General features: G+C 64.5%; 53 protein-coding genes (2 of these 53 cut by a window edge). 29 read left to right on the top strand and 24 right to left on the bottom strand.

All coding sequences use genetic code 11. The annotated features are described in order from the left end of the window. The 3 genes from P5705_RS02395 to P5705_RS02405 all read left to right on the top strand — a co-directional run. Nucleotides 1-606: the 3' end of a TonB-dependent receptor gene (locus P5705_RS02395; RefSeq protein ID WP_277459411.1), read on the top strand. 1983 nt of this gene lie to the left of the window's left edge; the window shows 606 of its 2589 coding nt (coding positions 1984-2589); the start codon falls outside the window, past its left edge; it ends in the stop codon at nt 604-606. Between the two features lie 291 nt (nt 607-897). Further along, nucleotides 898-1503, top strand: coding sequence for a biliverdin-producing heme oxygenase (locus P5705_RS02400; protein ID WP_240065523.1), 606 nt, complete (start codon nt 898-900; stop codon nt 1501-1503). A gap of 49 nt (nt 1504-1552) precedes the next feature. Further along, nucleotides 1553-2014, top strand: a complete 462-nt coding sequence (locus P5705_RS02405; RefSeq protein ID WP_277459412.1) for a YbaN family protein — start codon at nt 1553-1555, stop codon at nt 2012-2014. 156 nt (nt 2015-2170) lie between these two features. On the opposite strand, the gene arcD (P5705_RS02410) is transcribed toward P5705_RS02405, so the two are convergent. Beyond that, a complete protein-coding gene (arcD, locus tag P5705_RS02410) occupies nt 2171-3598 on the bottom strand; it encodes an arginine-ornithine antiporter (protein WP_277459413.1) in 1428 nt (475 codons plus the stop codon). Nucleotides 3599-4023: 425 nt separating this feature from the next. Between arcD (P5705_RS02410) and arcD (P5705_RS02415) the strand changes: the two genes are divergently transcribed. The 14 genes from arcD (P5705_RS02415) to P5705_RS02480 all read left to right on the top strand — a co-directional run bounded on the left by arcD (P5705_RS02415) (nt 4024) and on the right by P5705_RS02480 (nt 23618). Then, nucleotides 4024-5451 (top strand): arginine-ornithine antiporter, encoded by a 1428-nt coding sequence (gene arcD, locus P5705_RS02415; RefSeq protein ID WP_277459414.1) that lies wholly within the window; start codon nt 4024-4026, stop codon nt 5449-5451. 31 nt (nt 5452-5482) lie between these two features. Further along, the gene (gene arcA, locus P5705_RS02420) at nt 5483-6736 is read left to right on the top strand and encodes an arginine deiminase (RefSeq protein WP_277459415.1); all 1254 of its coding nucleotides are present in this window, start codon (nt 5483-5485) and stop codon (nt 6734-6736) included. 69 nt (nt 6737-6805) lie between these two features. Continuing rightward, nucleotides 6806-7816 (top strand): ornithine carbamoyltransferase, encoded by a 1011-nt coding sequence (locus P5705_RS02425; RefSeq protein ID WP_277459416.1) that lies wholly within the window; start codon nt 6806-6808, stop codon nt 7814-7816. A gap of 131 nt (nt 7817-7947) precedes the next feature. Further along, nucleotides 7948-8877: a carbamate kinase gene (gene arcC, locus P5705_RS02430; RefSeq protein WP_277459418.1), complete on the top strand. Its 930-nt coding sequence runs from the start codon at nt 7948-7950 to the stop codon at nt 8875-8877. A gap of 56 nt (nt 8878-8933) precedes the next feature. Beyond that, complete coding sequence (locus tag P5705_RS02435; RefSeq protein ID WP_277459419.1) at nt 8934-9302, top strand: DUF5064 family protein; 369 nt, start codon at nt 8934-8936, stop codon at nt 9300-9302. Nucleotides 9303-9465: 163 nt separating this feature from the next. Beyond that, nucleotides 9466-10974 carry a sigma-54-dependent transcriptional regulator gene (locus P5705_RS02440; protein ID WP_277459420.1) on the top strand — a complete coding sequence of 503 codons (1509 nt, stop codon included), beginning with the start codon at nt 9466-9468 and terminating at the stop codon, nt 10972-10974. A gap of 247 nt (nt 10975-11221) precedes the next feature. Further along, complete coding sequence (locus tag P5705_RS02445; RefSeq protein ID WP_277459421.1) at nt 11222-14803, top strand: S8 family serine peptidase; 3582 nt, start codon at nt 11222-11224, stop codon at nt 14801-14803. Beyond that, on the top strand, nt 14793-16292 hold the full coding sequence (locus tag P5705_RS02450) for an MBL fold metallo-hydrolase (protein WP_277459423.1): 1500 nt from the start codon (nt 14793-14795) through the stop codon (nt 16290-16292). Before P5705_RS02445 ends, P5705_RS02450 begins: the two co-directional genes overlap by 11 nt. A gap of 265 nt (nt 16293-16557) precedes the next feature. After that, nucleotides 16558-16941, top strand: coding sequence for a glycine cleavage system protein GcvH (gene gcvH, locus P5705_RS02455; protein WP_277459424.1), 384 nt, complete (start codon nt 16558-16560; stop codon nt 16939-16941). A gap of 11 nt (nt 16942-16952) precedes the next feature. After that, nucleotides 16953-19808, top strand: a complete 2856-nt coding sequence (gene gcvP, locus P5705_RS02460; RefSeq protein WP_277459425.1) for an aminomethyl-transferring glycine dehydrogenase — start codon at nt 16953-16955, stop codon at nt 19806-19808. Between the two features lie 142 nt (nt 19809-19950). Then, nucleotides 19951-21327, top strand: a complete 1377-nt coding sequence (locus tag P5705_RS02465; RefSeq protein WP_277459426.1) for an L-serine ammonia-lyase — start codon at nt 19951-19953, stop codon at nt 21325-21327. A 26-nt stretch (nt 21328-21353) separates the two neighbouring features. Then, nucleotides 21354-22475, top strand: a complete 1122-nt coding sequence (gcvT, locus tag P5705_RS02470; protein ID WP_277459427.1) for a glycine cleavage system aminomethyltransferase GcvT — start codon at nt 21354-21356, stop codon at nt 22473-22475. Nucleotides 22476-22822: 347 nt separating this feature from the next. After that, nucleotides 22823-23032, top strand: a complete 210-nt coding sequence (locus P5705_RS02475; RefSeq protein WP_011535493.1) for a cold-shock protein — start codon at nt 22823-22825, stop codon at nt 23030-23032. A 97-nt stretch (nt 23033-23129) separates the two neighbouring features. Continuing rightward, complete coding sequence (locus P5705_RS02480) at nt 23130-23618, top strand: RDD family protein (RefSeq protein ID WP_277459428.1); 489 nt, start codon at nt 23130-23132, stop codon at nt 23616-23618. Between the two features lie 125 nt (nt 23619-23743). On the opposite strand, the gene lptG is transcribed toward P5705_RS02480, so the two are convergent. Both lptG and lptF read right to left on the bottom strand, forming a co-directional pair. Then, nucleotides 23744-24805 (bottom strand): LPS export ABC transporter permease LptG, encoded by a 1062-nt coding sequence (gene lptG / locus P5705_RS02485; protein WP_248917285.1) that lies wholly within the window; start codon nt 24803-24805, stop codon nt 23744-23746. After that, complete coding sequence (lptF, locus tag P5705_RS02490; RefSeq protein ID WP_240065508.1) at nt 24798-25913, bottom strand: LPS export ABC transporter permease LptF; 1116 nt, start codon at nt 25911-25913, stop codon at nt 24798-24800. The genes lptG and lptF overlap by 8 nt, the downstream gene beginning before the upstream one ends. A 290-nt stretch (nt 25914-26203) precedes the next feature. Between lptF and P5705_RS02495 the strand changes: the two genes are divergently transcribed. The 5 genes from P5705_RS02495 to rlmF all read left to right on the top strand — a co-directional run bounded on the left by P5705_RS02495 (nt 26204) and on the right by rlmF (nt 32675). Further along, on the top strand, nt 26204-27697 hold the full coding sequence (locus tag P5705_RS02495; protein ID WP_277459429.1) for a leucyl aminopeptidase: 1494 nt from the start codon (nt 26204-26206) through the stop codon (nt 27695-27697). Between the two features lie 47 nt (nt 27698-27744). After that, complete coding sequence (locus P5705_RS02500) at nt 27745-28173, top strand: DNA polymerase III subunit chi (RefSeq protein WP_277459430.1); 429 nt, start codon at nt 27745-27747, stop codon at nt 28171-28173. Between the two features lie 5 nt (nt 28174-28178). Then, complete coding sequence (locus tag P5705_RS02505; protein WP_240065505.1) at nt 28179-28550, top strand: DNA polymerase III subunit chi; 372 nt, start codon at nt 28179-28181, stop codon at nt 28548-28550. Between the two features lie 155 nt (nt 28551-28705). Further along, a complete protein-coding gene (locus P5705_RS02510; protein WP_277459432.1) occupies nt 28706-31552 on the top strand; it encodes a valine--tRNA ligase in 2847 nt (948 codons plus the stop codon). Nucleotides 31553-31724: 172 nt separating this feature from the next. Beyond that, nucleotides 31725-32675, top strand: a complete 951-nt coding sequence (gene rlmF / locus P5705_RS02515) for a 23S rRNA (adenine(1618)-N(6))-methyltransferase RlmF (RefSeq protein ID WP_277459433.1) — start codon at nt 31725-31727, stop codon at nt 32673-32675. Between the two features lie 50 nt (nt 32676-32725). On the opposite strand, the gene P5705_RS02520 is transcribed toward rlmF, so the two are convergent. Continuing rightward, complete coding sequence (locus P5705_RS02520) at nt 32726-33007, bottom strand: HU family DNA-binding protein (RefSeq protein WP_134691715.1); 282 nt, start codon at nt 33005-33007, stop codon at nt 32726-32728. A gap of 391 nt (nt 33008-33398) precedes the next feature. Here P5705_RS02520 and yejK point away from each other — a divergent pair, with 391 nt between their 5' ends. After that, complete coding sequence (gene yejK, locus P5705_RS02525; RefSeq protein ID WP_277459434.1) at nt 33399-34406, top strand: nucleoid-associated protein YejK; 1008 nt, start codon at nt 33399-33401, stop codon at nt 34404-34406. 152 nt (nt 34407-34558) lie between these two features. On the opposite strand, the gene P5705_RS02530 is transcribed toward yejK, so the two are convergent. From P5705_RS02530 to colR, 9 genes are all read right to left on the bottom strand, one after another. Then, a complete protein-coding gene (locus P5705_RS02530) occupies nt 34559-34855 on the bottom strand; it encodes a GIY-YIG nuclease family protein (RefSeq protein ID WP_277459435.1) in 297 nt (98 codons plus the stop codon). Between the two features lie 43 nt (nt 34856-34898). Next, nucleotides 34899-35357 (bottom strand): nuclear transport factor 2 family protein, encoded by a 459-nt coding sequence (locus P5705_RS02535; RefSeq protein WP_277459436.1) that lies wholly within the window; start codon nt 35355-35357, stop codon nt 34899-34901. Nucleotides 35358-35450: 93 nt separating this feature from the next. Beyond that, on the bottom strand, nt 35451-36731 hold the full coding sequence (locus P5705_RS02540; protein WP_431196915.1) for a CynX/NimT family MFS transporter: 1281 nt from the start codon (nt 36729-36731) through the stop codon (nt 35451-35453). A 7-nt stretch (nt 36732-36738) separates the two neighbouring features. After that, nucleotides 36739-37386 (bottom strand): FadR/GntR family transcriptional regulator, encoded by a 648-nt coding sequence (locus P5705_RS02545; RefSeq protein ID WP_277459438.1) that lies wholly within the window; start codon nt 37384-37386, stop codon nt 36739-36741. A gap of 339 nt (nt 37387-37725) precedes the next feature. Beyond that, nucleotides 37726-37959 (bottom strand): hypothetical protein, encoded by a 234-nt coding sequence (locus P5705_RS02550; protein ID WP_277459439.1) that lies wholly within the window; start codon nt 37957-37959, stop codon nt 37726-37728. Further along, a complete protein-coding gene (locus P5705_RS02555) occupies nt 37956-38657 on the bottom strand; it encodes a lipopolysaccharide kinase InaA family protein (protein WP_277459440.1) in 702 nt (233 codons plus the stop codon). The genes P5705_RS02550 and P5705_RS02555 overlap by 4 nt, the downstream gene beginning before the upstream one ends. Nucleotides 38658-38663: 6 nt before the next feature. After that, nucleotides 38664-39344 (bottom strand): class I SAM-dependent methyltransferase, encoded by a 681-nt coding sequence (locus P5705_RS02560; protein ID WP_277459441.1) that lies wholly within the window; start codon nt 39342-39344, stop codon nt 38664-38666. 107 nt (nt 39345-39451) lie between these two features. Continuing rightward, the gene (locus P5705_RS02565) at nt 39452-40780 is read right to left on the bottom strand and encodes a sensor histidine kinase (protein ID WP_277459442.1); all 1329 of its coding nucleotides are present in this window, start codon (nt 40778-40780) and stop codon (nt 39452-39454) included. Continuing rightward, nucleotides 40770-41453, bottom strand: a complete 684-nt coding sequence (gene colR, locus P5705_RS02570; RefSeq protein WP_213658201.1) for a two-component system response regulator ColR — start codon at nt 41451-41453, stop codon at nt 40770-40772. The genes P5705_RS02565 and colR overlap by 11 nt, the downstream gene beginning before the upstream one ends. A gap of 181 nt (nt 41454-41634) precedes the next feature. Here colR and P5705_RS02575 point away from each other — a divergent pair, with 181 nt between their 5' ends. Further along, complete coding sequence (locus P5705_RS02575) at nt 41635-42372, top strand: phosphatase PAP2 family protein (RefSeq protein ID WP_277459444.1); 738 nt, start codon at nt 41635-41637, stop codon at nt 42370-42372. Nucleotides 42373-42472: 100 nt separating this feature from the next. On the opposite strand, the gene groL is transcribed toward P5705_RS02575, so the two are convergent. The 5 genes from groL to P5705_RS02600 all read right to left on the bottom strand — a co-directional run bounded on the left by groL (nt 42473) and on the right by P5705_RS02600 (nt 47132). After that, nucleotides 42473-44113 (bottom strand): chaperonin GroEL, encoded by a 1641-nt coding sequence (groL, locus tag P5705_RS02580; RefSeq protein WP_277459445.1) that lies wholly within the window; start codon nt 44111-44113, stop codon nt 42473-42475. Nucleotides 44114-44164: 51 nt separating this feature from the next. Further along, nucleotides 44165-44458, bottom strand: a complete 294-nt coding sequence (locus P5705_RS02585) for a co-chaperone GroES (RefSeq protein WP_016395539.1) — start codon at nt 44456-44458, stop codon at nt 44165-44167. Nucleotides 44459-44671: 213 nt separating this feature from the next. Beyond that, nucleotides 44672-45133: an FxsA family protein gene (locus P5705_RS02590; protein WP_011535515.1), complete on the bottom strand. Its 462-nt coding sequence runs from the start codon at nt 45131-45133 to the stop codon at nt 44672-44674. Between the two features lie 66 nt (nt 45134-45199). Then, nucleotides 45200-45931, bottom strand: coding sequence for a HugZ family protein (locus tag P5705_RS02595; RefSeq protein ID WP_277459446.1), 732 nt, complete (start codon nt 45929-45931; stop codon nt 45200-45202). A 193-nt stretch (nt 45932-46124) separates the two neighbouring features. Further along, on the bottom strand, nt 46125-47132 hold the full coding sequence (locus P5705_RS02600; RefSeq protein WP_277459447.1) for a DUF481 domain-containing protein: 1008 nt from the start codon (nt 47130-47132) through the stop codon (nt 46125-46127). Between the two features lie 153 nt (nt 47133-47285). Here P5705_RS02600 and P5705_RS02605 point away from each other — a divergent pair, with 153 nt between their 5' ends. Further along, nucleotides 47286-47639 carry an MGMT family protein gene (locus tag P5705_RS02605; RefSeq protein ID WP_277459448.1) on the top strand — a complete coding sequence of 118 codons (354 nt, stop codon included), beginning with the start codon at nt 47286-47288 and terminating at the stop codon, nt 47637-47639. 43 nt (nt 47640-47682) lie between these two features. Next, nucleotides 47683-49230, top strand: coding sequence for an AmpG family muropeptide MFS transporter (locus P5705_RS02610; protein ID WP_277459449.1), 1548 nt, complete (start codon nt 47683-47685; stop codon nt 49228-49230). Between the two features lie 141 nt (nt 49231-49371). Here the strand turns inward: P5705_RS02610 and P5705_RS02615 are convergent, their stop codons facing one another. From P5705_RS02615 to P5705_RS02625, 3 genes are all read right to left on the bottom strand, one after another. Beyond that, nucleotides 49372-50616 (bottom strand): MFS transporter, encoded by a 1245-nt coding sequence (locus P5705_RS02615; RefSeq protein ID WP_277459450.1) that lies wholly within the window; start codon nt 50614-50616, stop codon nt 49372-49374. A gap of 160 nt (nt 50617-50776) precedes the next feature. Further along, nucleotides 50777-51616 (bottom strand): mechanosensitive ion channel family protein, encoded by an 840-nt coding sequence (locus tag P5705_RS02620; protein ID WP_277459451.1) that lies wholly within the window; start codon nt 51614-51616, stop codon nt 50777-50779. Between the two features lie 113 nt (nt 51617-51729). Then, entirely contained in the window at nt 51730-52215 is a 486-nt protein-coding gene (locus P5705_RS02625) for a YajQ family cyclic di-GMP-binding protein (protein ID WP_011535522.1), read from the bottom strand. A gap of 99 nt (nt 52216-52314) precedes the next feature. Here P5705_RS02625 and P5705_RS02630 point away from each other — a divergent pair, with 99 nt between their 5' ends. The 3 genes from P5705_RS02630 to P5705_RS02640 are packed head-to-tail and all read left to right on the top strand — an operon-like array spanning nt 52315 to nt 55859. Further along, a complete protein-coding gene (locus tag P5705_RS02630; protein ID WP_277459453.1) occupies nt 52315-53232 on the top strand; it encodes a putative 2-dehydropantoate 2-reductase in 918 nt (305 codons plus the stop codon). Nucleotides 53233-53269: 37 nt separating this feature from the next. Next, nucleotides 53270-55291 carry an ATP-binding protein gene (locus P5705_RS02635; protein WP_277459454.1) on the top strand — a complete coding sequence of 674 codons (2022 nt, stop codon included), beginning with the start codon at nt 53270-53272 and terminating at the stop codon, nt 55289-55291. 1 nt (nt 55292) lies between these two features. Further along, on the top strand, nt 55293-55859 hold the full coding sequence (locus P5705_RS02640) for a cob(I)yrinic acid a,c-diamide adenosyltransferase (protein ID WP_277459455.1): 567 nt from the start codon (nt 55293-55295) through the stop codon (nt 55857-55859). A 76-nt stretch (nt 55860-55935) separates the two neighbouring features. Here P5705_RS02640 and P5705_RS02645 read toward each other — a convergent pair whose 3' ends face one another. From P5705_RS02645 to argJ, 3 genes are all read right to left on the bottom strand, one after another. After that, nucleotides 55936-56880 carry a Nudix family hydrolase gene (locus tag P5705_RS02645; protein ID WP_277459456.1) on the bottom strand — a complete coding sequence of 315 codons (945 nt, stop codon included), beginning with the start codon at nt 56878-56880 and terminating at the stop codon, nt 55936-55938. Then, nucleotides 56877-57509, bottom strand: a complete 633-nt coding sequence (locus tag P5705_RS02650; RefSeq protein WP_277459457.1) for a glutathione S-transferase family protein — start codon at nt 57507-57509, stop codon at nt 56877-56879. The genes P5705_RS02645 and P5705_RS02650 overlap by 4 nt, the downstream gene beginning before the upstream one ends. Before the next feature lie 120 nt (nt 57510-57629). Further along, a protein-coding gene (argJ, locus tag P5705_RS02655) for a bifunctional glutamate N-acetyltransferase/amino-acid acetyltransferase ArgJ (RefSeq protein WP_277459458.1) crosses the window boundary here: on the bottom strand, nt 57630-57671 show its end. It continues 1176 nt past the right edge of the window; 42 of the gene's 1218 nt are visible here — the last part of the coding sequence; its start codon lies beyond the right edge, outside the window; its stop codon occupies nt 57630-57632.

The raw sequence follows: 57671 nt of genomic DNA on the forward strand, positions 1-57671 counted from the left end.
GACGTGGCGGTGTTCTACAACAAGTACCGCGACTTCATCAACGAGGACGCCGTGCAGTCGGCCAACCTCGGTTCGACCTTCCAGGCCAACAACATCAAGCACGCCACCATCAAGGGCGCCGAGTTCAAGGGCCGCCTGAACCTCGACCACTTCGGTGCCGTGCAAGGCCTGTACACCCAGGGCTCGCTGGCCTACGCCCGTGGCCGCAACGACGACACCGGCCAGCCACTGAACAGCGTAAACCCGCTGACCGCGGTGCTGGGCCTGGGCTATGAGCAGCAGAACTACGGCGGGTTGGTCAGCTGGACCCTGGTCAAGCGCAAGGACCGTGTCGACGACACCACCTTCTTCGCCCCCGATGGCGCCAGCAAGCAGTTCCGTACCCCGGGCTACGGTGTGCTGGACCTGACCGGCTACTACAAGGTGACCGACGACATCACCGTCAACGCCGGCCTGTACAACCTGACCGACAAGAAGTACTGGCAGTGGGATGACGTGCGTGGCTACGACGCGCTGGGTGAAGCGGGCGTGACCCAACCGGCCAACCTCGATCGCCTGACCATGCCGGGGCGTAACTTCGCCATCAACCTGGTGTGGGATATCTGATCGGCTGAAATCGGCAACTGCATCGCGGGACAACCCCGCTCCTCAACGTGGCTGCGCTCAGCGTCATTTGTAGGAGCGGCTTCAGCCGCGATGCAGCCACCTCGGTGTGTGACACCCGCTTTGCGGGTGATCGCGGCTGAAGCCGCTCCTACACAGACCGCACCCAATCAATGCGCGACACCCTGACGTCGATTCATGAGAATGATTTCACTTCGCAGGTGAGGTTTTTTTACTGTCCCGCGTCTTCTGTTTCGTCTTGTCACTAGACGCCCCATTTTCCAAGGATGCCCCATGAACGCCCCTTCCTCCGAGCGCGCCGCCCTGCGCTCCCAGCGCCTCAACCAGATCACCCACGCCCCGCACACCGAGCTGGACGCCCTGGTCAAGTCGCACAAGCCGTTCGACACCCGCGAGAGCTTCGCCCGCTTCGTGGTCGCCCAGTACCTGTTCCAATCTGAATTGCAGGCGCTGTACAACGACCCGCAACTGATCGCCATCGTCCCCGACCTGGCCGAACGTTGCCGCGCCGAACAAGCGCGCCTGGACCTGGCCGACCTCGACACCGAAGTCCCCGCCCCGGTCGCCGGTGCCCTGCAGTCGCCAAGCCTGGGTGAAGCCATGGGCTGGATCTTCGTCTCCGAAGGCTCCAAACTGGGCGCCGCGTTCCTGATCAAGCGTGCCGTGGCCCTCGAGCTGTCCGACAGCTTCGGTGCCCGTCACCTGGGCGAACCGGCCGGTGGCCGCGCCGAAGGCTGGAAGCAGTTCACCCGCATTCTCGACGGCCTGGCGCTGTCGGCTGAAGAGGAAGCCGCCGCCGAGCGTGGCGCGGTCGCCGCCTTCGAGCGCTTCACCGAACTGCTCAAGCACGCCTACGCCGCCGACGCTGCACTGGCCTGACACGCTTTACCCGGCCGCCCTCGGGCGGCCACACCGTTGCCGTGAGACCATGACCCGAATCGCCCGCTCGAAACTGTCCCGCCTGCTGTATGCGATCCTGGCCTATGTCAGCCTGGGGATCGGCCTGGTCGCGATCGTCATCCCCGGCCTGCCCACCACCGAGTTCATCCTCCTCGCCGCCTGGGCCGCCACCCGCAGCTCGCCACGACTATCAGCATGGCTGGAGAACCACCGTCTGTTCGGCCCGATCCTCTACAACTGGCGCAACGGCAAAGTGATCCAGCGCCGGGCGAAAGTCAGCGCCACCGTCAGCATGTTGCTGTGCGCGGGGCTGATGCTGACCTTCCTCGACCACCGCTGGCCAGTGTTCCTCGCCATCGGCGGCATGACCCTTGGCAACCTGTGGATCTGGTCACGCCCCGAGCGCCGGAGTCGTCCGACGATCACGACCCGCATGTCGAGCACACACCCTGGGGTGAAGCGAGATGGATCAGGGGGCCTCTTGAAGTAGGAGAAGCACAGCTGAGCGGGTCCCTGGGCGCCTGCGAGCTCGGCTCTTCCAACGCCCGCTGGTGACGCTTTTCGTAGGAGCCAGCCTTGCTGGCGAATGCAAGGCGCAGCCTTGCCTGATACACCGAGGTGTACCGTTCGCCAGCAAGGCTGGCTCCTACAGGGTCAGCAATCCGGAATAGAGTGCGTACGCGGCCAATCCCGCACCGGCGAGCACCGCCGCGAAAATCAGCTTCTCCCAGGCCGTGAACAACACCTGCCCCTGCTCGCGCTTGGCATGGGCGAACAGGATCACCCCCGGCGCATACAGCAACGCCGACAACAGCACGTACTTGAGCCCGCCGGCATACAGCAGCCAGACCGCATACAGCAACGCGACCGCCGCCACCAGCAGGTCCTTGCGCCGCAGCCCGGCCTGCCCCTCGTAGCTCTCTCCCCGCAGCGCCAGCAACACCGCGTAGGCCGCCGACCAGAAGTACGGCACCAGGATCATCGACGACGCCAGGTAGATCAGGCTGGTGTAGGTGCCCGCCGAGAACAGGGTGATCAGCAGGAAGCCCTGGATCATCACATTGGTCAGCCACAGGGCATTGGCCGGCACATGGTTTTTGTTCTCCCGCGCCAGGAAGCGCGGCATGGTCTTGTCGCGGGCGGTGGCGAACAGGATCTCGGCACACAACAGCGCCCAGGACAGCAAGGCCCCCAGCAGCGAAACCGCCAACCCGATGCTGATCAGCAGCGCGCCCCAGGGCCCGACGATATGCTCCAGCACCGAAGCCAGCGAGGGGTTCTGCAACCCCGCCAACTCAGGCTGGGTCATCACCCCCAGCGACAGCACGTTGACCAGCACCAGCAACGCCAGCACCCCGAGAAAGCCCACCACCGTCGCCTTGCCCACGTCCGAGCGATGCAACGCTCGCCCGGAATAGACACTGGCGCCCTCGATGCCGATGAACACGAACACCGTCACCAGCATCATGTTGCGCACCTGCTCGAGCACGTTGCCGAACTTGGGGTTGCTCAGCCCCCAGATGTCGCGGGTGAAAATGTCGGCGCGAAAGGCGAAGGCGGCGATGACGATGAACATCAGCAACGGCACCACCTTGGCCACGGTGGTCACCTGGTTGATGAACGCCGCCTCCTTGATACCGCGCAGCACCAGGAAATGCACCGCCCACAGCAGCAACGAGGCACAACCGATGGCCACCGGCGTGTTGCCTTCGCCGAACACCGGGAAATAGAAGCCCAGGGTGCTGAACAGCAGCACGAAGTAGCCGACGTTGCCCAGCCAGGCGCTGATCCAGTAGCCCCAGGCCGAAGAGAAGCCCATGTAGTCGCCAAAACCGGCCTTGGCGTAGGCATACACCCCGGAATCCAGCTCCGGCTTGCGGTTGGCCAGGGTCTGGAACACGAACGCCAGGGCCAGCATGCCCACCGCGGTGATGCTCCAGCCGATCAGCACGGCCCCGACATCGGCACGCGCCGCCATGTTCTGCGGCAACGAGAAGATCCCGCCGCCAATCATCGAGCCGACCACCAGCGCGATGAGCGCGCCAAGGCGCAATTTCTGTCCTGGTTCGCTCATGGGGTTCCTCGTGCGCGGGCGCGCGTAAACGTGTTTGCCAACATTATCGTTACAAGATTTTTATCAAATCGAGCCATTAAACCTATAGCACTCATAACCGGAATGTCTATGGCATCCCCCTCATAAAAATCACTGTTGTCGAATACTTCACGAGCCGTCTAAACCTGTCGCTATTTACTGTGAAAAATTTGCGAAAACCCTAAAACGGTCTAACTTCACAGTTCGCAGGCGAAACGGAGCGTTTGCTCTAGAAGGACACGGAGGTGCCAGCGCACAAGGCCTGCGCCAGAGCTGTCGGCATCCTCCAGGAGGCGCATGAAGGATTTTTCTGATCTTCATGCGGGCATGAACTGATCTAAGTCAGCGAATGATCCAGGCGTCAGATTTATTCTGAGGTCAACTTTCTCCTGGTATGGAGTCGTTAAATGTCTGATTCTCCCGGAAAACTAAAACTCGGTGCACTTGTTGCACTTGTCGTCGGCTCGATGATCGGTGGCGGGATCTTCTCGTTACCACAGAACATGGCCGCCAGCGCTGGCGTTGGGGCCGTGCTGATCGGTTGGGCCATCACCGCGGTGGGCATGCTCACCCTCGCCTTCGTCTTCCAGACCCTCGCCAACCGCAAGCCTGACCTCGACGGCGGGGTGTACGCCTATGCCAAGGCCGGCTTCGGCGACTACATGGGTTTCTCTTCCGCCTGGGGCTACTGGATCAGCGCCTGGCTGGGCAACGTCGGCTACTTCGTGCTGCTGTTCAGCACCCTGGGGTACTTCTTCCCGGTGTTCGGTGAAGGCAACACCCCGGCGGCGGTGATCGGCGCCTCGGTCCTGCTGTGGGCAGTGCACTTCCTGGTGCTGCGCGGCATCAAGGAAGCCGCCTTCATCAACCTGGTCACCACCGTGGCCAAGGTCGTGCCGCTGGCGCTGTTCGCCCTGATCTGCCTGTTCGCCTTCAAGCTCGATGTGTTCACCGCCGACATCTGGGCGCTGGGCACACCTGAGCTGGGCAGCGTGATGAACCAGGTGCGCAACATGATGCTGGTCACCGTGTGGGTGTTCATCGGCATCGAGGGCGCGAGCATCTTCTCCTCCCGTGCGGAAAAACGCTCCGACGTCGGCAAGGCCACGGTCATTGGCTTCGTCACCGTGCTGCTGTTCCTGGTGCTGGTCAACGTGCTGTCGCTGGGCGTGATGACCCAGCCGGAACTGGCCAAGCTGCAGAACCCGTCGATGGCCGCCGTGCTTGAACATGTGGTCGGCCACTGGGGTGCGGTGCTGATCAGCGTCGGCCTGATCATTTCGCTGCTGGGCGCCCTGCTGTCGTGGGTGCTGCTGTGCGCCGAGATCATGTTCGCCGCCGCCAAGGACCACACCATGCCGGAGTTCCTGCGCCGCGAGAACGCCAACCATGTGCCGGCCAACGCCCTGTGGCTGACCAACGCCATGGTGCAGATCTTCCTGGTCATCACCCTGTTCTCCAACAGCACCTACCTGTCGCTGATCTACCTCGCCACCTCGATGATCCTGGTGCCCTACCTGTGGTCGGCGGCCTATGCCTTCCTGCTGGCCTGGCGCAGCGAGACCTATGAACAGGCCCTGGCCGAACGCAAGAAAGACCTGATCATCGGCGGCATCGCCCTGGTCTACGCGATCTGGCTGCTGTACGCCGGCGGCGTGAAATACCTGCTGCTCTCGGCCCTGCTCTATGCCCCTGGCGCGATCCTGTTCGCCAAGGCCAAGCGCGAGGTCGGCCAACCGATCTTCACCAACGTGGAAAAACTGATCTTCGCCGCCGTGGTCGCGGGCGCCCTGGTGGCGGCCTACGGCCTGTATGACGGCTTCCTGACGCTCTGAACCACGACTTCGCTTTACAGGAGGATTCACCATGTCCACTGAGAAACAGCAATACGGCGTTCATTCCGAAGCCGGCAAACTGCGCAAAGTGATGGTCTGCAGCCCGGGCCTGGCGCACAAGCGCCTGACCCCGAGCAACTGCGACGAACTGCTATTCGACGACGTGATCTGGGTCGACCAGGCCAAACGAGACCACTTCGACTTCGTCACCAAGATGCGCGAGCGCGGCGTCGACGTGCTGGAAATGCACAACCTGCTGACCGACATCGTCCAGCAACCCGAAGCGCTGAAGTGGATTCTCGACCGCAAGATCACCTCCGACACCGTCGGCGTCGGCCTCACCAACGAAGTGCGCAGCTGGCTCGAAAGCCTGGAGCCACGCAAGCTGGCCGAGTTCCTGATCGGCGGCGTGGCCGGTGACGACCTGCCCGACAGCGAAGGCGCCAGCGTGATCAAGATGTACCGCGACTACCTGGGCCACTCCAGCTTCCTGCTCGACCCGCTGCCCAACACCCAGTTCACCCGCGACACCACCTGCTGGATCTACGGCGGCGTCACGCTCAACCCGATGTACTGGCCGGCGCGACGCCAGGAAACCCTGCTGACCACCGCCATCTACAAATTCCACAAGGAATTCACCGGCGCCGACTTCCAGGTCTGGTACGGCGACCCCGACAAGGACCATGGCAAGGCCACCCTCGAGGGCGGCGACGTGATGCCGATCGGTAAAGGCATCGTGCTGATCGGCATGGGTGAGCGCACCTCGCGCCAGGCCATCGGCCAACTGGCGCAGAACCTGTTCGCCAAGGGCGCGGTGGAGAAAGTCATCGTCGCCGGCCTGCCGAAGTCCCGCGCCGCGATGCACCTGGACACCGTGTTCAGCTTCTGCGACCGCGACCTGGTCACGGTCTTCCCGGAAGTGGTGAAAGAGATCGTGCCGTTCATCATCCGCCCGGACGAAAGCAAGCCTTACGGCTTGGACGTGCGCCGCGAGAACAAGTCGTTCATCGAGGTGGTCGGCGAACAGTTGGGGGTCAAGCTGCGCGTGGTCGAGACCGGCGGCAACAGCTTCGCCGCCGAGCGCGAACAATGGGATGACGGCAACAACGTGGTGGCAGTCGAGCCCGGCGTGGTCATCGGCTACGACCGCAACACCTACACCAACACCCTGCTGCGCAAGGCCGGGATCGAGGTCATCACCATCAGCGCCGGCGAACTGGGCCGGGGCCGCGGCGGCGGCCACTGCATGACCTGCCCGATCGTCCGCGACCCTATCGATTACTAACGCCCATCGCACCCGGCCGCCCCCACAAAGCAGCGGCCGGGCACCTCACCGAATCCAAGGAGAACCGTCATGGCGTTCAACATCCATAACCGCAACCTGCTCAGCCTCGAACACCACAGCACCCGCGAGCTGCGCTACCTGCTGGACCTGTCCCGCGACCTCAAGCGCGCCAAGTACACCGGCACAGAACAGCAGCACCTGAAGGGCAACAACATCGCCCTGATCTTCGAAAAGACCTCGACCCGCACCCGCTGCGCCTTCGAAGTCGCCGCCTATGACCAGGGCGCCAACGTCACCTACATCGACCCCAACTCCTCGCAGATCGGCCACAAGGAGAGCATGAAGGACACTGCCCGCGTGCTCGGGCGCATGTACGACGCCATCGAATACCGTGGCTTCAAGCAGGAGATCGTCGAGGAGCTGGCCAAGTTCGCCGGCGTGCCGGTGTTCAACGGCCTGACCGACGAGTACCACCCAACGCAAATGATCGCCGACGTGCTGACCATGCGCGAGCACAGCGACAAGCCGCTGCACGACATCAGCTACGCCTACCTGGGCGACGCCCGCAACAACATGGGCAACTCGCTGCTGCTGATCGGCGCCAAGCTCGGCATGGATGTGCGCATCGCCGCGCCCAAGGCGCTGTGGCCCCATGACGACCTGGTCGAGCGTTGCCATAAATACGCCGAGGAAAGCGGCGCGCGCATCACCCTGACCGAAGACCCGAAAGCCGCGGTCAACGGCGTGGACTTCGTCCACACCGACGTCTGGGTGTCGATGGGCGAGCCGATTGAAGCCTGGGGCGAGCGCATCAAGCTGCTCAAGCCCTACCAGGTGAACAAGGAACTGATGAAGGCCACCGGCAACCCGCGCACCAAGTTCATGCACTGCCTGCCGGCGTTCCACAACTCCGAAACCAAGGTCGGCAAGCAGATCGCCGAGCAGTACCCGGACCTGGCCAACGGCATCGAAGTGACCGATGACGTGTTCGAGTCGCCGGCCTGCATCGCCTTCGAGCAGGCGGAAAACCGCATGCACACGATCAAGGCGATCCTGGTGTCGACCCTGGCCGACCTGTAACCCCACGCCCCCCCTGTAGGAGCCAGCCTTGCTGGCGAACCGGCCCACCCCGATGCCGACACATGCCATGGCATTCGCCGGCAAGGCCGGCTCCTACAGGGACCGCGTCACTCATCAGAAGGACATTCCCCATGCGTATCGTTGTTGCTTTGGGCGGCAACGCCCTGCTGCGCCGCGGCGAGCCGATGACCGCCGACAACCAGCGCGCCAATATCCGCACCGCCACCGAGCAGATCGCCAAGATCCACCCCGGCAACGAGCTGGTCATCGCCCACGGCAATGGCCCGCAGGTCGGCCTGCTGTCGCTGCAGGGGCTGTCGTACAAGCCGGATGAAGCCTACCCGCTGGACGTGCTCGGTGCCGAGACCGAAGGCATGATCGGCTACATGATCGAACAGGAACTGGGCAACCTGCTGGCCTTCGAAGTGCCCTTCGCCACCCTGCTCACGCAAGTCGAAGTGGACGCCAACGACCCGGCGTTCAAGGATCCGACCAAGTTCATCGGCCCGGTCTACGCCAAGGACGAGGCCGAGCGCCTGGCCAAGGAGAAAGGCTGGGTGGTCAAGCCCGACGGCGACAAGTACCGCCGCGTGGTGGCCAGCCCGAAACCCAAGCGCATCTTCGAGATCCGCCCGATCAAGTGGCTGCTGGAGAAGAGCAGCATCGTGATCTGCGCCGGCGGCGGCGGCATCCCCACCATGTACGACGAAAACCGCAAGCTCAAGGGCATCGAGGCGGTGATCGACAAGGACCTGTGCTCGGCGCTGCTGGCCGAACAACTGGACGCCGACCTGCTGATCATCGCCACCGACGTCGACGCGGCGTACATCGACTGGGGCAAGCCGACCCAGAAGGCCATTGCCCAGGCACACCCCGACGAGCTGGAACGCCTGGGCTTCGCCGCAGGCTCCATGGGGCCGAAGGTCCAGGCCGCCTGCGATTTCGCCCGCAACACCGGCAAGGTCGCGGTGATCAGCTCGCTGGAGAACATCGAGGACATCGTCAAGGGCACCGCCGGCACCCGGGTTTCCACCAGCAAGCCCGGTATCAGCTACCGTTGAATGCAGTTGGCGGGTGCCCGGCACCCGCCGCTTTCAACCTTCCGGAGGATTCCGCCATGGCCCAGTATCAACCCGGTCACGTGCATATCGAGCGCACGGCGCTGAACAAAAACGACCACAGCTACGACCTCAATATCGAATACGAGGCAGCGACCGACCCCAAGGAAGGCAGAGGTATCCAGTTCCGCCTGCATGGCAGCATCGAAGGCAAGACGGTGGACGAGAAGTTCTTCCTGGCCAAGGACCAGGTGCTGCCCAGTTTCTTGAGCGTCACCACGCGCAAGGCCCAGGCTTACCTGGCCCCACCGAAGAAGTTCGAGACCCTTGGCTCGCCGCACAAGCTTTACGACGCGATGTTCGAGGACATTCGCGCCAAGCTGGATGTGAAATCGGGCGACCCGATCAAGCCTGAGCATCTGGAGTGATCCTCGGGGTCCCTTTTCGGCACAAGGCCGCTCCTACAGGTACGTGCGATCCCTGTAGGAGCGGCCTTGTGTCGCGAAAGGGGCGCACAGCGCCCCCGGCAATGTTGGGCTAGCCCCGGCTCCCAAGGCATACTACGGCCTCCCTCGGCCATAATTGCCCCCCATGCGCATCCACGTCAGCTTCATCGACCGCGTCGGCATCACCCAGGAAGTCCTGGCCCTGCTCGGCGCCCGCAACCTGAACCTCGATGCCGTGGAGATGGTCCCGCCGAACGTCTACATCGACGCCCCCACCCTCAGCCCCGCCGTGCTGGAGGAACTGCACGACGCCCTGTTCGAGGTGCGTGGCGTGCAGTCGGTGGAAGTGGTCGACATCCTCCCCGGCCAACGCCGCCACCTGCAGCTCGACGCCCTGCTCGCCGCCATGAGCGACCCGGTGCTGGCCGTGGACAGCGCCGGCAAGGTGCTGCTGGCCAACCCCGCGCTGATCGCCCTGTGCGGCCGCGAATCGGCCGGGCGCTCGGTGGGCGAGCTGTTCGGCGACCCCGACCTGCTGCAAGCGTTGCTGGACAACAACTTCCACCTGCCCATGCGCGAGATGCAGCTCAATGGCCAGAGCCTGCTGCTCGACGCCACGCCGATCACCCACGCCGGCGGCCTGCTGACGCTGTACCCGCCCAACCGCATGGGCGAGCGCCTGTCGGCCCTGCACCACGACCACGCCGAAGGTTTCGACGCCATGCTCGGCGACTCCCCGGCGATCCGCACCCTCAAGGCCCGCGCCCTGCGCGTGGCCACCCTCGACGCGCCGCTGCTGGTGCATGGCGAGACCGGCACCGGCAAGGAGCTGGTGGCCCGCGCCTGCCATGCCATCAGCAGCCGCCACGCCGCGCCGTTCCTGGCACTCAACTGCGCGGCGCTGCCCGAAAGCCTGGCCGAGAGCGAGCTGTTCGGCTATGCCCCCGGCGCCTTCACTGGCGCGCAACGTGGCGGCAAGCCCGGGCTGATGGAGCTGGCCAACCAGGGCACGGTGTTCCTCGACGAGATCGGCGAGATGTCGCCGTACCTGCAAGCCAAGCTGCTGCGTTTTCTCAGCGACGGCAGCTTCCGCCGCGTGGGCGGCGACCGCGAAGTGAAGGTGGACGTGCGCATCATCAGCGCCACCCACCGCGACCTGGAGCGCATGGTCGCCGAGGGCACTTTCCGCGAAGACCTGTTCTACCGCCTCAACGTGCTCAATCTGCAGGTCCCGCCCCTGCGTGATCGCGGCCAGGACATCCTGTCCCTGGCGCAGTACTTCATGCAGCAGGCCTGCACCCAGATCCAGCGCCCGCCCTGCCGCCTGGCCGCGGCCACCCATCCGGCGCTGCTGGGCAACCCCTGGCCGGGCAACGTGCGCCAGTTGCAGAACGTGATCTTCCGCGCTGCGGCCATCTGCGAAAGCAATGTGGTGGACATCGGCGACCTGGACATCGCCGGCACCTCGGTGGCCCGGGGCCAGGATGGCGAAGTGGCGAGCCTGGAGCAGGCGGTGGGGGATTTCGAGCGGGAGTTGCTGCAGCGTTTGTATGCCAGCTACCCCTCGACCCGGCAGCTGGCCGGGCGGTTGCAGACCTCGCACACGGCGATTGCCCAGCGGCTGCGCAAATACGGCATCCCCGGCAAAGCCTGACACTGGAACCACTCGACTTGACGCAACCTCTGTAGGAGCGGCTTCAGCCGCGATCACCCGCGAAGCGGGTGCCACGCACCGTGGTGCCTGCATCGCGGCTGAAGCCGTTCCTACAAAGGACGCGACGGCGCTCTGACCAGGACCGGCTACGCTGAAGGCACCCTGCCATCAACCTGCGCAGGGAGATTTGCCGCGAACAGGGAGGGACACCATGGCACAGGCGCTGCTGGTCAAGATTCGGGGGAACTTGAGCGACGGACACAGGCAGGGGCTGGCCGCCGCGGTCGGCGCGACGGACATGGAAGCGATCCTGACGATCCCCGCTCAACCAGGTATCGCCGGCGTGGCGCGCGCGCAGGGCTCGACCTGGTACCGTGCCCCCTTGCCGTTCACCAGCAACCCCTGGGACGCCGCCCATGCCATGCTGGCCCACGGGGCAGGTTTTGCCGCCACCGGCAGCACGCAGATCGAGTTTGTCGAACCGGACATCGAGCAAGCCTGGTTTACCGAGTCGCCAGCACCAGCGGCCGCGCTGGCCGCGGCGGCGTGTACCTTTCACCCCCAGGACAAGTCAGGCCAGAAGGCCGTGGTAAAGGATGACAACCAATGGCACCTTGAAGACCGCTTCTCGCAGCTGGGCGCTGCACGGAGCAAGGTCGCCAGGGACCAGCAGCAGGCCATCAGGATCGCGCACCTGGACACCGGCTACGACCCGAACCACGCCTCCCTGCCCCTGCACCTCGACAAGCAGAACCAACGGAATTTCCGCGACAGTGATCACCCCAACGACGCCACCGATCGCACACCGGACGGCTGGACGGCGGTCCGCAACCAGGGCCATGGCCATGCCACGCTGAGCCTCCTGGCCGGCAACGAAATCAACAACCCAGCCATCGCGCAGGGCTTTTCCGGCTTCGTCGGCGGCGCGCCACACGCCACCGTCATTCCCATTCGCATCGCCGACTGGGTCGTGCGCTTCTCGACCGGCAGCATGGTCCAGGGCTTCCAGTATGCGGTGCAACAGAAGGTGCACATCCTGTCGATGAGCATGGGCGGCCTGTCCTCCCGCGCCCTCGCCGATGCGGTCAACCTGGCCTACGAGCACGGCGTGTTCATGGTCACCGCGGCGGGCAACAACTACGCCTGGGCCCCGACACCCGGCTCGATCGTGTTCCCCGCCCGCTTCAAGCGCGTGCTCGCGGCCTGCGGGGTGATGGCCAACGGGCGCGCCTACGCCGGCCTCAGCCCGGGCACCATGCAAGGCAATTATGGGCCGGCGTCGAAGATGCAGACGGCGATGGGCGCCTTCACCCCCAACGTGCCCTGGGCCGAGTTCGGCTGCGGCAACCTGGTCAGCATGGACGGCGCAGGCACCTCCTCGGCCACGCCGCAGCTGGCAGCCGCCGCCGCATTGTGGATGGCCAGCCATCAAGCGGAACTTGCCAGGTACCCAGAGCCCTGGATGCGCGTCGAGGCAACGCGCGCGGCCCTGTTCGGGTCGGCCTTGGCCACCACCGGCGCCATGGACGCGGAAGAAACCCTCGAGAAGATCGGACGGGGCGTGCTGCAGGCGAACGCGGCACTGGGCATTGCTCCACCGGCTGAGGGCGTGCTCGTGAAAACCTCACCGGCAGAGCCCAGCTGGAGCTGGCTCAACCTGATCACCGGCGCTGGCGGCGTCTCGCTCGCCCCGGACCAGGCGTCAGCGGTCGAGCAGATGCTAGCGCTCGAATTGACGCAAATGGCGCAGCGCCATCGCGCAGTGGACCAGGCGCTACCCGATAGCGAAAGCGGCTCGGATGTGCCAGCGGCCTTGCTCAATCGCTACCTCGAGGCAGCACTCGATTCCGGCAATCCCTCAGCGCCCTTGAAAACCTTCCTCGAAAAGCATCTGGGCCGGAGCCAAGGCACCCCAGCCACGGGCCCCGTCACGGTAGCCGAGGGTCCGCGAATCGCACGCAAGACCAAGCAACTCCCCACCCCGCCACGGCGCCTGCGCGTCTATGCGCTTGACCCGTCCATCGCCAAGCAGCTGGACTCCGTCGAGATCAACGAGACCGTCATCAACGTCCCATGGGAGAAACTCGAACCCGGACCGGTGGGCGAGTACCTCGAAATCGTCGACATCGACCCCGCCTCCGACCGCCTCTACGACCCGGTGGACCTGAACGAGCCGAAGCTGCTGGCCCAGGATGGCTGGCCACCCTCCGAAGGCAACCCGGCCTTCCACCAGCAGATGGTCTACGCGGTGGCGATGAAGACCATCAGGAACTTCGAGGAGGCCCTGGGCCGGCGCGTGCTCTGGGCTTCACGCAAGGTCGCGGGCACCGGCGGGCAAGGCCAGCCGCACTACGAGCACCACAGCGTGCGCAGGCTGCGGATCTACCCCCACGCACTGCGCACCGAGAACGCCTACTACAGCCCCGACAAGGTGGCGCTGCTGTTCGGCTACTTCCAGTCCACCGCCACGGCGGACGGCGCCACTCCTGGCGGCAGCATGGTGTTTGCCTGCCTGTCCAGCGACATCATCGCCCACGAAATGTCCCACGCCCTGCTCGACGGCTTGCACCGCAGCTTCCAGGACGCCTCGAACCCGGACGTGCCGGCCTTTCACGAGGCCTTCGCCGATATCGTCGCGCTGTTCCAGCACTTCTCGATCCCCGAGCTGGTGCGTTTCCAGGTGCGCCAGGCCCGTGGCCGGCTGGACGCGGCGAAACTGCTGGGCTCCCTGGCCCAGCAGTTCGGCGAAGGGACCAACCGTGGCGGGCCACTGCGCGACTACCTCGCCAAGGGCGACAAGCCCTGCTACCCCGACGAATTGGAGGTGCACGCACGGGGCTCGATCCTCGTCTCGGCGGTCTATGAGGCATTCCTCAGCATCGTCGACCGCCGCACGGCGGATCTTGTCCGTATCGCCACCAACGGCAGCGGGTTGCTGCCCAGGGGCGCCCTGCTCCCCGACCTGGTCGAGCGGCTGACCGAAGAAACCTGCAAGACCGCCCGGCACGTGCTGCGGATGTGCATTCGCGCCCTGGACTACTGCCCCGCCGTCGACATCACCTTCGGCGAGTACCTGCGCGCATTGATCACCGCCGATATCGATCTGGTGGCCGTCGACCGGTTCCACTACCGCGTCGCCTTCATGGATGCGTTCCGCAAGCGCAACCTGCTACCAGCGGACGTGCGCACGGTCTCGGAAGAGTCCCTGGCCTGGGGCACGCTGGCCGATACGCAGCCGAAGTGGCTGAGCGCGCTGGTCAAGGACCTCGACTTCGGCTGGGACCTCAAGCTCGATAGAGAGGCGATCCACAGGCTCAACGAGACCAACCGCAAGACCTTGTGGGAGCGTCTCTCCAGGCTCCTCGAGCGCCACCCTGAACTGTATCCGGCGTTTGGCCTGCTTCCCGATGTACCGAAATACACGGAAGACGGAGAGATCGCAGAGCAGGCGAGCCCCGGCCGAACCAACTTCTCGGTTGCCAGTGTGCGCCCCGCGCGCCGTGTCGCCCCTGATGGCAGCTTTTTCACCGAGGTAGTGGCAACGGTCATGCAACGCCGGCGTGTCGCGCTGGACCCGAACGACCCGCAGGGGCCACAAATATGGTTCCGCGGCGGTGTCACGCTGATCATCGACCCGCGCCGCAACCACTGCGAGATCCGCTACGCCATCGTCAAGAACTGCGGCAGCGAGAGCCGCCTCGCCCGGCAGCGGCAGAGTGTCTTGGGCGGCGGCTTCGGTGCGTTGCAGTCCCTCTATTTCGCGAACACCCCGAGCGAGCCGTTCGCACTTCTGCACACCCACAACGGGGAGTTCGGCCATGCCCACTGAAAAGCCAGGCTTCACCATCCGCCACTACTGCCAGGGCATTGGCGACTGCCACCTGCTGCGCTTCGGCAAAGCCGATGGCGGCACCTGCTGGATGCTGATCGATTGCGGGATCCACACCGCCATCAAGGGGGGCTCGCAGATCATCGACGACATCGTCGACGACATCTACCAGCAGACCGGCGGCAAACTCGACATCCTGGTGCTGACCCACGAACATACCGACCACATCAGTGCCTTCCGCGAGTCCTCGAACCGCTTTTCGCGCTTCAGCGTCGGCGAGGTGTGGATGGCCTGGACCGAATCCCCCAGCGATCCCCAGGCCCGGCAACTGGACAGGTTCAAGCAGCAGGCCCTGAGCGCGCTGTCCGGCGCCAGCCGGCAGTTGCATGGCGTGAACACGGCAGGCACCCGCGCGTTTCGCGATGGCCTCGACCAGCTCCTGGCCTTCAGCTTCGGCGCCCAGGGTGAGACGGTACGCGCCATGCGCGATGCCGCCGCCAAGCTGGGCAAGGCAGGCGTCAAGTACCTGGAGCCCGCGCTCGCCCCCCTCGACATGCCCGGCGTACCGGCGGTCCGGGTGTACGTCCTGGCCCCCTCGCGAAACGCCGACTACCTCGACATCATCGACCGTGTCGGTGAGCGCTACCCAATGGCCAACAGCCTGCAAGGCCTGCGCACCGCCGAATCGCTCTCGAATGCGTTCCGCGCGGCGGCATCGGGCACCGGCTTCACCGACCCGACGGCGCCCTTCGACGCCAGCCAGGGCACCCCGCTGAGCGAACTGACGCGCCCAGGCAAGACGTTCAAGGCAGACGCCATCGGCCGTTTCGCCTATACGCACTACTACGGTCCAAGCGACCACTCCGACCTGCTCGACACAGGCAAGTCCGCGAACACCGTCGATACAAGCGCAACCGACCAATCCTGGCGCCGGATCGACCTCGACTGGCTTGGCGGCGCGGGCACACTGGCGATGCAACTCGACAACAAGATCAACAACACCAGCCTGGTCCTCGCCTTCGAGATCGTGGCGACCGGGCGCGTGGTGCTGTTCGCCGCCGACGCGCAGATCGGCAACTGGCTGAGCTGGCAGGATGCAACCTGGAAGATGCCCGACGGGACGACCGTGACCGGCCCAGACCTGCTGAAGCGCACGGTCTACTACAAAGTGGGCCACCACGGCAGCGAGAACGCGACTGCCAAGGCCAAGGGGCTCGAACTGATGACCAGCGAGGACCTGGCGGCCTTCATCCCCACCAATGCCCAGGACGCGGGCACGGTACGCTGGGGCCGGATGCCGTTCCCTTCCTTGCTGGCGGCCCTCGATAGCCAGTGTCACCAGCGGGTCGTGCGTGCCGATGACGCGCAACTTCTGCAAGGAACAGCGCCCTTCCAGGCGCCGTCCGGTTCAATCAAGGCGCTTCGGGTGGGCAGCGTCGGGCAGGGCAACGACCAGCGCCGCACCTGGATCGAGTTCGACGTGGCTTGACTGTATCGATTTCGATCCACCGTAATAAAATCATTCCAACAGGTTTCAGGTGCGTCTACGCAAGGGTTTGATCCTCCAGCGCTTTCGAATCGTTATCCATGTGTATCGATTTCATTCCACGCAGACGAATCGTATAACGAGAAATCAATTTAACTATCTGATTTACAAGGATATTTATAGTCTGGCCGCATTATTGCTAAGGGAATTCCAACCTTAAGAGCGTGGCCCAACCACGCCCAACGCCCCTGCTTCCCGAGGAATTCCCATGAGCGAGTTGCGTTTCACCGAAGATCACGAATGGCTGCGCGTCGAAGCTGACGGCAGCGTCACCGTAGGCATCACCGCCTACGCCCAGAACGCCCTCGGCGACGTGGTCTATGTGCAACTGCCGGAACTGCAGCAGTACGACAAGGGCGCCGAAGCCTCCACCGTGGAATCGGTAAAAGCTGCCAGCGGCGTGTACATGCCATTGACCGGTGAAGTGGTCGCCGTCAACGAAGGCCTGAACGACAGCCCCGAGCTGGTCAACGAAGACCCGCTGGGCGAAGGCTGGTTCTTCCGTTTCATCCCCGCCGACATGAACGACGTTGACGCCCTGCTCGACCAGGAAGCCTACGACCGCCTGCTCAAAGCCAACGACGACGCCTGAGGTACCGCACCATGACCATCAACCTCGGCACCGCCAACGAATTCATCGCCCGTCACATCGGCCCGCGCGCCGCTGACGAGCAAGCCATGCTCAACGCGCTGGGCTTCGACTCGCTGGAAGCGATGACCGCCGCCGTCATCCCCGACAGCATCAAGGGCACCAGCGTGCTCGGCAGCGAAGACGGCCAGAGCGAGGCCGACGCCCTCGCCGCGCTGAAAGCCATCGCCGGCAAGAACCAGCTGTTCAAGAGCTACATCGGCCAGGGTTACTACAACACCCACACCCCGGCGCCGATCTTGCGCAACCTTCTGGAAAACCCGGCCTGGTACACCGCCTACACCCCGTACCAGCCCGAGATTTCCCAAGGCCGCCTGGAAGCGCTGCTGAACTTCCAGACCCTGATCAGCGACCTCACCGGCCTGCCGATCGCCAACGCCTCGCTGCTCGACGAAGCCACCGCCGCCGCGGAAGCCATGACCTTCTGCAAACGCCTGTCGAAGAACAAGGCCAGCCACGCCTTCTTCGCCTCCGTGCACTGCCACCCGCAGACCCTCGACGTGCTGCGCACCCGCGCCGAACCCCTGGGCATCGAAGTGGTGGTGGGCGACGAGCGTGAACTGGGCGACGTCGGCGCCTTCTTCGGCGCCCTGCTGCAATACCCGGCCAGCAATGGCGACGTGTTCGACTACCGCGAGGTGGTGCAGCGCTTCCACGCCGCCGGTGCCCTGGTGGCGGTGGCCGCCGACCTGCTGGCCCTGACCCTGCTCACGCCGCCAGGCGAGTTCGACGCCGACGTGGCCATCGGCAGCGCCCAGCGCTTTGGTGTGCCGCTGGGCTTCGGTGGCCCGCATGCGGCCTACTTCGCCACCCGCGATGCGTTCAAGCGCGACATGCCGGGCCGCCTGGTCGGTGTGTCGATCGACCGCTTCGGCAAGAGCGCCCTGCGCCTGGCCATGCAGACCCGCGAGCAGCACATCCGCCGCGAGAAGGCCACCAGCAACATCTGCACCGCCCAGGTGCTGCTGGCCAACATCGCCAGCATGTACGCCGTGTACCACGGCCCGGCCGGCCTCAAGCGCATCGCCGAACGCACCCACGCGCTGACCGCGATCCTCGCCACCGGCCTGACCAAGCTGGGTATCAAAGTGGTCACCGGCGACTTCTTCGACACCCTGACCCTGGCCACCGGCAGCGCCACCACGGCCCTGCACGACAAGGCCCGCGCCAAGGGCATCAACCTGCGCCAGGTCGACGCCGCCCAGCTGGGCCTGTCGCTGGACGAGACCAGCAGCCAGGCCGATGTCGAGGCCCTGTGGCAGCTGTTCGCCGAAGGCCAGGCCACCCCGGACTTCACCGCCCTGGCCGCGACCGTCGCCGCGCGCCTGCCGGCCACCCTGCTACGCCAGTCGGCCATCCTCGAACACCCGGTGTTCAACCGCTACCACAGCGAAACCGAGCTGATGCGCTACCTGCGCCGCCTGGCCGACAAAGACCTGGCGCTGGACCGCAGCATGATCCCGCTGGGCTCGTGCACCATGAAGCTCAACGCCGCCAGCGAGATGATCCCGGTGACCTGGGCCGAGTTCGGCAACCTGCACCCGTTCGCCCCGGCCGAGCAGAGCCAGGGCTACCTGCAGATGACCACCGAGCTGGAAGCCATGCTCTGCGCCGCCACCGGCTATGACGCCGTGTCGCTGCAACCGAACGCCGGTTCCCAGGGCGAGTACGCCGGCCTCTTGGCGATCCGCGCCTACCACCGCAGCCGCGGCGACAGCCACCGCGACATCTGCCTGATCCCGTCCTCGGCCCACGGCACCAACCCCGCCACCGCGCACATGGCCGGCATGCGCGTGGTGGTCACCGCCTGCGACGCCCGCGGCAACGTCGACATCGACGACCTGCGCGCCAAGGCCATCGAACACCGCGAGCGCCTGGCGGCAATCATGATCACCTACCCGTCGACCCACGGCGTGTTCGAGGAAGCCATCGGCGAAATCTGCGCGATCATCCACGACAATGGCGGCCAGGTGTACATCGACGGCGCCAACATGAACGCCATGGTCGGCCTGTGCGCCCCAGGCAAGTTCGGCGGTGACGTCTCGCACCTGAACCTGCACAAGACCTTCTGCATCCCCCACGGCGGTGGCGGCCCGGGCGTCGGCCCGATCGGCGTCAAGGCACACCTGGCGCCGTTCCTGCCCGGCCACGCAGCACTGGAGAACACCCAAGGCGCGGTCTGTGCCGCGCCGTTCGGCAGCGCCAGCATCCTGCCGATCACCTGGATGTACATTCGCATGATGGGTGGCGCGGGCCTGAAGCGTGCCTCGCAGATGGCGATCCTCAACGCCAACTACATCGCCCGCCGCCTGGAAGAGCACTATCCTGTGCTGTACACCGGTGGCAACGGCCTGGTGGCGCATGAGTGCATCCTCGACCTGCGCCCGCTCAAGGACACCAGCGGCATCAGCGTCGACGACGTCGCCAAGCGCCTGATCGACTTCGGCTTCCACGCCCCGACCATGTCCTTCCCGGTGGCGGGCACGCTGATGATCGAACCGACCGAAAGCGAGTCCAAAGAAGAACTGGACCGCTTCTGCGACGCCATGATCCAGATCCGCGAAGAGATTCGCGCCGTCGAGAATGGCAGCCTGGACAAGGACGACAACCCGCTGAAAAACGCCCCGCACACCGCGGCGGAGCTGGCCGGCGAGTGGACCCATGGCTACAGCCGCGAGCAGGCGGTCTATCCGCTGGCAAGCCTGGTGGAAGGCAAGTATTGGCCACCGGTGGGCCGGGTCGACAACGTGTATGGCGACCGCAACCTGGTCTGCGCCTGCCCGTCGATCGAAAGCTATCAGGACGTCTGATAGCGAGTGTCGTCATCAGGGGCGCTCCGCGCCCCTTTCGCGGCACAAGGCCGCTCCTACAGGACGGCGCTGGCCTCTGTAGGAGCGGCCTTGTGCCGCGAAAGGGCCGCAAAGCGGTCCCAGATTCTTCAGGAGAAGTACCATGTCCCTGAGCGTCTTCGACCTGTTCAAGATCGGCATCGGCCCCTCCAGCTCGCACACGGTCGGCCCGATGCGCGCCGCCGCGCGCTTCGCCGAAGGGCTGCGCCGCGACGGCCTGCTGGCCAGCACGGCCAGCGTCAAGGCCGAGCTGTACGGCTCGCTGGGCGCCACCGGCAAGGGCCACGGCAGCGACAAGGCTGTGCTGTTGGGCCTCGAAGGCGAACACCCCGATACCGTTGACACCGAATCCATCCCCGCACGCCTGCAGGCGATCCGCGACAGCGGCCACCTGCGCCTGCTCGGCGAGCACGACATCGTCTTCGTCGAGAAGCAGCACCTGGCGATGATCCGCAAGCCGCTGCCCTACCACCCCAACGGCATGATCTTCCGCGCCTTCGACCAGGCCGGGCTGCAGATCCGCAGCCGCGAGTACTACTCGGTGGGCGGCGGCTTCGTGGTCGACGAGGACGCGGCGGGCCATGACCGCATCGTCGAGGACAGCACCGTGCTGCCCTACCCGTTCAAGACCGGCAAGGAACTGCTCGGCCATTGCACCGCGCAGCAGCTGTCGTTCAGCCAGGTGATGCTGGCCAACGAAGCCGCCTGGCGCCCGGAAGCCGAGACCCGCGCCGGCCTGCTGCGCATCTGGCAAGTGATGCAGGACTGCGTCGAGGCCGGTTGCCGCCACGAGGGCATCCTGCCCGGCGGGCTCAAGGTCAAGCGCCGGGCGCCGGCGTTGTATCGCCAGCTCAGCCGTCATCCGGAGGCGAGCTTGCGCGATGCGCTGTCGGTGCTCGACTGGGTCAACCTCTATGCCCTGGCGGTGAACGAGGAAAACGCCTACGGCGGCCGCGTGGTCACCGCGCCGACCAACGGCGCGGCCGGCATCGTCCCGGCGGTGCTGCACTACTACATGCGCTTCGTCCCCGGCGCCAGCGAGGACGGCGTGGTGCGCTTCCTGCTCACCGCGGCCGCCATCGGCATCCTCTACAAGGAAAACGCCTCGATCTCCGGCGCCGAGGTCGGCTGCCAGGGTGAGGTGGGCGTGGCCTGCTCGATGGCCGCCGGCGCATTGTGCGAAGTGATGGGCGGCACCCCGCAGCAAGTGGAGAACGCCGCCGAGATCGGCATGGAACACAACCTGGGCCTGACCTGCGACCCCATCGGCGGGCTGGTCCAGGTGCCTTGCATCGAGCGCAACGCCATGGGCTCGGTGAAGGCGATCAACGCGGTGCGCATGGCCCTGCGCGGCGACGGGCAGCACTACGTCTCCCTCGACAAGGTCATCCGCACCATGCGCCAGACCGGCGCCGACATGAAAAGCAAATACAAGGAGACCGCCCGCGGCGGTCTGGCCGTCAACATCATCGAATGTTGACCCGAATAAAAAACGAGGAGTCACCGATGTCCGAAACACTGCACAAGACCCCGCTGCACGCCCTGCACCTGGAACTGGGCGCGCGCATGGTGCCGTTCGCCGGCTACGACATGCCCGTGCAGTACCCGCTGGGCGTGCTCAAGGAACACCTGCATACCCGCGAGCAGGCCGGCCTGTTCGATGTCTCGCACATGGGCCAGATCATCCTGCGCGGCAGCGACGCCGCCCGCGCCCTCGAATCGCTGGTACCGGTCGATATCATCGACCTGCCGGTGGGCATGCAGCGCTATGCCATGTTCACCAACGACGAGGGCGGCATCCTCGACGACCTGATGGTCGCCAACCTGGGTGACGACACCCTGTTCCTGGTGGTCAACGCCGCCTGCAAGGACCAGGACCTGGCGCACCTGCGCAAGCATATCGGTGATCGCTGCGAGATCCAGCCGCTGTTCGAAGAACGCGCCCTGCTGGCCTTGCAAGGCCCGGCGGCGGTCAAGGTGCTGGAGCGCCTGGCGCCGGAAGTGGCCGGCATGACCTTCATGCAGTTCCGCCCGGTCAACCTGCTGGGCAACGCCTGCTTCGTCAGCCGCTCGGGCTACACCGGCGAGGACGGCTACGAAATCTCGGTGCCGGCCACCGCCGCCGAAGCCCTGGCCCGTCGCCTGCTGGCCGAGCCTGAAGTGCAGCCGATCGGCCTGGGCGCCCGCGACTCGCTGCGCCTGGAAGCCGGGCTGTGCCTGTACGGCCACGACATGGACAGCACCACCACCCCCATCGAAGCCAGCCTGCTGTGGGCCATCTCCAAGGTGCGCCGCGCCGATGGCGCGCGCGCTGGCGGCTTCCCCGGCGCCGACACCGTGTTCGCCCAGCAGCAGGCTGGCGTGGCGCGCAAACGGGTCGGCCTGCTGCCCCAGGAACGCACCCCTGTGCGCGAGGGCGCGCAGATCGTCGACCCGGCGGGCAAGGTGGTCGGCGAAGTGTGCAGCGGCGGCTTCGGCCCGACGCTCGGCGCCCCTGTCGCGATGGGCTATGTCGATACCGAACATGCGGCCCTCGACACGGCATTGTTTGCCGTCGTCCGTGGCAAGCAAGTTGCCCTTAAAGTCAGCAAAATGCCTTTCGTGGCACAGCGTTACTACCGTGGCTGAATGAGGGGTTTGGGCAGGTCCGACATATTCGTTTTCGAACCTGCCCAATAACTTCTGAACATAGCGCCAGGCCAGGCGCCACGCCGTTTCCGATAAATCGTTCGGTTATCGGGAAAAGCCTGATTTTCACCCGCCGGAAGGGCTTGTTTTTCGCTCAGGAGTTGGCGTAGAGTCACTGCACTGTGTTTGCATGGGTCGCAACAGTTCGTGACCTGGGCCAGTAGCCGCAATCCGCTACAACCCGTTCGACGTCTCTTACTTTCCTGCAACCCAGCCCAGTAATCTTTCACTTACAAAAGCGTGAAAGAAACTGTCATCAAAATTCAAGTTTCATAGGAAATAAGACAATGGCTGAGCGTCAGAACGGTACCGTCAAGTGGTTCAATGACGAGAAAGGTTACGGCTTCATCACCCCAGAAAGCGGTCCGGATCTGTTCGTCCACTTCCGCGCTATCCAAGGCAACGGCTTCAAGAGCCTGAAAGAAGGCCAGAAAGTGACCTTCGTTGCTGTGCAAGGCCAAAAGGGCATGCAAGCCGACGAAGTCATTCCTCAGTGATCTGACTTCCACAAAAAAGCCCCTGTGTTGACCCACAGGGGCTTTTTTGTGCGCGCAATTCCATAGAATGGGCCTTTGCCATCTGGAGCCGCCCTGCATGTCCAAGCCTCTGCTCAACCCCCAGGGTGATTTCCCACCGGTCGGCCTGGGTCGGCGCCTGGCCGCCATGTTCTACGACTTCCTGCTGTGCACCGCTTTGCTGATCGTCACTGCCGGTCTCTACAAAATGATCCAGATGGCGATCATCGGCGAGGCGCGCATGCGTGAGCTGACCGAGGCCGGCGCGCTGGATGGCGACCCATTGCTGTCGACGATCCTGCTGTTCGCCCTGTTCGGCTTCTTCGCCAAGTTCTGGACCCACGGCGGCCAGACCCTGGGCATGCAGGTGTGGGGCATGCGCGTACAGAACGCCGACGGCAGCGCCATCAGCCTGTGGCAGGCACTGCTGCGCTTCGTGGTGTCGATCGCTTCCTGGCTGTGCCTCGGGCTGGGGTTCTTCTGGACGCTGATCGACAAGCGCCAGCGCAGCTGGCACGACATCTATTCCGAAACACAGCTGGTGCGCCTGCCCAAACGCAAGAAGTAGCCAGCACAGATCCCCTGTAGGAGCCAGTCTTGCTGGCGAACCCTGGCCAGCCCCGGTTCGCCAGCAAGGCTGGCTCCTACAGGCAAAAAAAAGCCGACCCTGGGGTCGGCTTCTTGTTTGGCGGATCAGCCCGCCCGGCGCATCAACCACAAACCGGCCAGCGCGCAGATGCCCGCCGGGATCACCACCGCCAGCAACGGCGGGAAGCCGAACACCTGGCTCGATGGCCCCAGCAGATCACCCGCGATGCGGAACACGAAGCCCACCAGCACACCGGTGAACACCCGCTGGCCGAGGGTCACCGAACGCAGCGGGCCGAAAATGAAGGAGATCGCCATCAGCACCAGCGCCGCGGTCACCGCCGGCTGCAGGACCTTGGTCCAGAACGCCAGCCAGTAACGGGAGTTGTTCAGGCCCTGGTCGGACAGGTAGTGGATGTAGTCCCACAGCCCGGTGATCGACAGCGACTCCGGTGCCAGCACCACGGTATTGAGCAACTCCGGGGTCACCGACACGTCCCAGACTTCTTCAGGCGCATTGATCACTTCGGTGTGGTCGCCACGGAAGTACGTGGTGGCCACATCGTTCAGCACCCACTTGCCGTCCTGGTACTGCGCCCGACGCGCGAAGCTCGAGGTCTGGATCTTGCGCTGCTCGTCGAAGCGATAGCGGGTCACGCCCAGCAGCAGGCCGTTGGGCTGCACCGAGTTGATGTGCACGAACTCCTCGCCCTGGCGGTGCCACATGCCACGCTTGGAGCTCTGCGCCTCGCCACCGCCCTGGGCCAGCGAACGGTCGGCCTGGGCCTTGTTCTCGGTCACCGGGGCGACGTACTCGCCGATCAGAACACCAACCAGCATCAGCACCAGCATCGGCTTCATCACCGCCCAGACGATGCGGCCGATCGAAACGCCGGCGGCGCGCATGATGGTCAGCTCGCTGCTGCTGGCCAGGCTGCCCAGGCCGATCAGGCAGCCGATCAACGCGGCCATGGGCAGCATGTCGTAGAGCCGGCGCGGCGCGGTCAGCAGCACATAGCTGCCGGCGTCCATCACCGTGTAGGTGTCGCTCAGGTCGCTCATCTCGTCGATGAAGGCGAACAACGAGGCCAGGCCGAGGATGATGCCCAGCACGGCGAGAATGGCCAGCAGCACGCTCTGGCCGATGTAGCGGTCCAGTTTAACCACGGGCCACCTCCGCACGGCGAGCGGCGCGCTTGAGGCGCAGCGGCTCCCAGTACATCAGCCCCAGGCCGATGAGCAGGAACAGGCCATGGACCCACCAGATACCCAGCGAGATAGGCAGCTTGCCCTTCTCCAGGGCGCCACGCACGGAAATCAGCATCGTCAGATAGGCCATGTACAGGAGAATCGCCGGCAGCAGCTTGAGGAAGCGGCCCTGGCGCGGGTTGACGCGGGACAGCGGCACCGCCAGCAGCGTCACGACGAACACCAGCAGTGGCAGCGACAGGCGCCACTGCAGCTCGGCGCGTTCGCGCACGCCCGGGTTGCCGAACAGGTCGGAAGTCGGGATCGCTTCGCGCTCGGTCACCTCTTCGGCGACCTCCGGCTTGGGCAGCAGCACGCCGTAGGTGTCGTACTTGATCGCCCGGTAGTCGGCCTGGCCTGGGTTGCCGTCATAACGGTAGCCGTTCTGCAGCACCAGGTAGCGGTTGCCGTCGGCTTGCACTTCCTGGTGGCCCTTCTCGGCGACCAGCACCGACGGCGCACGGTCCTTGGTTTTGTCCTGGTTGAAGCGCTTCTCGGAGATGAACACCCCGGCCAGGTTGATGCGATCGTCGGACAGCTGCTCGGTGTAGGTGACCCGCGAGCCATCACGCAGGGTCTGGAAGCGGCCCGGCACCAGGGTGTCGAACTCGGTGAGCGCATCCTGCTGGGCAATGATCTTCTGCACCTGGGCCACGCCCAGGGGCGCCAGGCTCAGGCTCAGCCAGGCCACCAGCAGGGCGACCAGCGCCGCCGGCGCCAGGGTCATCGCCAGCAGGCGCTGCTGGCTCATGCCGGTGGCCGACAGCACGGTCATCTCGCTTTCGAGATACAACCGGCCATAGGCGAGCAGGATGCCGAGGAACAGCCCCAGGGGCAGGATCAGCTGCAGGAAGCCCGGCAGGCGGAAGCCCATGATCATGAACAGCACGCCCGGGTCGAGCACGCCCTGGGCCGCCTGGGCCAGGTATTTGATGAAGCGCCCGCTCATGATGATCACCAGCAGCACGGCGCTGACGGCGCTCAAGGTCACCAGGACCTCGCGGGACAGATAACGAAAGACGATCAAACCAGACACTCCTGGGTTGTCAGGGGCGGAAAGCCAAACGAACGATTCGGACAGCCAAGACCCATGCCGGTTCGCCAGGGGCGAACCTCCATGTAAAGTGCGCGCATTATCCTGTGATTGATGGCGCCTGTCACTTGGCCGCGCATGACGCCGCATGACGGGGTTGTCATCGAGGTCGCGGCAGGCTCAAACTGGCAGCTTTTCCGCTGGCCGGCATTGGCCGCCGGCGGCGTTTTCCGAGCGCCTGCAAAAGACAGCGCCCACTGACAGATCATTCGGGGACCCCAGACATGGAATTGGTTGTAAAAAGCGTAGCCGCTGTATCCGTCAAGACCGCGACACTGGTTGTACCGGTCGGTGAAGGGCGCAAGCTCGGCGCCACTGCAAAGGCCGTCGACCTGGCCAGCGAGGGCGCCATCAGCGCCGTGCTCAAGCGTGGCGACCTGGCCGGCAAGCCGGGCCAGACCCTGCTGCTGCACAGCGTGCCAGGCCTGAAAGCCGAGCGCGTGCTGCTGGTGGGCAGCGGCAAGGACGAGGCTCTCGGTGACCGCGCCTGGCGCAAGCTGGCCGCCAGCGTTGCCGGCGTGCTCAAGGGCCTGGGCGGCAGCGACGCGGTGCTGGCCCTGGACGACATCGCCGTGACCGGCCGTGACGGCCACTATGGCAAGTTCCGCCTGCTGGCCGAAACCCTGCTCGACAGCGACTACGTGTTCGACCGCTACAAGAGCCAGAAAGCAGAACCGCGCGCCCTGAAGAAGATCACCCTGCTGGCTGAAAAGGCTGGCCTGGCCGAAGCCGAACGTGCCGTGAAGCACGCCAGTGCCATCGCCACCGGCATGGCCTTCACCCGCGACCTGGGCAACCTGCCGCCGAATGTCTGCCACCCGAGCTTCCTGGCTGAACAGGCCAAGGGCCTGGGCAAGGCGCACAAAGGCCTCAAGGTCGACGTGCTGGACGAGAAGAAGATCAAGGAACTGGGCATGGGCGCGTTCTACGCCGTGGGCCAGGGCAGCGACCAGCCGCCACGCCTGATCGTGCTCAACTACCAGGGCGGCAAGAAGAGCGAGAAGCCGTTCGTGCTGGTGGGCAAGGGCATCACCTTCGACACCGGCGGCATCAGCCTCAAGCCGGGCGCCGGCATGGACGAGATGAAGTACGACATGTGCGGCGCCGCCAGCGTGTTCGGCACCCTGCGCGCCGTGCTCGAGCTGCAGCTGCCGATCAACCTGGTGTGCCTGCTGGCCTGCGCCGAGAACATGCCGAGCGGCGGCGCCACCCGCCCGGGCGATATCGTCACCACCATGAGCGGGCAGACCGTCGAGATCCTCAACACCGACGCCGAAGGCCGCCTGGTGCTGTGCGACACTCTCACCTATGCCGAGCGCTTCAAGCCACAGGCGGTGATCGACATCGCCACCCTGACCGGCGCCTGCATCGTCGCCCTGGGCAGCCACACCTCCGGCCTGATGGGCAACAACGACGAGCTGGTCGGCCAACTGCTGGACGCCGGCAAGCGCGCCGACGACCGCGCCTGGCAACTGCCGCTGTTCGATGAGTACCAGGAGCAACTGGACAGCCCGTTCGCCGACATCGCCAACATCGGTGGCCCGAAAGCCGGCACCATCACCGCCGGCTGCTTCCTGTCGCGCTTCGCCAAGGCGTACAACTGGGCCCACCTGGACATCGCCGGCACCGCGTGGATCAGTGGTGGCAAGGACAAGGGCGCCTCGGGCCGCCCCGTCCCGCTGCTGACTCAGTACCTGCTGGATCGCGCTGGCGCCTGATGCCCACGCCGGTGGCGCCCTGGCGCCACCGGCCGGCAGACCGAACCATGAGCCAAGTCGATTTCTACATCCTGCCCACCGACTCGCTGTCGGCGCGGCTGGATTTTGCCTGCAAACTCTGCGAGAAGGCCTGGCGCCTGGGGCACCGGGTCTACCTGCACTGCCAGGACGAGGCCCAGCGCCTCGAACTGGATGAACGCCTGTGGCGGTTCAAGGGCGAAGCCTTCATCCCCCATGACCACGCCGAAGCGCACCAGGATGCCAGCGTGGCCCTTGGGCTCGGCAACGACGCCGGTGAGCACCGCGACCTGCTGATCAACCTGGGCGGCCACGTCCCCGGGTTCGTCGGCCAGTTCGAACGGGTCGCCGAGATCGTCGTCGAGGAACCGGCCATCCGCCTGGCCGCACGCGAGCGATTCCGTTTCTACCGCGAACAGGGCTATGCTCTGCAAGACCACCGCTTACAGCGACTTTGACGACGATGGACAAGCAGCTGACCAGCCTCACCCATTCCGCCCACCTGCTCGACGATCTCGAATCGATCCGCGAGCTGCTGGGAGACGCCAACCTGCAACCGCCGCTCTTGACCGAGACGGTGGAGCAGATTCCCTTGTTGCTCGACGAGCCCGCCGCTACCGCGCCGCCGGTCGTCGAGGCCGCGCCGGCGCCAGCGCCCGAGGAAGATGCCCAGGCCCGCCGCCAGGACACCCTGCTGCACCTGGACAGCGAACTGCGCGCCGCCGCGCAACTGATCATGCAGGACGTGATCAACGACTTCACCCCGCACATCGAGACCGAGATCAAGCGCCGCCTTGATGCACGGCTGGAGCGCTTGCTCAAGCGTTCCGAGTGATCCCGTTCGCCAACAAGGCTGGCTCCTACGCACGATCCCTTGTAGGAGCCAGCCTTGCTGGCGAAATCGCTCACTCCCTCCCCTGTCGCCTGCGGCCTCTACGTTGGTTATACTTCCCGGCTTTCCCGAATTAATGCCTAAGGGTCCCGCCGCGCATGGATAAGACCTACCAGCCGCACGCCATCGAAACTTCCTGGTACAACACCTGGGAGTCCGAGAACTATTTCGCCCCACAAGGTGCTGGCGACTCGTACACCATCATGATCCCGCCGCCGAACGTGACCGGCAGCCTGCACATGGGTCACGGTTTCAACAACGCGATCATGGACGCGCTGATCCGCTTCCGCCGCATGCAGGGTCGCGACACCCTGTGGCAGCCGGGCACCGACCACGCCGGCATCGCCACCCAGATGCTGGTGGAACGCCAGCTCGAGGCGAAAGGCCAGAACCGCCATGACCTGGGCCGCGACAAGTTCCTGGAAAAGGTCTGGGAGTGGAAGGATCAGTCCGGTGGCAACATCAGCCGCCAGATCCGCCGCCTGGGCTCGTCGGTGGACTGGAGCCGCGAGCGCTTCACCATGGACGACGGCCTGTCCGAAGCGGTCAAGGAAGCCTTCGTGCGCCTGCACGAAGACGGCCTGATCTACCGCGGCAAGCGCCTGGTCAACTGGGACACCAAGCTGCACACGGCGATTTCCGACCTCGAAGTGGAAAACCACGACGAGAAGGGCCACTTGTGGAACCTGCGCTACCCGCTGGCCGACGGCGCCAAGACCGCCGAAGGCAAGGACCACCTGGTGGTCGCCACCACCCGTCCGGAAACCCTGCTGGGTGACGTCGCCGTCGCGGTCAACCCGACCGACGAGCGCTACCAGGCACTGATCGGCAAGTTCGTCGAACTGCCGCTGGTCGGCCGTCGCATCCCGATCGTCGCCGACGACTACTGCGACCCCGAGTTCGGCACCGGCTGCGTGAAGATCACCCCGGCCCACGACTTCAACGACTATGAAGTCGGCAAGCGCCACAACCTGCCGCTGCTCAATATCTTCGACAAGAACGCCACCGTGCTGGCCGCCGTGCAGGCGTTCAACCTCGACGGCAGCGTCAACGAAGGTATCGACACATCGCTGCCAGCCCAGTACGCCGGCCTCGACCGCTTCGTCGCGCGCAAGCAGATGGTCGCCGACCTGGACGCGCAAGGCTTGCTGGTCAGCATCGACGACCACGCCCTGAAAGTCCCGAAAGGCGACCGTTCCGGCACCGTCATCGAACCTTGGCTGACCGACCAGTGGTACGTCTCCACCAAGCCGCTGGCCGAACCGGCCATCGCCGCCGTGGAAGACGGCCGCATCCAGTTCGTGCCGAAACAGTACGAGAACATGTACTTCTCCTGGATGCGCGACATCCAGGACTGGTGCATCAGCCGCCAGCTGTGGTGGGGCCACCGCATCCCGGCCTGGTACGACGAGGCCGGCCAGGTCTATGTCGGCCGCGACGAGGCCGAAGTGCGCGCCAAGCACAACCTGGGCGCCGAGGTGAAACTGCGCCAGGACGACGACGTGCTCGACACCTGGTTCAGCTCGGGCCTGTGGACCTTCTCCACCCTCGGCTGGCCGGAACAGACCGAGTTCCTGAAGAAGTTCCACTCCACCGACGTGCTGGTCACCGGCTTCGACATCATCTTCTTCTGGGTCGCCCGGATGATCATGCTGACGATGCACCTGATCAAGAACGAGGACGGCACCCCGCAGGTACCGTTCAAGACCGTCTACGTGCACGGCCTGGTGCGCGACGGCCAAGGTCAGAAGATGTCCAAGTCGAAGGGCAACGTCCTCGACCCGCTGGACATCGTCGACGGCATCACCCTCGACGCCCTGCTGGAAAAACGCACCAGCGGCATGATGCAACCGAAGCTGGCCGAGAAAATCGCCAAGCAGACCAAGGCTGAGTTCCCGGAAGGCATCGCCAGCTACGGCACCGACGCCCTGCGCTTCACCTTCTGCTCGCTGGCCTCCACCGGCCGCGACATCAAGTTCGACATGGGCCGCGTCGAAGGCTACCGCAACTTCTGCAACAAGATCTGGAACGCCGCCCGCTACGTGCTGGACAAGGGCGAGGACTGCGGCCAGAACGGCGAGGCCTACGAGCTGTCGCTGGCCGACCGCTGGATCATCTCGCAGCTGCAGCGCACCGAAGCCGAAGTGACCCGCCAGCTCGAGCAGTTCCGCTTCGACCTGGCCAGCCAGGCGCTGTACGAGTTCATCTGGAACCAGTACTGCGACTGGTACCTGGAACTGTCCAAGCCCGTGCTGTGGGACGAGAACGCCCCGGTCGAGCGCGCCCGTGGCACCCGCCGCACCTTGGTGCGCGTGCTGGAAGTCGCCCTGCGCCTGGCCCACCCGTTCATGCCGTTCATCACCGAAGAGATCTGGCAGCGCATCGCGCCGCTGGCCGGCATCGAAGGCAAGACCATCATGCTGCAGCCGTGGCCTGAAGCGAACGAAAGCCGCATCGACGCCGCCGCCGAAGGCGACATCGAGTGGCTCAAGGAGCTGATGGTCGGCCTGCGCAACATCCGCGCCGAGATGAACATCGGCCCGGGCAAGCCGCTGCCGCTGTTCCTGAAGAACGCCAACGCCGACGACCAGCGTCGCCTGCAGGAAAACGAAGCCCTGCTGAAGAAACTGGCCAAGGTCGAGTCGTTCACCGTGCTGGGCGAACAGGACGAAGCGCCGCTGTCGGCCACCGCGCTGGTGGGTGATCTGCAGGTGCTGGTACCGATGGCCGGCCTGATCGACAAGGACGCGGAACTGGCGCGCCTGAGCAAAGAGATCCAGCGCCTGCAGGGCGAAGTCCAGCGCGTCGGCGGCAAGCTGTCGAACGCCGCCTTCGTCGACAAGGCCCCGCCTGCGGTGATCGAGAAGGAACGTGCCAAGCTGGCCGAGTCGGAGCAGGCCCTGGCCAACTTCACCGAGCAGCATGCACGGATCGCTGCGCTGTAATCATTTACATCGCTGACTGACCGGCGAGGGCTTCGCCCTCGTTCGCGGCACAAGGCCGCTCCTACAGGGAATTGCATGGCTCACATGCCTGCGCTTTCCTGTAGGAGCGGCCTTGTGCCGCGAAAGGGCCGCAAAGCGGTCCCGTGGCCAACAAAGCAACACCGGATCGACCATGACCGACAAACCCACCCTGCACCCACGCAACCGCCACCAGGGCCGCTACGACTTCCCCGCGCTGATCAAGGCGCACCCGGACCTGGCCCGCTTCACCATCACCAACCCCTACGGCAAGCCCAGCATCGACTTCGCCAACCCCGAAGCCGTGCGGGTGTTCAACCGTGCCCTGCTCAAGGCCCAGTACGGCATCCAGCACTGGGACATCCCGGCGGACTACCTGTGCCCGCCGATCCCCGGCCGCGCCGACTACATCCACGTGCTGGCCGACCTGCTGGCCGAGGACAACGCCGCCGAGGTGCCTCGCGGCGCCCAGGTGCGTGCCCTGGACATCGGTGTCGGCGCCAACTGCATCTACCCCCTGCTGGGCCACAGCGACTACCGCTGGCGTTTCCTCGGCTCGGACATCGACACCACCGCCCTGGCCTCGGCCAAGGCCATCGTCCAGGCCAACAAGCTCGACAAGGCCATCGGCCTGCGTCAGCAACCCCAGCCCAAGCACATCCTTGCCGGGCTCCTGCAGGCGGACGAGCGCTTCGACGTGACCTTGTGCAATCCGCCCTTCCACGCCTCGCGCGAAGAAGCCACCCGCGGCAGCCAGCGCAAGTGGAAGAACCTCGGCAAGCAGGACCCCAAGCGCAAGCTGCCGGTGCTGAATTTTGGCGGGCAGAACAACGAGCTGTGGTGCGAAGGTGGCGAAATCCGCTTCGTCAGCCAATTGGTCGGCGAAAGCCAGCAGTACGCCGAACAGGTGCTGTGGTTCACCAGCCTGGTATCGAAGGCCAGCAACCTGCCGGGCATAGAGGCAGCCTTGAAGAAGGCCGGCGTGAAAGCCCTGCGCATCGTCGAGATGGGCCAGGGCCAGAAACAGAGCCGAATGGTCGCCTGGAGCTTCCACGACGACACGGCCCGCCAGGCATGGCATGCCCGGCGTAAATCACAGGCATGAAAAAACCGCGCCCGGGCAAGCCGGGCGCGGTTTCGTCAACGCATCAACAATTACTTGTTGATCGAGTCGGTCAGCACTTTGGCTGGAACGAACTTGACGACTTTCTTGGCAGCGATTTCGATGGCGGCGCCAGTCGAAGGGTTGCGGCCGGTACGGGCAGGACGCTCGGTGACTTTCAGCTTGCCGATGCCTGGCAGGGTGATTTCAGCGCCGTTTTCCAGTTGGTCGGCGACGATCTGGCCCAGTTGCTCCAGGGCAGCGCGCGCGGTGGTTTTCGGCGCGTCGATGGATTCGGCGATATCGGCAATCAGTTGGTCTTTGGTCAGTGCCATGTTGATGTTCCTTCCCTATCAAATTCAGTGGTTGTGCAGCGTGCTTGGTCGGTGGTCGGGCCAGCCCGGGACAATCCAGAGGCCGCGTCGATCGCGTATGTAGATGCGCAAATCGGCGTTTGGTTCGACACCCCGCAAACGTGCTGCCAGCAATGCGCCACACAAGGGGCGCAAGACCGCGCAAAGCTACCACAGGAATCGATAAATATCCGCTATCGACATTGATTTTGTGCAGGTTTTTCGGGGGTTTTCGGAAAAATCGCAAAAAAATGAACAAAAAACGAACAACCGGCATTTCCGCCAACATCTGGCCACTGCATCACCCCTGCCCTGAGGTAAACTGAGCGACTTTTGCAGCGCGGCTTCCTCCGCCCACACCACCGAGATTTCCATGCCAATCCGTCATTGCATCGTTCACCTGATCGACAAGAAGCCCGATGGCAGCCCCGCCGTGCTCCATGCGCGCGACAGCGAACTGGCAGCGTCCGACGCCATCGAAAACCTCCTGGCCGACCTCAACGACAGCTACAACGCCAAACAAGGCAAAGCCTGGGGCTTGTTCCACGGCGAATCCGGCGCCTACCCGTTCAGTGGCTGGCTCAAGCAGTACCTGGACGAGGAAAAGGACTTCGCCACCTTCAGCCGCGTCGCCGTCGAGCACCTGCAGAAGCTGATGGAGGAATCCAACCTCTCCACGGGTGGTCATGTGCTGTTCGCCCACTACCAGCAAGGCATGACCGAGTACCTGGCCATCGCCCTGCTGCACCACAGTGAAGGCGTGGCGGTGAACGCCGAGCTCGACGTCACCCCATCGCGCCACCTCGACCTCGGCCAGTTGCACCTGGCGGCACGGGTCAACCTGTCCGAGTGGAAGAACAACCAGAACTCGAAGCAGTACATCTCGTTCATCAAGGGCAAGAATGGCAAGAAGGTCTCGGATTACTTCCGCGACTTTATCGGCTGCCAGGAAGGTGTCGACGGGCCGGGCGAGACCCGCACCCTGCTCAAGGCGTTCAGCGACTTCGTCGAAAAAGAAGACCTGCCGGAAGAGTCCGCCCGGGAGAAGACCCAGACCCTTGTCGACTACGCCACCACCCAGACCAAGCGGGGCGAGCCGGTGACGCTCGAGGAGCTGTCCAGCCTGATCGACGAGGACCGCCCCGAGGCGTTCTTCGACCACATCCGCAACAGCGACTACGGGCTGTCGCCGGAGATCCCGGCGGACAAACGCACCCTCAACCAGTTCCGCCGTTTCACCGGGCGCGCCGAGGGCCTGTCGATCAGCTTCGAAGCGCATTTGCTGGGCTCGAAGGTGGAGTATGACGAGGAGGCCGGCACGCTGGTGATCAAGGGCCTGCCTACCCAGCTGATCGACCAGTTGAAACGGCGAAAAGACTGATTACACCTGTAGGAGCGGCTTTAGCCGCGAACACCGGCGACGCCGGTGCCATCCACCGCGTCGCCTGCATCGTGGCTGAAGCCACTCCTACAGCGAATGCAAGGCGCAGCCTTGCCATCGGCGTTGGCCTCGTTCGCCAGCGAGGCTGGCTCCTACACGGTCTCCTGCGCACCAGCGAACGAGGCGACCAACGCCTCCTTCGCCGATTTGCGCAGCTTCTTCACCAGCCGCTCCTGGCGCAAGGCCTCGCCCTTGTCCGGCCACTGCTCCACGTACACCAGCGCCTGCGCCGGGCTGGTCTTGAAGTACCGCGCCCCCTGCCCCTTCTGATGCTTGATGAAACGCCGCTGCGGATCGTCACTGACACCGCAGTACAGCGAGCCATTGGCGGCCCGCACCAGGTACACGTACCAGGGCTTGAACTCGGGGGGGATGGGTGTCTCGCTCACGGCTCGATTCGATACAACTGAAGATGGCCGCCAGCTTACCCGCTCAACGGGCCTGCTGGAATGCACGCAAGCCTTTGAACGCCTGCTGGCGCACCTTGTTCTGCAACATCGGTGTCCAGCCCAGCAGCATGCCGGGCATACCCAGTGCCTGACGCGCCCAGCGCCACAGGTCGAAACTGTCGTCATGCTGGCAGATCAGCCCGTCGCGGATTACGAAGCGCGCCTGGATGTCGTTGACCACCACACGGCCGGTCTGGCTGAACAGATAGGTCGCGACCCAATGCGCGCCGTCGCTGCGCACATTGTCGAAGGTCAGGGTGAAGTCCTTGGCGCGGGAGGTGAGCATGCGCCACATGTCACCTGCGTCCGGGCCACGCAGGGTGCCGAAGACCGGGTCGCTGAAGACAATATCGTCGCTGTAGCAGGCCACCATGGCCTCGGCGTCCAGGCGCTGGAAGGCCTGGTAGAAACGGGTGATCAGGGCGCTGTTGGCGTCGCTCATGGGCCGGTCCGTGCTGGTCGAAAATCGCACGATAATCCCTGTCCAGCCATGGCGCCATCTCCATTTGCGCCATGAATGGTGGGCAAGCCTGCTTCAGAGTTTCTCGCTGACGGCCCCGACATGCAGCGCCCGCCCGGCACCAAGCCCGAATACGATTGCCCCCGCCCCCAGCACCGCGAAGATCCACCCCACGGCACTCCAGCCTCCCGTGAAATCATGCACCAGCCCCACGGCAAACGGCCCCATCGACGCCAAGGTGTACCCCACCCCTTGAGCCATGCTCGACAGGTTGGCAGCCACATGGGCGTCCTTCGCGCGCAGCACGATCAAGGTCAGCGCCAGGGCGAAGGTACCGCCCTGCCCCAGCCCAAGTACCACCGCCCAGCCCCACAGCCCTTCGATGGGCGCGTACAGGCAGCCGAACAACCCCGCGAGGGTCACCAGCATCACCACCACGATGGCCAGGCGCTGATCCCGGCCACGGGTTGCCAGCCAGGGCGCACTCAAGGAGCTCGCCAGTTGCACGATCACCGAGCCGGACAGCACCAGCCCGGCTTCGGTAGGGCTCAAGCCGCGCCCAATCAGGATCGACGGCAACCAGCCGAACACGATATAGGCCAGCGACGATTGCAGCCCCATGTACAGGGTCACCTGCCAGGCCAGCGGATCGCGCCACAGGCCGCGCACGCGATAGGCCACCTTGTGCAGGCCATGGCCCTGTCGGGCCTGGGGCATCCACATCAGCATCGCCAGCAGCGCGGGCAACATCCAGACGCCCAGGCCCATGGCCCAACTGCCGTCAAAGTGCTGCGCCAGGGGCACGGTCGCCCCCGCGGCCATCGCCGCCCCCAGGCACAAGGCCATGGTGTAGACCCCCGTCAGGGTGCCCGCATGCCGGGGAAAATCGCGTTTGACGATGCCCGGCAGCAAGACACCGATGATGCCGATGCTCGCCCCCGCCATCAGGCTGCCGAGGAAGACGCCGGTCACCCCGAGCGTGCTGCGCACGAGGATGCCCAGTGCCAGGGTGAGGAGAATGCCGAAGATCACCCGCTCGCTACCGAATCGGCGCGCAAGGATTGGCGCCAGCGGCGCGAACAGCCCCAGGCACAGCACCGGCAATGTCGTCAGCAAGCCGGCCTGGGAGGCATTGAGCCCCAGCCCTTCGGCGACCTGGCCAAGCACCGGCGCCATGCTCGACAGCGCCGGGCGCAGGTTCAGCGCCACCAACACCAGCCCAAGCAACAGCAGCCAGGGGCGATGTACCGCTGGCGGCTGCAGTTGGACCTGCTCGTCATCGGCTTCGGCGTCGATCAGCAACTCGTCGAGTTCCGCTTCGCGGGAGTGGGTGTTCCGGGTCTGTTGCATGACCATCTTCCTGTCAGGATTCGATGAGGGTCCGGCTCAGGCGCTTGGCCCGTTGCGGATCGCGTTGCTCGATGGCGTCGAGGATGTCCCAGTGCAGGTCGAGCACGGCCTGGCTGCGGGGGACGTCACCCATGTTGTGCTGCAGGGTTGCAGCCACCACACCGGAGAAATAGCGGTACAGCTCGCTGAGTGCCGGGTTGTGGGCGGCGTCGACCAGGCGTTGATGGAACACCAGGTCGCAGGCGACGTAGGTGTCCAGATCGCCGTGAAAATGGCCTGCGCTGTGCTGCAGGGCCTGGCGCAGCTCGCGCAGGTCCTGGTCACTGCGACGCAGGGCGGCCAGGGCGATGGCTTCGGCTTCGAGAATGTGCCGGGTCTCGCGGGCATGCTCCAGGGTGCAGTTGGACATGGCCTGGACGGCCTGCAGCGGGTCCAGGGCCGTGCGCAGGTAGCTGCCGTCGCCCTGGCGGATCTCCACCAGGCCGCTGAAGGCCAGGACGCGCATGGCTTCGCGGACGGTATTGCGGCTGATACCGAGGTCGCTGGCCAGCTCGGGTTCGGTGGGCAGGCGCTGGCCTACCGACCAGGTGCCCTTGGCGATGCGATCGCGGAGCTGGTCGACGGCTTGCTCCACCAGGGAGCGTTTGATCAGGGGGGACATGCATTACGTCCAATCATCGGATGAATTTATCGCGACGGTGGACGATAACGGGTTTGAGGGATTTGGCGCAAGGATTCGGGGTTGAGGTGGACTTTTGAGTGCAGGAGTGCGGTGTTCTCGGGACCGAGTGCCGCCAGCGCGGCGCATCGCGGATGAATCCGCTCCTACAGGCGGGTAGTGCCATTCGGGAAATCACGTCGGACAAACAAGGTCACGTTGCAAAAAACGTAGGAGCGGATTCATCCGCGATGCGCCGCACGAGCGGCGCTCGATCTCACAAGCGTTGCAACGCTTGCGTCGAACATCCTGAAAATTCTGACGCCCGCATTCGTCAGGACCTCAACCGAAAGGCCGCAACCCCTGCCTCATCCCAAACAGAAACAACAACAAATCATGGTCCGGCTCGACCCGAGCCTGCCCGGGCTTGACCGCCGTCCGCGGCAACGGACAAGCGCCACCTACCTCGGCCTTGCTGAACACCATCGGCCTGGGTTGCTCCCAGGCAGCCGCGGCCGCCGTGGTGACCCCCAGCGCCCCGATGAAAAACAAAGCTCGAGCGATTTCTAGTTTCATTGCTCTAACCCTTTGACAGCGCTGCCAAACGCCATCTGGTAAAAATAGAGCAGGCTGCGCCACTCCGCCTCGTTCAACGACGAATGGCGACGTAGCTGACGCAAGTCGTTGTACGCCGCACGCTGGCAGCGGATACGCCGCCGGCACTTCTCGAGGTCGAGCAGCGCAACCTCGACACGGGCCTGTTCACCCTCGCCGATCACCTTCACGAACACATGCTTGCCGTACAGGCAGCCATGCTGCCAATGCCCCAGGTGCATGCGCGCCAGGTTGTCGGCCAGGTCCTTGAGCATGCGCTCATGCACCGCTTGCGGATACCGCTCGCGAGCGCCGCTGGCATGCCAGGCGTCAAGCTCGACGAAGCCATCCAGCGCTTCACTGACCAGCAGGGCGCGCCACTGATGATCGGCATCACGCTCGGCGCCGGCGTAGACGATCCGCGGCACGCGTACACCCAGTTGCTCGAAACTGTTCAGTGCGTCGAGCTCGCGCAAGACCGTGGGCCGACCGAACGGGTGCAGCAGGCTACGGTAGATATGGCCGACCTGACGCTTGGCATAGAGCGTCTGCCCACCTTCCGTGGACAACCGCTGCACACCACTCTCGCCGCCACGCCGCTGGTTGGGCTCCTCGACCCACTCCCCTTGCTGCTGCCAGTAATAATCGAACTGCCTGGTCTCTCTCTGGGCCACTGCCATCAATACCTACCCTTTGCGCAATACGTACACTCGCCACATGGCATAGAACGGCAGGAAGTCGAGTCGTTCCTGAATTCTGAATCCAGCTGAAACAAATTCTTCTTCTACTGTAGCCGCTGGTAACACAAAACGGTTCTGGTAGCTGTCCTGCTCCGCCCGCTGGCTACGCCGTGCTTCCAGCTTTCGACGCCGCCATGCCTTGAAGTTACCATCCACCCACAGCGACAAGATTACGCTATCGCGGCTAACTCGTTGAAATTCCGAAAGAATAGTCTGCCGATGAACCGGATCGCCGATATGGTGGAACAAGCGCATGCAGAAGATGCTGTCCACCGAATTGTCCGGCAGATCAATAGCGAAAGCCGATGTCTGCAAAGGCCGTACCCGTGCCACCACCTCTGGCGGTTGCGCCGCACACGCTGTCTCGATCATCGCCGCAGAATTGTCGGCCCCGATGATCACGCGGTTGGGCTTTTCCGCCAGCAAAGGCCAGAAGCGCCCGGCACCGCAAGGCAGGTCCAGGACCAGCCCAGGCTCCCCGGCAAGGGTCAAGGCACGACGGGCCAGTTGCTCATCACGCTGGTGCGACAAACGACGAGCCAAACCAGCCTGGTGCTTGCGGAAATATTCCTGGGCATGGTCCCGGTCGTATTTGTCGGAAAATTCGAGTTTGATAGGGCTTCGCATGGGGCATCTCCTGACTCCAATGCGCCCACCTTAGGTAGGCAAGCGTTGGCGTCAGGTCATGCAGATGTGAAAAATCTGTCAGTGCGAAACGTAGATGTTACAAGAAGTTAATCGGCGATCGATGCCTGTTCGCCGCCATCCATCTCCAGATTCGCCGTTTTCCCCTGGCTCAGGTCCACCTGGAAACGGCAGCCATGGGGTAGCGTCGTCGTCAGGGTGACCCGCCAGCCCTGGTCATCGCAGATGCGTTGAACCAGTGACAGGCCCAACCCCAACCCCTCGCCGCGACGCTCGTCACCCCGCACGAACGGCCGGAACATCGCTTCGCGCTGTTCCTCGGGAATCCCCACACCACTGTCCTCGACACTGAATCCTGCGGGCTCGAGGCTCAGTCGAATGTAGCCACTGTCGGTGTAGTGGGCGGCGTTGCGCAACAGGTTACCCATCACCGATTGCAGGAACGTGGCGTTGTACAACACCTGGCTGGCGCCGGCCCGACCCTCGTAGTGCAGCGCCAGGCCCTTCTGCTCGATGGTGTCGCGCCATACGCCGGTCAGGTCATCGGCGACTTCCCGCAGGGTCGCACGGGATGCCACCGCCCCTTCATCACGCTGGGCACGGGCAAGCATGAGGAAGGTCTTGACCAGTTCGCGCATCTCTTCCGTGGCCCGTGCGATTCGCTCGACCTGGCTGCGTGAACGGCTGTCCAGGTTCGGGTTCTCCATCAACAGTTCACAGGAGGTGGCCAGCACCATCAGCGGTGTGCGCAGTTCATGGCTGACATCACTGGTGAACAGCCGCTCGCGGGTCAACGCATCGCGCAGGCGCCCCAGGGTGTCATCGAACGCCACCGCCAGTTGACCGACCTCATCGGCGGCATAGTCCGGCGCCAAGGGTGGCGCCAACCCGAGCAACTGATCACGATGGCGGACCTGACGGGCCAGCCGGATCACCGGCGCCATCACCCGGCGGGCCAACAACCAACCGAGGATCACCGCCAGTGCCAGGCTGAGCACGAAGCCGACCACCACCACCGCGAACAGCACCCGCTCGCGCTCCTCGAAATCGCTCTGGTCCTGCAGCAGTACATAACGGCGACCATCGACGATTTCGACCATGGCGTGGTACGACAACTGGTCGCGGAACACTTCATGGAAGCCCGCATCGAGGTGCCGCAAGTCCTTGGGCAGCTCGAAGTCATCGCGCCCGCCGCTGAAGTAGAACAACTGGTCCGGGCGCGGCCGGTGGCTCCAGTCGCTGACGCTGTCCATGCGCAGCAGGCGCTGCAAGTCGCCGCCGAGCACCGACGAGATCAACCGCTCTTCAACCAGGTGGACAGTGGCAACGATACCGAAAGCGAACGCCCCGGCCACCAGCGCGCTCATCAAGGCAAAGGCGATGATGATGCGCTGGGCAAGGCTCTGCTTAAACTCCATCGCGGCCCTCGGCGAGGCGATAGCCGACGCCATGGACGGTATGCAGCAGGGCTTTCTCGAACGGTTTGTCGATCACCTGGCGCAGTTGGTGGACATGGCTGCGCAGGCTGTCGCTGTCCGGGCAGTCATCGCCCCACAGGGCTTCCTCCAGCACTTCGCGGCGCAACACGTGAGGGCTCTTCTGCATCAGCACGGCCAGCAGCTTCAGGCCAACCGGGTTGAGCTTGAGCAGGCGGCCCTGGCGCGTGACCTCCAGCGTGTCGAGGTCGTAGCTCAGGTCGGCGACCTGCAACGTACGCCGACCGCCACCCTGGGCACGGCGCAGCACGGCTTCGATGCGCGCGGCCAGCTCGGACAGGGCGAACGGCTTGAGCAGATAATCGTCGGCGCCGGAGCGGAACCCTTGCAGGCGGTCGTCCAGCTGGTCGCGGGCAGTGAGCATGATCACCGGGGTATCACGGCGCGCATCCTCGCGCAGGCGCTTGCACAGCGTGTAGCCATCGATGCCGGGGAGCATGATGTCGAGCACGATCAGGTCGTAGTGTTCGGTGGCGGCCAGGTGCAGGCCGGAAAGACCGTCCTGGGCACAGTCGACGGTATAGCCCTTCATACCGAGGTAGTCGGCCAGGTTGGCCAGGATATCGCGGTTGTCTTCAACCAAAAGAATGCGCATCGGGGTCTCCTGTGCGGCGCTTCGCTCGCGGCGCGGCAGGCGCAGCTTAAGGCCATCGCCCGCGTCGTACCAGCCCCGAGGAGAAATCGCCGAACTTGACAGATTTTTCACTGATCCTTCACGGACACAGGATAGCGGGCGCCCGACAATGCCCGGTCTTTTTCAGTCCTCTGGAGCTGTCATGCCGGAAACCCTCCGCCCTCGCCCGATCAACCCGTGGCTGTACCTGGGCATCCCTTTCATCACCGCCGTGGCGCTGATCCTGCTCGAATGGACGTCGCTGGACCTGGACGTGGCCGACTTGTTCTTCGACCAGGCCGCCGGTGAATTCATCGGCCGTCACAGCTATCTGCTGGAAACCGTGCTGCACGACCGCGTCAAGCAAGGGGTAATCGCCTTCGGGCTGATCGCCGTGGCGGGGTTCGCCGCGAGCTTCTTCTGCAAGCGGCTGTTCGGCTGGCGCCGTGAACTGGGCTGCCTGGTGCTGGCGTTGGGGCTGTCGACGGCCTTTGTCACGCCCTTGAAGAAGGTGACCCAGGTGCAGTGCCCCTGGAGCCTGACCCAGTACGGAGGCAAGGAAACCTACAGCAAGCTGCTGGAACCGCGCCCGCCCACCGACAAACCCGGGCTGTGCTGGCCGGGTGGTCATGCAGCGACCGGGTTCTGCCTGTTCGGCCTGTTCTTCATGCTGCGCGACCGCCGTCCGCGCCTGGCACGGGCGGCCCTGGCGCTGGCGTTCGTGGCCGGCTCGGTGCTGTCGCTCGGGCGGATGATGCAGGGGGCGCACTTCTTGTCACACAACGTGTGGACGGCGGTGTTCTGCTGGTTGATCGGGTTGGGGTCGTATTACCTGGTGCTGTATCGCCGGGGTGTGGCGGTTGCGGCAGCGCCACGAACAGCGTCGCCTGATCGCGGATGAATCCGCTCCTACAAGCGCGGATTCATCCGCGATGGATTGGACGTCAACAAAAAGCCCCGCACTAGGCGGGGCTTTTTTTGTAGCAGGGGGTAAGGCTGGCTTACATCATGCCGCCCATGCCACCCATGCCGCCCATGTCAGGCATGCCAGCAGCTGGCTTGTCTTCCGGCAGGTCGGCAACCATGGCTTCGGTGGTGATCATCAGACCGCCGATCGACGCTGCGGCTTGCAGGGCCGAACGGGTGACCTTGGCGGGGTCCAGGATGCCCATCTCGATCATGTCGCCGTACTCGCCGGTAGCGGCGTTGTAACCGAAGTTACCCGAACCTTGCTTGACCTTGTCAGCGACAACGCTTGGCTCGTCGCCGGCGTTGGCAGTGATCTGGCGCAGCGGGGCTTCGACAGCGCGACGCAGCAGGGCGATACCGACGTTCTGGTCTTCGTTGTCGCCTTTGAGGTCAACGATGGCAGCTAGGGCGCGAACCAGGGCCACACCGCCGCCAGGCACCACGCCTTCTTCGACGGCTGCGCGGGTGGCGTGCAGGGCGTCTTCAACGCGGGCTTTCTTCTCTTTCATCTCGACTTCGGTGCCAGCACCGACCTTGATCACGGCAACACCGCCAGCCAGTTTGGCCAGACGCTCTTGCAGCTTCTCACGGTCGTAGTCCGAAGAGGTTTCTTCGATCTGGGCACGGATCTGCTTGACGCGTGCTTCGATGTCGCCGTCGGCGCCAGCGCCGTCGATGATGGTGGTGTTTTCCTTGGACAGGATGACGCGCTTGGCGTTACCCAGGTGCTCCAGGGTGGCGGTTTCCAGGGACAGGCCGATTTCTTCGGAGATGACCTGGCCGCCGGTCAGGGTGGCGATGTCCTGCAGCATGGCCTTGCGGCGGTCGCCGAAGCCAGGTGCCTTGACCGCTGCAACCTTGACGATGCCGCGCATGTTGTTCACGACCAGGGTCGCCAGGGCTTCGCCTTCGACGTCTTCGGCAACGATCAGCAGCGGACGGCCGGCTTTGGCAACGGCTTCCAGAACTGGCAGCAGTTCGCGGATGTTGGAGATCTTCTTGTCGACCAGCAGCAGCAGCGGGCCTTCCAGCTCGGCAACCATGGTGTCCGGCTTGTTGACGAAGTACGGCGACAGGTAGCCGCGGTCGAACTGCATGCCCTCTACGACGGACAGTTCGTTTTCCAGGCCCGAGCCTTCTTCAACGGTGATCACGCCTTCTTTACCGACTTTTTCCATGGCTTCGGCGATGATTTCACCGATGGAGTTGTCGGAGTTGGCGGAGATGGTGCCTACCTGGGCGATGGCCTTGGAGTCGGCGCATGGCTTGGACAGGTTCTTCAGCTCGGCGACAACGGCGGCGGTGGCCTTGTCGATGCCGCGCTTCAGGTCCATCGGGTTCATGCCGGCAGCGACGGCTTTCAGGCCTTCGTTGACGATGGCCTGGGCCAGGACGGTGGCGGTGGTGGTGCCGTCACCGGCAGCGTCGTTGGCCTTGGATGCAACTTCCTTGACCAACTGGGCGCCCATGTTTTCGAAGGCGTCTTTCAGCTCGATCTCTTTGGCGACGGAAACGCCGTCCTTGGTGATGGTCGGCGCGCCGAAGCTCTTGGCCAGGACCACGTTACGGCCTTTCGGGCCCAGGGTCGCTTTTACCGCGTCAGCCAGAACGTTGACACCAACCAGCATTTTCTTACGGGCGGAATCGCCGAATTTTACGTCTTTAGCAGCCATGATCGTTTAATCCTTGGAATTCTTTGGAATAACGGGAAGTCGGGGGGGAAATCAGCCTTCGATGACGGCCAGGATTTCGTTCTCGGCCATGACCAGCAGGTCTTCGCCATCGACTTTCACGGTGTTGCTGCCCGAGTAAGGGCCGAAAACCACTTTGTCACCCACTTTCACGGCCAGCGCGCGTACTTCACCGTTGTCCAGGATGCGACCGGCGCCAACAGCGACGACTTCGCCGCGGTTTGGTTTTTCAGCGGCCGAACCCGGCAGGACGATACCGCCAGCGGTTTTCGATTCTTCTTCGCTGCGACGGATGACGACGCGGTCATGCAGAGGACGAAGCTTCATTGTCGATCTCTCCCAAATTGTGGTTTTCATCGGCCGGTGTCAGCACCGGCGGGTTGATTCGGTCCGGCGTTGCCGGTCAGGGCCCGCATTCCGCGAACCCTGTGTGTCATGCCCGGTGAACTCACCGGAAACCTTGCGGTGACCACTACATGAGGCCAGTGAAATCAATTACAAGGCTTCGAATGTAAAATTTTTTGAAGGTGCGATTGCGGGCTACTTGTCGCGACGCTCGTACTCGCCCTCGATCACGTTCGGGCGGTGGCCGCCGTCACGCGGCTGGGCCTGGAACGGGTCATCCTGGAACGCGCGCTGGCGCAAGGTTTGCTCTTCGGCACGGCGGCGCAGCTTGCCGGCCACCAGGCGGCGGGTGAACGGCAACAGGCACAACACACCCAGCACGTCGCTGATGAAGCCCGGCAGCAGCAGCAGGCCACCACCGACAGCCAGCATCAGGCCCTGGAACATGTCCTCGGCGGGCAGTTCGCCACGCTGCAGGCTTTCACGGGCACGCAGGGCGGTGGCCAGGCCAGCCACGCGCATCACCAGCACACCCAGGGCGGAACCGGCGATGATCAGCAACAACGCCGGGAAGAAACCGATGGCGGCGCTGACCTTGACGAAGACGAACAGCTCCAGCACCGGAAAAATCAGAAACAGCAATAGAAAAGCACGCATCAAGCATTCCTCTACGGAAGAGAATCTTCCTGTAAGAGCTTCAGATGGATGCGTGCCCTGCCCTTTTCAACCCTCGACTGCCGCCGCTACCGGCCATTGGTCGGCGCGAGCCAGCAATACCAGGGCTTCGCGCACTTGTGTCGGAGTGTTGCAGGTGCTTGGGAAGGCCAGCCAGTAAACGCCCTGGCCGATACGCAGGTGCATGCCTTCGCTGTCGATGCCGACCATTTCCGCCGACGCCGTGCGAGGCAGGTCGGTCAGCTCGACGTAGTGGGCAATGGCATTGGCGTGATCGCTGTTCATATGTTCGATCATGCTCGCTTCGGACTTGCCGGCGAAGGGGTTGGCCAGGGTGACCTGATCAAGCCAGTGGATCGCACCGAAGCCGCCGATGTAGCGGTGACGCACGGGCTGCAGCACCCAGAAATCGAAATCGTGGGCCTTGTGGTAGTTCGCCGACTCCGGGAAGTACCGATAGTAGCGGGCCGCCGCCGCTTCAATGGCCGCCTCGCCGGTCAGCTTGTGCGCCTCGGCCATGACCGTCAGGCGGCCGACCGCCTGGACATCCTCGGCGTCACGCTCCCCCACCAGCAGCGAGCACTTGGGGTCTTTCTGCAAGTTATGGGTGTGCTGGGCGATACGGCTGATGAGGATCAGCGGATGCCCCTCTGCATCCAGGCAGTACGGGACCACAGAACCGAAGGGGTAGCCGGGCATGGATTTGGAGTGGGTCGAGAGCACGCCGCGGTATTCCTTGAGCAGCAGTTCCCGGGCGGGGCGGAGGGCGTTGGTACTCACTGGCTTGGGCTCCTGGCAGTGATTCGATGGATGACAAGATAAGCATTATCACCCTCCCCTGCCACTGGAGCTGGGGCTGTTTGTAGGAGCGGCTTCAGCCGCGATGCAGGCAACGCGGTGATGGCACCCGCTTCACGGGTGATCGCGGCTGAAGCCGCTCCTACAGGCGTCGTGCCAGATCAATGGGAGTGGACTACCAGGTTACGCCGAATCCTGCGGTATAGCGCGTCTTGTCCAGGTCACTGTCGCGCGTGCCCTTGATCAGGTCCTTCTCGGCCTTGAGGTTGAGCGAGGCCCATTCGGTGACCTTGTAGCGCAGGCCCATCTCGGCATCCAGCGAGAAGTCGGCAACGCCGCCCAGCGGCTTGCCGAACTCGCCATTGGTGAAGAACTCGACCCGCTTGCCGATCAGGTAGCGGTTGTAATCCCACTTCACGGCGGCGGAATAGAAGTTATCCTTGCCACCGTCGCGGTATTCGAAATCGGTGCGGTTGATCAGCGAACCCAGGGAGAACGCGCCCAGTTCATCGTCCCAGAACTGATAACCCGGGCCAGTACCGACGGTGCGCTGGCGAGCGAGGTCCTCGATCTGGTCACGCTTGTACTCCAGGCGCCCTTGCCAGAACCACTTTTCGGTGATGAAGCGGTCCAGGGCGTACTCGGCGCTCCAGTTGTTGGTCGTGGTGACCTCGTCCTTGGTCTCGCGGTTGTATTCGCCTTCGGCATTGTGCCGCCAGCGACCATGACGGGCGGTGGTCTTGAAGCTGACGTCGTAGTCGTCGCTGTTGGTTTCGGCGCGCTTGTAATCCATCGCCACGTCGACATTGCCTTTCCACAGGAAATCCTCGACCAGCGGCCGGGGTTTCATGATCTGCTCGATGCTGGCCAGTTCGACGGTCTTGGGCGCCTCGCCGTTGGCCAGTGTCACCTTGCCAGCCTCCGCGGCCTTGAGCGACTTGGCTTTCTCGCCGTTGTAGGCGTCCTGCTTGACCAGCAGTTCCTGATCGCTCTCCAGCGTCTTGACCTGCTTCCAGTCCAGGGCGATCGAGCCACCATAGGGGGTTTCCAGCAACAGCTTGCCGCCGTCGAAGACCTTGATCTTACCGCTGAGCCGGTCTCCGTTCTTCATCCATACGGTGTCGGCGAGCGCCGGGGCGCAGAGGGAGGCGGCGATGAGGCACAGCAGGGTTCTAGAATACATAAGCGGACTACAGGTTCGATTTGGCGAAAAAAGCCGGGCATTATCCGGATTGACACGACTTGAGCAAGGACAGACCAAGGTCATGCCGACGAGTTCAATTCCCATTACCCACCGCCGCTCATCCGTTTTCATCCACAGGTCAGGAGTCGTCTGATGGCCAGCGACACACCCCTCGGCCACGACAATGCCGAGGCCCGACGAACGGCCCTGTACTCGGTGCTGGGGCAAGTCCCACCGGGCAAGGTGGTCAGCTATGGCCAACTCGCCGAACTGGCGGGGCTTGGCCGCGCGGCGCGCTGGGTCGGCCGCACCCTCGGGCAACTACCCGCCGACACCCGCTTGCCCTGGCATCGGGTGCTTGGCGCTGGCGGGCGGTTGAGCCTGGCCCTGGGCACGCCATCGGGCGACGAACAACGCGCCCGATTGCGCGCAGAAGGCGTCAACCTGACCAATAATCGTGTGGATATGGCGCGCCATGGCTGGCGCCCGATGGAGCACAGCGGTTAGAGTGCGCGCTTTGTTTTCGCTAACTTGAGGCAGATGTTGGCCCATGCCCCGTAAAACCTGGCGCGCTGCGCTCGCTGCCTATGCCAGCCCGTCAACCTTGGTGCTTTTGCTGCTCGGATTCGCCGCCGGCCTGCCGTACATGCTGGTGTTCTCGACGCTGTCGGTGTGGTTGCGCGAGGCGGGAGTGGCCCGCGAGACCATCGGCTACGCCAGCCTGATCGGCCTGGCCTATGCGTTCAAATGGGTGTGGTCGCCCCTGCTCGACCAGTGGCGCCTGCCGCTGCTGGGTGGCATGGGCCGACGTCGATCCTGGCTGCTGCTGTCGCAAGGTCTGGTGGTAGTGGGTTTGATCGGCATGGGCTTCTGCGACCCGCAAAAGCACCTGTCGTGGCTGATCGCCCTCGCCGTGCTGGTGGCATTCGCCTCGGCCACCCAGGACATCGCCGTCGACGCCTACCGCCTGGAGATTGCCGACGACCAACGTCAGGCCGCCCTCGCCGCCAGCTACATGGCTGGCTACCGGGTTGCCGCGCTGCTGGCCACCGCCGGTGCGCTGTTCTTCGCCGAATGGTTCGGTTCCACGGGCTTCAGCTACCTGCACCAGGCCTGGACCGGCACCTACGTGCTGTTCGGCGTGCTGATGCTGCCCGCGCTGTTCACCACCCTGGTGATGCGCGAGCCACCGGTGCCGCTGCGCACCCAACTGTCGGCCGCGCGCTACGGGCTGATGCACCAGCTGGTGTCGGTGTTCGTGCTGATCATCCTGCTGGTCTCGGTACCCGCCAGTTTCACCCAGATGTACAACACCGACTGGGCCAGCGTAGTGTTCGGCGATGCGTCCATGCTCGACCTGCTGCTCGAGGACCGCGCCTTCCTGCGCCTGATCCTCTACGCACTGCTGACCTGGCTGTGCCTGTCGTCGATGGGCCGTCGCGGCCTGGCGCCGGTGCTCACGCCGGTCAACGACTTCATCACCCGTTACCGTTGGCAGGCCCTGCTGCTGCTCGGGCTGATCGCCACCTACCGCATGTCCGACACGGTGATGGGGGTGATGGCCAATGTGTTCTACATCGACATGGGCTTCACCAAGGACCAGATCGCCAGCGTCAGCAAGATCTTCGGCCTGATCATGACCCTGGTCGGCGCCGGCGCCGGCGGCCTGCTGATCGTGCGCTTCGGTATCCTGCCGATCCTGTTCATCGGCGGCGCGGCCTCGGCGGCCACCAACATCCTGTTCCTGATGCTCGCCGACATGGGCCCGAACCTGGAAATGCTGGTGGTGACCATCTCGCTGGACAACTTCAGCTCCGGGCTGGCCACCTCGGCGTTCGTTGCCTACTTGTCGAGCCTGACCAACCTTAAGTTCTCGGCCACGCAATACGCCCTGCTCAGCTCGATCATGCTGCTGTTGCCGCGCCTGATCGGCGGCTATTCAGGGGTGATGGTGGAGAAGTTCGGCTATCACGATTTCTTCCTGATCACCGCCCTGCTGGGCGTACCGACGCTGGTGCTGATCGCCTTGCACTGGCGCCAGGAGATCGGGCGGGGAAAGCAGGCACCGGCGCAGAGCCCCGCAGCTGAGCAAAGCTGACCTGTAGGAGCGGCCTTGTGCCGCGAAAAGGGCGCAACGCGCCCCCGGCAACGGTCATGTGGAGCTCAGATTACTGGGGCCGCTATGCGGCCCATTCGCGGCACAAGGCCGCTCCTACAAGATTCAGTGTGGTCCTCGGGTTTACTGAGCGACGGCCCCTTCCCCAGAGCGCCCACCGACCACGAACCACAACGGCCACAAGGCCAGTGCGCCTGCAATGGCGGCCGCCACGGCAAAGTGCATCAGGCTGCCCCCCGCCCCCAGCATCGCCAGCACCGCGCCGCCCAGCCCCAGCAAGGCGATGGTGATCATCCCCAGCATCGCCGACACCAGGCCCTTGCTCTGTTCGCTGGAGAACAGCGTCATGCGGTACAGCACCGCGTTGGCCACGCCCAGGCCGAGGGCATACAGCGACATCCCGGCTACCACGCTGGGCACCGTCGGCCAGAGCCAGGTTGCCAGGAGCATCAGGCCGAGGCCCGCCAGGTAAGGCAGGAGCGCCCCACGCACCAGTGCAGGCAGTGGATAGCGATCGGCAATGCGGTTGATGATCAGGTTGCCCAGGATCAGCCCGCCGAACACCGGCAGCTGCCACAAGGCGTACGCCATCCTGCTCAGGCCCTCGTCGGTGATCAGCAGCACCGGCGACAGGCCGATCCAGCCGATCAGCGGCAAGCCCACCAGCCCCAGCGCCGCGCTGCCGGCGACGAAACGGCGGTTGGTCAGCAGTTGGCCGTAACCGGCCAGCAAGGGCAGCAGGTGGATCGGCGTGAACGGCAGGCGCGAGCCGTCGCGGCGCTCCACCCCCAGGGTTTCAGGCATCAGCCGGTACAGCAGCACCCAGCACACCACCGCGCCTGCGGCAAACGCGACGAACAGCCAGCGCCAGTCCAGCCACTCCAGCAGCAAGGTACCGACCAACGGCCCCAGCAGCGGTGACAGCAGGGCGATGTTGGCCAGCAGGGCCATCATGCGCACCGCGTCGGCCTCGCTGAACGCCTCGTTCAACGCCGGGTAGCTGACCGTGACCACGAAGCCCAGGCCGATGCCCTGCAGCAGGCGCAGCAAGTTGAACAGGCCGATATCGTCCGCCCAGAAAGTCGCCAGGCAGGCCACGCCGAAGAACACGCACCCTGACAACAGCAAGGGCCGTCGGCCGAAGCGGTCGGACAGCGGCCCGATCAGCCATTGCAGGACCACGCCGCCCAGCAGGTACAGGTTCAGGGCGTGAGGGATGTATTGGGGACTGGCCTTGAGGTCGTCGACCACCACCGGCATGGCGGGCATGACCGCGTCGCTGGCCAGGTAGGTCAGCAATTCGAACAGCGCCAGGGTCAGGCCGAACAGCAAGGCGCGCAGGGGGGTGATGTACAGCAAAGGTTTCATGATGGCTATCGGGTGTGAACAGTGGAGTCAGGGTATATGCCAGATATGGCGGGCGGTTGGCTGTGAACAAATGTAATGGCCTGAAAAGCAGCGCGGGGCAAGCCCGCTCCCACGATGTCGGTAGGAGCGGGCTTGCCCCGCGATGGAAAACGACGCGGTGTTACTGGACAGCGGTTTCCTGCACCACGCGAATCACCCGCTGCGGGAACGGAATGTCGATGCCTTCGGCCTTGAGCCGGTCACGGGCATGCTCATTGAGCATGAACAGCACATCCCAGTAATCCGGGGTCTTGACCCAAATGCGCAGAGACACGGTGATGGAACTGTCGCCCAGCGTCGAAACCACCGCCTGCGGTGCCGGGTCCTGCAGGACTCGCGGGTCCTGGGCCAGCTCCAGCAGTACGTTGCGCGCCTTCTGCAAGTCGGCGTCATAGTCGACACCCACATCGAACACAACCTTGCGGGTCGGCTGGCGGTTGGTGTTGGTGATGATGCCGTTGGACAGGCTGCCGTTGGGCAGGATCACGGTCTTGTTGTCACCGGTGCGTACCACTGTGTGGAAGATCTGGATGCTGTCCACGGTGCCCGCGATACCCTGGGCCTCGATCCAGTCGCCGATACGGAACGGGCGGAACATGAGAATCAGCACCCCACCCGCGAAGTTCGCCAGGCTGCCTTGCAGGGCCAGGCCGATGGCCAGGGTGGCACCACCAATCGCCGCTACGAACGACGTCGTCTCGATGCCGATCATCGAGGCCACGCTGATCACCAGCATCACTTTCAGCGCGATATTCGACAGCGTGCTGATGAACCCCTGCAACGCCGCGTCGGCACGCAGGCCGACCAGCTTGCCCAGGCGGGCGCTGAGCTTGTTGATGATCCACCAGCCGATGGCCAGGGTCAGCAGCGCCAGCAGAAGGCGGCTGCCGTACTCCATGATCAAGGGAATCCAAGTCTGCGATTGACGGACCAACTGATCGACTTCAGCGTTCAAATCCATATTTTTCTCCTGATGCCGAGCGGCACGTACACAATGAAGCAGGCCGCGAAACGAAAGCGGCCCGGGCCCCGATGGACATCACTACGCCATCAAGGTTCCGGGCCGGCGCGCGATCAGTCGCGGAAGTTGTTGAACTGCAGCGGCATGTCGAATTCCTTGGTACGCAGCAGGGCGATGGCTTCCTGCAGGTCGTCACGCTTCTTGCCGGTCACGCGCACCTGCTCGCCCTGGATGGCAGCCTGTACCTTGAGCTTGCCATCCTTGATGGTGGCGACGATCTTCTTGGCCAGGTCCTTGTCGATGCCTTCACGGAACTTGGCTTCCTGCTTCTTTTCCTTGCCCGAGGCGTAGGGGTCCTTGGTTTCCAGGCACTTGACGTCGATCTTGCGCTTGACCAGCGCCAGGCGCAGGATTTCCAGCATCGCTTCGAGCTGGAACTCCTCCTCGGCGGTCAGCAGCACGGTCTGTTCCTTGTCCTTGAACTCGAAGGTACCTTTGCCTTTGAGGTCATAGCGGCGATCGAGGTCCTTGATGGCGTTGTCGACAGCGTTCTGCACTTCGTGCTTGTCCAGTTCCGATACCACGTCGAACGAAGGCATGGGTGTTCTCCAGAAAAGAAAGCGCGCTCGTCTGAAGATGGAGCGCGTCGGGTTTGATGGTTAAAATGCGGACTCATTATAACGGGTTGCGAAACGCAGATGAGCAGCACCTGGCACATTCTCGGCGCCGGTAGCCTCGGCAGCCTCTGGGCCTGCCGCCTGGCCCGCGCCGGCAAGGCGGTCCGCCTGGTCCTGCGCGATCCGCAGCGCCTGGCCGCCTATCAAGCCGCAGGCGGGCTGACCCTGATCGAGCAGGATCACGCCAGCCATTACGCGATTCCCGCCGAAACCGGCGATGCGCCTGGCCCGATCCATCGCCTGCTGGTCGCCTGCAAGGCCTACGACGCCGCACCCGCCGTGGCACGCCTGGCCCCGCGCCTGGCCGATGGCGCGCACGTCGTGCTGTTGCAGAATGGCCTGGGCAGCCAGGACGAGGTGGCCGACCAGGTACCCCATGCCCGTTGCATCTTCGCCTCGAGCACCGAGGGTGCATTCCGTGAAAGCGACTGGCAGGTGCGTTTTGCCGGCCAGGGTTTCAACTGGCTGGGCGACCCCGGCAACCCCGCCACACCGGGTTGGTGGGGTGACCTGGGCGATGCCGGGATCCCGGCCGAGTGGAGCGTCGACATCCTCCCCCGCCTGTGGCGCAAGCTTGCGCTCAACTGCGCGATCAACCCGCTCACCGTGCTGCACGACTGCCAGAACGGCGGCCTGCTCGGCCACCTGGCCGAAGTCGACCAGCTGTGCGACGAGCTGGCCGAACTGCTGCGCCGCTGCGGTCAGCCCAAGGCCGCCGATGACCTGCACGAGGAAGTGCAACGGGTCATCCTCGCCACGGCGGCCAACTACTCTTCCATGTACCAGGACGTCCACCATGGCCGGCGCACCGAAGTCCACTACCTGCTTGGTCATGCCTGCCGCGCCGCTGAGCGCCATGGCGCGGCCGTACCCCGGCTGGAACACCTGCACCAGCGCCTGGTCGATAGCCTGAAGGCTCGCGGCCTGCCCAGCGCCTGATGCCCCCCACCCAACGGAGATGGAAACCGCCTTGCCCATGACCTTGCGCCAACGCCTGGACAACCTGCCGGTCGGGCAGAAACTGCTGGCGGCCTTGCTGGTGCTGCTGGTCACCATCCTGCTGGTGGCCAACCTGGCGTTCATCAGCGCCGCCTACTGGATCACCCAGGACAGCATGGCGCCCCAGGCCCTGCAGACCATCGGCAAGCTGGTGTCCAACCCGCAGTTGTCTTCGCAGGCCGGGGACTCGCCCGACACCGCCAATGCACTGCTCAAGGAGCTCGACAGCTACTCGCAGCTGCGCGCCGCGGCCATCTACGCCAGCGATGGCCGCCTGCTTGCACAGCTTCAGCACGGCGACACGCTCACCCTGCCCAAGCGCTTTCGCAATATCGACGGCTGGCGGCTCATGGAGTTTCGCAGCACCCAGCTGATCCGCCTGCCCCGCGATGGCGGCCCACCCGCGCACCTGCTGCTGGTGGCCAGCAGCGAACTGCCCACCGCGTTCTATACCGGCACCCTGTCGGCCAGCCTGGCCATCCTGGTGTTCAGCGTGCTGCTGTGGCTGGTCATCGCCCGCCAGATCAAGCGCCTGATCACCCTGCCGATCAACCGCCTCGAGGAGCTGACGCGCCAGGTCACCCGCGAAGAGAGCTACGCCCTGCGCGCCAAGCGCGGCAATGACGACGAGATCGGCAGCCTGGCCGAGGCATTCAACACCATGCTCTCGCGCATCGAAGCCCGCGAGCAGCAGCTCAAGCGCACCCGTGACGAGTTCCAGTCTGCCTACGACCAGGCCCAGGGCCTGGCCGAGGAAACCCGCCACACCAACCGCAAGCTGGAGCTGGAAGTCCAGGTGCGCAGCAAGATCGAGAAAAAGCTCACGGGCTTCCAGAACTACCTCAACAGCATCATCGACTCCATGCCCTCGGCGCTGATCGCCCTCGACGAGCAGCTCTATGTCACCCAGTGGAACCATGAGGCCACGGTGCTTTCCGGCACGCCCCTGGACGAAGCGCTGAACCAGCCGATCTTCCTCGCCTTCGAGCCCCTCAAGCCGTTCCTGCCGCAACTGAAGGAGAGCGTGGAGAAACACCGGGTGGCGAAGATCGAACGAATCACCTGGCCCAAGGACGACGACCTGCGCCACTACGCCCTGACCTTCTACCCGTTGACCGGCGGTGGTGGGCGCGGCGTGGTGATCCGTATCGACGACATCACCCAGCGCCTGTCCCTGGAAGAAATGATGGTGCAGTCGGAGAAGATGCTCTCGGTCGGCGGGCTGGCCGCAGGCATGGCCCACGAGATCAACAACCCGCTGGGGGCGATCCTGCACAACGTGCAGAACATCCGCAGGCGCCTGTCACCGGAACTTGCACGCAACCAGGAACAGGCCGCCGAACTGGGCATCGACCTGCCAAGCGTGAACCGCTACCTGGACAGCCGCGAAGTGCCGCAACTGCTCGACGGCATCCAGCAGGCCGGTGCGCGGGCGGCGAAGATCGTCACCCACATGCTCAGCTTCAGCCGCCGCAGCAACCGCCAGCTGGTGCCCTGCGAGCTGCCGGCGCTGATCGACCAGGCGGTGGAGATCGCCGGCAACGACTTCGACCTGACCATCGGTTTCGACTTCAAGGGCCAGGCCATCGTCCGCCAGTTCGACCCGACGCTCGGGCCGGTGCCCTGCACCGCCAACGAGCTCGAGCAGGTGCTGCTCAACCTGCTGAAGAACGCCGCCCAGGCCATCCACCAGCGCCCGCAACCCAGCGAGCCCGGGCGGATCATCCTGCGCACCCGGCTCAACCCGCCGTGGGCGGAGATCCAGGTCGAGGACAACGGCATCGGCATGCCCGAGGCGGTGCGCAAGCGCACCTTCGAACCCTTCTTCACCACCAAGGAGATCGGCCAGGGCACAGGCCTGGGGCTCTCGGTCTCGTACTTCATCATCACCAACAACCACAAGGGGCAGATGGAGGTGCAGTCCACGCCCGGCCAGGGCACCTGCTTCACCCTGCGCCTGCCCCTCGGCCAGCCGGCCGCCAGCAAGACGGAGGCATGACATGGGCTACCGCCTGTCGAAGATCTACACCCGTACCGGGGACAAAGGTGAAACAGGGCTGGGCGATGGCCGCCGGGTGCCCAAGGACCATCCCCGCATCGAGGCGATCGGCGAGGTGGACAGCCTCAACAGCCAGCTCGGGGTGCTGCTGGCGGGGCTGTCCGACGCCGGGCTGGCTGAGGTGTTCGAGGTACTGGCGCCCTGTCAGCACCGCTTGTTCGACCTTGGGGGCGAGCTGGCGATGCCCAGTTATCAGGCATTGAATGACGCGGAAGTCGAACGGCTGGAAGCGGCCATCGATACATGGAACGAAGAACTGGGGCCGCTGAAGAACTTCATCCTGCCCAGTGGTTCGGCGCTGGTGGCCCAGGCCCATGTGTGCCGCAGCCAGGCGCGGGCCGCTGAACGACGCTGCCAGCAGTTGAATGCCGTGGAACCGATGGAGGGCGTCGGGTTGGCGTATATCAACCGGCTGTCGGACCTGTTGTTCGTGGCGGCACGGATCATCGGGCGACGCCAGGGGGTGGCCGAAGTGTTGTGGCAACCCGCTGGAAAACCACAAGCCTGAACAGCTTCGCCGGCAAGCCGGCTCCTACAGGGATTGCACATGCCCGTAGGAGCCGGCTTGCCGGCGAACAGCCCATTCAAGCCTCAGGCCAGAAAGCCCGGATCCCCGCAACGCCTTGTGCTCCGACTTCCCATGCCCGCTCTCGCTCACCTGGCCCGACACCGCCCAGCAGGTACACAGGATGGCTGATCCCGGTGATCAGCCGCTGCGCCTCATCCCACCCCAGCGGCATGGCATCGGGATGGGTCTGGGTCGCCTGCACCGGTGACAGGGTGACGAAGTCCACCCCCATCTGCTCGGCCAGTGCCAGTTCCTCGGCGTTGTGGCAGGACGCCGCCAGCCAGCGTTCTTTCGGGAACGGCCGCCCTTTCGCGGCATACTTGCGCAGCTGCGCGGCGGTCAGGTGCCAGCCCGCCGACGGGAAATCGCCCAGCCACTCCAACGGCCCCTTGAGCATCAGTTGTGCCTTGCCCGCGCACAGCCCGACCGCGTCCACCGCGATATCGCGGTACTTGGGGTCGTACATGTCGGGGGCGCGCAGCTGGATCAGCCTGATCCCGCTGGCCACCGCCTTCTGGATACCCTTGAGCAACTGCGGCACCTCCAGGCCATCCGGCGTGATCAGGTACTGATCAGGCAGGCGCGCCGCGGCGACGATGGGCTTGTTGGCCTCGGGGAACGCGTACTGGCCCAGGTCACGCGGCGCCACCCAGGCCAGCGGCTGGCCTTCGGCACCATGAGGTTCTCCGGTGAAGGCGTCGACTTCACGCACATCCAGCAGCACTTGCTTGTCCGGATAGTCGTGGCTGACCTTGATCAACGGCCGCGAACGCGTGACCTCGATACCCAGCTCCTCGCGCAACTCGCGGGCCAACGCCGCCTCGATGCCCTCGCCGTCCTCGACCTTGCCACCCGGAAACTCCCACAAGCCGCCCTGGTGTTGCGTGTCGGCGCGACGGGCGATCAGGATACGGCCGTCAGTGCCGCGAATGACCGCGGCAACCACATGAATCCGTTTCACCCTTCACGCTCCGCCAGGCCAGCTTTCTGCCAAGCCTGGAACGCAGGCCACTGGTAGATGGTTTCGATGTAGGTGGCCGCCGCGGCCGGTACTTCGACACGGTAGGTGCGCAGGCGCACGGCCACCGGGGCGAAGAAGGCATCGGCGAGGGTTGGCCGGCCGAACAGGAACGGGCCGCTGTCCTTGGCCACCAGGCGGCATTCGTTCCACAAGGCGACGATGCGATCGATATCGACCTGCACGTCCAGTGGCACCTCATCCAGCGCCTGGTCGCGGGACAGGTCGAAAGGCATTGCGCCGCGCAAGGCGAAGAAGCCGCTGTGCATCTGCGCGCAAGCCGAACGGGCCTGGGCACGGGCGGCAACGTCCTCGGGCCAGAGCCTGGCCTCGGGGTGCTGCTCGTTGAGAAATTCGGCAATGGCCAGCGAGTCGGCGATCACGCCGTGCTCGGTCTTGAGCAAGGGCACCTTGCCAGTCGCCGAGAACGCGAGGAGGCGCTGGCGGGTGTCTGGCTGGTTGAGCTTGACCAGGGTTTCTTCGTAGGGGGCGCCGGCCAACTCGAGGGCCAGGGCGCCGCGTAGCGACCAGGAGGAATACAACTTGTCGCCGATGATCAGGTGGTAGCTCATGAAGCTGCTCCATCAGGTTCGGATACGAGGGGCTGCTGCGCAGCCTTCGCCGGCAAGCCGGCTCCTACGGGCATCGCGCCACTCTGCAGGAACCGGCTGGCCGGCGAACAGGCCGGTGAATCAAGTACGGTATTCGGCGTTGATCTTCACGTATTCGTGGGA

The sequence above is a fragment of the Pseudomonas entomophila genome, from assembly GCF_029478665.1.
Classification (GTDB): domain Bacteria; phylum Pseudomonadota; class Gammaproteobacteria; order Pseudomonadales; family Pseudomonadaceae; genus Aquipseudomonas; species Aquipseudomonas entomophila_F.

Excerpts from the sequence above, each read along its gene's own strand:
- P5705_RS02400 (WP_240065523.1), top strand. The coding sequence starts at position 898 with ATGAACGCCCCTTCCTCCGAGCGCGCCGCCCTGCGCTCCCAGCGCCTC.
- P5705_RS02405 (WP_277459412.1), top strand. The coding sequence starts at position 1,553 with ATGACCCGAATCGCCCGCTCGAAACTGTCCCGCCTGCTGTATGCGATC.
- arcD (WP_277459413.1), bottom strand. The coding sequence starts at position 3,598 with ATGAGCGAACCAGGACAGAAATTGCGCCTTGGCGCGCTCATCGCGCTG.
- arcD (WP_277459414.1), top strand. The coding sequence starts at position 4,024 with ATGTCTGATTCTCCCGGAAAACTAAAACTCGGTGCACTTGTTGCACTT.
- arcA (WP_277459415.1), top strand. The coding sequence starts at position 5,483 with ATGTCCACTGAGAAACAGCAATACGGCGTTCATTCCGAAGCCGGCAAA.
- P5705_RS02425 (WP_277459416.1), top strand. The coding sequence starts at position 6,806 with ATGGCGTTCAACATCCATAACCGCAACCTGCTCAGCCTCGAACACCAC.
- arcC (WP_277459418.1), top strand. The coding sequence starts at position 7,948 with ATGCGTATCGTTGTTGCTTTGGGCGGCAACGCCCTGCTGCGCCGCGGC.
- P5705_RS02435 (WP_277459419.1), top strand. The coding sequence starts at position 8,934 with ATGGCCCAGTATCAACCCGGTCACGTGCATATCGAGCGCACGGCGCTG.
- P5705_RS02440 (WP_277459420.1), top strand. The coding sequence starts at position 9,466 with ATGCGCATCCACGTCAGCTTCATCGACCGCGTCGGCATCACCCAGGAA.
- P5705_RS02450 (WP_277459423.1), top strand. The coding sequence starts at position 14,793 with ATGCCCACTGAAAAGCCAGGCTTCACCATCCGCCACTACTGCCAGGGC.
- gcvH (WP_277459424.1), top strand. The coding sequence starts at position 16,558 with ATGAGCGAGTTGCGTTTCACCGAAGATCACGAATGGCTGCGCGTCGAA.
- gcvP (WP_277459425.1), top strand. The coding sequence starts at position 16,953 with ATGACCATCAACCTCGGCACCGCCAACGAATTCATCGCCCGTCACATC.
- P5705_RS02465 (WP_277459426.1), top strand. The coding sequence starts at position 19,951 with ATGTCCCTGAGCGTCTTCGACCTGTTCAAGATCGGCATCGGCCCCTCC.
- gcvT (WP_277459427.1), top strand. The coding sequence starts at position 21,354 with ATGTCCGAAACACTGCACAAGACCCCGCTGCACGCCCTGCACCTGGAA.
- P5705_RS02475 (WP_011535493.1), top strand. The coding sequence starts at position 22,823 with ATGGCTGAGCGTCAGAACGGTACCGTCAAGTGGTTCAATGACGAGAAA.
- P5705_RS02480 (WP_277459428.1), top strand. The coding sequence starts at position 23,130 with ATGTCCAAGCCTCTGCTCAACCCCCAGGGTGATTTCCCACCGGTCGGC.
- P5705_RS02495 (WP_277459429.1), top strand. The coding sequence starts at position 26,204 with ATGGAATTGGTTGTAAAAAGCGTAGCCGCTGTATCCGTCAAGACCGCG.
- P5705_RS02500 (WP_277459430.1), top strand. The coding sequence starts at position 27,745 with ATGAGCCAAGTCGATTTCTACATCCTGCCCACCGACTCGCTGTCGGCG.
- P5705_RS02505 (WP_240065505.1), top strand. The coding sequence starts at position 28,179 with ATGGACAAGCAGCTGACCAGCCTCACCCATTCCGCCCACCTGCTCGAC.
- P5705_RS02510 (WP_277459432.1), top strand. The coding sequence starts at position 28,706 with ATGGATAAGACCTACCAGCCGCACGCCATCGAAACTTCCTGGTACAAC.
- rlmF (WP_277459433.1), top strand. The coding sequence starts at position 31,725 with ATGACCGACAAACCCACCCTGCACCCACGCAACCGCCACCAGGGCCGC.
- P5705_RS02520 (WP_134691715.1), bottom strand. The coding sequence starts at position 33,007 with ATGGCACTGACCAAAGACCAACTGATTGCCGATATCGCCGAATCCATC.
- yejK (WP_277459434.1), top strand. The coding sequence starts at position 33,399 with ATGCCAATCCGTCATTGCATCGTTCACCTGATCGACAAGAAGCCCGAT.
- P5705_RS02535 (WP_277459436.1), bottom strand. The coding sequence starts at position 35,357 with ATGAGCGACGCCAACAGCGCCCTGATCACCCGTTTCTACCAGGCCTTC.
- P5705_RS02540 (WP_431196915.1), bottom strand. The coding sequence starts at position 36,731 with ATGGTCATGCAACAGACCCGGAACACCCACTCCCGCGAAGCGGAACTC.
- P5705_RS02545 (WP_277459438.1), bottom strand. The coding sequence starts at position 37,386 with ATGTCCCCCCTGATCAAACGCTCCCTGGTGGAGCAAGCCGTCGACCAG.
- P5705_RS02550 (WP_277459439.1), bottom strand. The coding sequence starts at position 37,959 with ATGAAACTAGAAATCGCTCGAGCTTTGTTTTTCATCGGGGCGCTGGGG.
- P5705_RS02555 (WP_277459440.1), bottom strand. The coding sequence starts at position 38,657 with ATGGCAGTGGCCCAGAGAGAGACCAGGCAGTTCGATTATTACTGGCAG.
- P5705_RS02560 (WP_277459441.1), bottom strand. The coding sequence starts at position 39,344 with ATGCGAAGCCCTATCAAACTCGAATTTTCCGACAAATACGACCGGGAC.
- P5705_RS02565 (WP_277459442.1), bottom strand. The coding sequence starts at position 40,780 with ATGGAGTTTAAGCAGAGCCTTGCCCAGCGCATCATCATCGCCTTTGCC.
- colR (WP_213658201.1), bottom strand. The coding sequence starts at position 41,453 with ATGCGCATTCTTTTGGTTGAAGACAACCGCGATATCCTGGCCAACCTG.
- P5705_RS02575 (WP_277459444.1), top strand. The coding sequence starts at position 41,635 with ATGCCGGAAACCCTCCGCCCTCGCCCGATCAACCCGTGGCTGTACCTG.
- groL (WP_277459445.1), bottom strand. The coding sequence starts at position 44,113 with ATGGCTGCTAAAGACGTAAAATTCGGCGATTCCGCCCGTAAGAAAATG.
- P5705_RS02585 (WP_016395539.1), bottom strand. The coding sequence starts at position 44,458 with ATGAAGCTTCGTCCTCTGCATGACCGCGTCGTCATCCGTCGCAGCGAA.
- P5705_RS02590 (WP_011535515.1), bottom strand. The coding sequence starts at position 45,133 with ATGCGTGCTTTTCTATTGCTGTTTCTGATTTTTCCGGTGCTGGAGCTG.
- P5705_RS02600 (WP_277459447.1), bottom strand. The coding sequence starts at position 47,132 with ATGTATTCTAGAACCCTGCTGTGCCTCATCGCCGCCTCCCTCTGCGCC.
- P5705_RS02605 (WP_277459448.1), top strand. The coding sequence starts at position 47,286 with ATGGCCAGCGACACACCCCTCGGCCACGACAATGCCGAGGCCCGACGA.
- P5705_RS02610 (WP_277459449.1), top strand. The coding sequence starts at position 47,683 with ATGCCCCGTAAAACCTGGCGCGCTGCGCTCGCTGCCTATGCCAGCCCG.
- P5705_RS02615 (WP_277459450.1), bottom strand. The coding sequence starts at position 50,616 with ATGAAACCTTTGCTGTACATCACCCCCCTGCGCGCCTTGCTGTTCGGC.
- P5705_RS02620 (WP_277459451.1), bottom strand. The coding sequence starts at position 51,616 with ATGGATTTGAACGCTGAAGTCGATCAGTTGGTCCGTCAATCGCAGACT.
- P5705_RS02625 (WP_011535522.1), bottom strand. The coding sequence starts at position 52,215 with ATGCCTTCGTTCGACGTGGTATCGGAACTGGACAAGCACGAAGTGCAG.
- P5705_RS02630 (WP_277459453.1), top strand. The coding sequence starts at position 52,315 with ATGAGCAGCACCTGGCACATTCTCGGCGCCGGTAGCCTCGGCAGCCTC.
- P5705_RS02635 (WP_277459454.1), top strand. The coding sequence starts at position 53,270 with ATGACCTTGCGCCAACGCCTGGACAACCTGCCGGTCGGGCAGAAACTG.
- P5705_RS02640 (WP_277459455.1), top strand. The coding sequence starts at position 55,293 with ATGGGCTACCGCCTGTCGAAGATCTACACCCGTACCGGGGACAAAGGT.
- P5705_RS02650 (WP_277459457.1), bottom strand. The coding sequence starts at position 57,509 with ATGAGCTACCACCTGATCATCGGCGACAAGTTGTATTCCTCCTGGTCG.